The organism is Thalassospira sp. SM2505 (genome assembly GCF_054901115.1).
In genome coordinates this window covers 518,867-576,537 of record NZ_CM142731.1, presented here as the reverse complement: position 1 = coordinate 576,537, position 57,671 = coordinate 518,867, and the positions used below count along the sequence as shown (strand labels likewise).

Below are 57,671 nucleotides of genomic sequence, written 5' to 3'. Positions count from 1 at the left end.
AATCAAGCTTTGCCGACGGATCGGCCTTGCCACGCCGGACCGCATCAACCAGACCGGAAAAACTGTCCGACAGGAATTCAAGATTGTTCTGGATATATTGTGCAGGCGTATTGATTTCGTGTGCGACACCGCCTGCCAATGTGCCCAATGCATGCATTTTGGAATAGTCGGCAGCCTCTTCGATGACTTCCTGTTCCTGGCGGGCTTTCTGGGCTGCGATATCGGCGGCAAAAACGCGCTGGCGCTGCCGGATCATGAAACCGCCCAGAACCGCAATCGCAACAACCCCGACAAAGAAAAGATAGGTCAGGATTTCGATATTGCGCTTAACGCTGCGAATGTTTTCGGCATTATAGACCGATACAAAATTCGTTGTTCGCACCACGGCCTGTTGCAGTGGTTCACCCATCGGTTCAAGCAAACGGTAAAGTTCTTCAAGCTTGGTTTTCAAACCATCGGCATTTGCCATTGCCCGGTCAATTTCATCAATCCGGTCCTGCAGACTATTGATGGAAGCGGTGACCTCGGGGACGGAAAACAGCACTTTGAAACCTTCGCCATCGCGTAAAAGGAAAACGCGACTGACCAGAATTTCATATTCAAGCATGATTTCTTCGAAGGCATCCTCATCAAGCCCCGACCGGCCAAATGCAGCTTCGATATCACGCTGAATCAGAAAATACTGGCGCTGGATCTGAAAAACGGCCCAGACGAAATTCTCGCGATAGGTGAACCGCTCGTCTTCAAGCTGTCGGACAATGGCCGCTGACAGGACCGCATACAGACCGACAAACAGGACCAGTACGATGAACATGGTCCTGCCTGACCGGTTGGAAAGAAAGTCCTTAATTCTTTGCATCAACCGACTTCACCTGCCAGACGGAATATGACCAATAGGTATCGGTCTGGAAGCGGACATCCTTGTCATAGGGAAACACGACCCAGAACGGACCCTTTTCCCGGACGGACATTTCGGCGTCATTAAGGTGATAGGCCAGAATGGCCTCGTCACTGCGCAACACATTGGTCGGCACGATGACGCTGTAATCATTCAGGGCTGCAACACGCACCAGTTCGGCATCAAGCCCGTAGGTATCAAGCAGCAGCTTGAACGATACGCCCTTGAACTTCTGGACACCGTTGGTCCAGGGGGTCGATGTGTAAAACTCGCTTGCCGGCATTTCCATGAGCTTGTCCATGGAAATCCTGACCACCTCGCCGTCGGGTTTTGTCACTGTCAGAGTGCCACCGGCAAAGGCCGGCATCGCAAAAAAGCCAACCATCGTGACCACAAGTGCAACCAACTTCACATAGCGCATTTGTTTCATATCCATGCTCCCTTACATGCTTCAAAAGTGGCCCCAGCATGTTGATTTAACAATAACTAACGGGTGATTTTATGCAAACAGTCAATCACCCCTAGGCACTTATCTGCGTCTTTGTTCTGGCTTCCCAGACATCAAGTGGCACCGGGCTGCCCAGATGGAAGCCCTGCATTTCGGTAATGCCATAGATTTGCAGTTTTTGAGCGACCTTGTCGTTCTCGATCCCCTTGGCAGAAATCGAAAGCCCCATTTTCGAACAGACCTGTGCGATCCATTCGACAAAGGCATCGTCAAGGAAATCAGTCATCATTCCGGCCACCAGATCACGATCAAGCTTGATGCCGGCAAAGATTTCGTGGCGCAACAGTTCCAGCGAATTGTTCCCCGAACCGAAATCATCAATCAGAAGCGCAATCCCCCGTTCGCGCAGACGCGCTGCACTTGCCAGAAGATCATGGTCATCGGGTGCCACCTGATATTCGGGGACCTCATAGGTCACAACAACGCCACGCATCCGCATTTTTTCATAGAAACGAATAACCAGATCGAGGAATTCCGGCGTCTTGAGCGAATAGGCCGAAAGGTTGACAGCCAGATTGCAGCTTTCCCCCAGAAGGTCGCGATAGCGCGGGGCCTGATCGATCATGATCGCCATCAACTGGCTTGTCAGACGATTGATCACCGGATGATCACGGCAGGCTTCGAAAATTTCATCAATGCCGAACTCTTTTTCCAGCGACGGAATCCGGCACAGAACTTCCACCCCGCACAGACCAAGGTCACTGGCACGGAAACGCGGTTGCAGAACGGTATAGAAATCAGAGCGGTCAATGGCGGCATTGACCATCATGGGGGTGACACCTTTGCGCGGCTTGGGCACCGGCTTGCTGGTCATGATCACGCGGTCAATAGCGTCTTTCAGAACAGCAACCGAAACCGGTTTGGCAAGAACGCGCGTCACCATTGCCTGATTGATCGCCTCGCGCAGTGAAATGCTTGAAACATTGCCAGACAGCAACATGCGACTGACCATCGGCGCCATGCGCGCGGCCTGTTTCAGGAAGGAGATCCCGTCAAGAGTAGGCATCACCAGATCAGCAATAATCAGGTCGGTCCGGTCGCGATTCTGCGACAACCAGTCCAATGCTTCCTGCCCATCTGAATAGGTGACGAATTCAAAGCTGGTCGAAAGGGTGCGACGCACCGCTGCCAACAGCTTTTCATCATCATCCACCATCAAAATGACGGGACGTTTTTTACTGACCACATCCATAAATGGACAACTCCGGTATGCTCTGAAATCTAGGGTATCTTGTTGGGCCCTCCAGCAAATTTGCAGCTTGTTTACAAGCCGGGGCTTTGAAGGATCACAGAATAGTGTCAGACTGGCTTCGTCCAATATCCCCATTTGTGGAGGGCACTTTTTAATGACTGAAAAACCGCCGGTGCGGATTGCCTTTGTTGACGATGACGAAAACCTTCTGTCATCTCATCGGCGCAACTTTGCGCGCTTGCGACCCGGCTGGGATGCGGTCTATTTCAATGATCCCTTCATCGCGCGCGATGCCATTTCTGCTGATCCGGCTATTGGTGTCGTTATCCTTGATATTCACATGCCCGGCATGTCGGGGCTGGAACTGGCCGCCGAATTGCGCACACTGCGCAGTGATCTGATCATCGTGATGCTGACGGGATATGCCGATCTGCAATCAGCACTGCTCGCGGTCAATGAGCTCGGCGTCTTTCGGTTCTATCCAAAACCAACCAACCTCCAGACCATTCTCGAGGGATTGGAAGGCGAGATCGCAGCCCGTCAGGGCCATGTTGAAGAAACCCTGCCGACCGACTTTCTTGATCTGTTTGAACTGGGCGTGGTTGCTATTGATGACACGCTTTCGATCCTGCATATGAATGCCCAGGCGGCTGAACTGATGCGCGGGTCATCGCTTGTGCGCTCCAGCAGTCAGGGGCGCCTGATCATTGAACCGGTGCCCGACGGACTTGCCGGTTTTCTGAACCCGCCATCAAACATGGCCCCGCGTGACCATCAAAGCTATTCGGTTGAGCGCGACGGGGAAAAGCTTTCGGTTCTGGTGCGGCGCATCCCCAAAAAGGCCGCTGGCACAGCAACCTTCATGGTTATTCTGGTCGATCCGGCAAAACAGAAACCGCCTGCGATTGATGATCTGATGGATTTGTTCGGACTGACCCGCTCAGAAGCCAAACTGACCCAGAAACTGGCCGAGGGACTCGCCCTTGATCAGGCGGCCGAACTTGTCGGGATATCGCACAGTTCGGCCCGAACATATCTTAAGACCATCTTTTCCAAGACCGGCGTCAATCGCCAGCCGCAACTGATGAAGACGGTCCTGTCTTCAATCCCGTCCCTGCGCTGACCTTTCGGAAAATCAATAGAAACAATATCCTATCGACCAAGGACCATTACATATTTACTTGAAAATGCCCCAGACTCATCTACCCTGAGTTATATTGCTTGAGGAAACCATACAGGTGTGGGGGCATCACGGTTGGTCAGGGACAGATACAAAGCTGATGATATATCGGTTTGTCCCCGCCCGAATTCCAACTGTCATTCCGTTCTGAAACGCGCTTTCGATATCATCGTTGCAACGGTTGCCCTTCTGGCTTTGGCACCTGTCATGATCATGATTGCTGCTGCCCTGCGCATGCTTGGCTTTAACCGCCCGATCTTTACCCAGCATCGGGTTGGCAGGAATGCGACGATCTTTACGATCTACAAGTTCCGCACCCTGCGTGATCAGACCTGTCGTCCGGTTTCCCCCATCATCACAAAATCGGCCGATCTTTTGACCACCAGACTGCGCATCAGCGGGCTTGATGAATTGCCGCAACTTTTCAATGTTCTGCGTGGCGAGATGTCACTGGTCGGCCCGCGTCCGCACAGCCTTGCCGATCACGCATTGTTTTCGTCCACCCTGCCCGGTTACGAAAGCCGCCTGATTGCAAAACCCGGCATCACCGGCTGGGCGCAAATTAACGGATGGCGCGGTCCTGTGAACGACCATCAACAGTTACGCGCCCGGATTGCCCATGATCTTGATTATATTTCCCGCCAGTCTTCTCGGCTTGATGGCACCATTTTGCTGGCAACTGCCCTGTTGCCATTTCAGAACCGTGCGATCCCCAATGATCCCGCCCATGAAGGCACATCCGACCAATCGCCTGATCTGCAACATGACTTGCAACATGACCGGCGGTTTGCCTGATGCCACACTGCGCCAACACAGACTTCAGACCTTGCCGTTTGGCATTTATGGTGATCTGCGTGGGCGCCATGTTCTGGGGCAGCCCGCCAGTACAGGCGCAATCAACAGACAGCACCGCAAACCGTCACACAGTCCCCGAAGATCAGCGCCACATCCGGCTCGGCCGCTTCGTTCTGACACCGGAAATCACCAGCCGTGCGCAATATGACGACAATATCTTTCTGACCGAATCCAACCGGCAATCCGATGTGATCACCACCCTTGCCCCAAGACTGGCACTTAGCGGTGACTGGCCGTTTTTTCAGATGCATCTCGCCATGGGTGGGGAACTTGGCTTTTTTGCCAGATCTGATGACGACAATTATCAGGATGCAGACCTTAAGGCTGCCGGAAGCCTTGATCTTGGCACGTCATCGCTTGACGGGGCGATTGACTGGCAACGTCGTCATGACCCGCGCGGCAGCAACGATGTCTCAACCGCCGCACGGGAACCGGTGATCTATCGCGATGTGCGTGCCCATATCGGCGGACACTATGTCACCAGGGGCTGGCGATATGAGTCGCGCCTGTCCCTCCGGCGGGTTGAATTTGATGACAGCACGGCAATCAACGGAACCCTGATTCGCAATGATGATCGCAATCGCCTTGAAACCCGTGAAACCATCCGTGCGCTTTTGCCTCTTGATCTTGGGCGCGAAGCCTATGGCGAGATGACGCTTAATCAACGGCAATATGACAGAACACCCGATGATAGCGGCCTTAATCGTGACTCGGCCGGATTTCAAATGCTTGGCGGTATGCGGTTTGATCTGACCGACCTGATCAGGGCCGATCTGGCCGCAGGCTGGATGAGCCAAAGCTATGTCGATCCGTCCTTTGGCAATATCAACGACTATACATTGCGCGCTGATATCGACTGGTCAGTGACACGTCTGAGCCACCTGACCCTGAATGCTGCCCGAACCGTTCGGGAAACCACGGTCACCGGTGCCAGTGGTATTCTGGCCTTTGATTTCGGGATCGGGATATCCCATGAACTGCGCCGCAATCTTCAGATCGGGTTGAATGCCACCTATAGCGATGAAGATTTTCAGCAAGTCACCCGTCAGGACCGCATCGCGACATTCGGCCTGAATGCGGATTATCACCTCAACCGTTTTGCCAGAATCAGCGGTGCAATTGATCACGATATCCGCCAATCCAATAGCAGCGGCGAAGATTACCGCCGTTTGCAAAGCCTGATCAGCCTGAAGTTGGAGATGTAAATGTCGACCAGCCTCAACCGCGCCATCACATCAATCATCATCATGCTGACCATCCTTTCGGGGATGTTCGCGATGACGGCTCATGCAATTGCACAGACCCTCTATGCCCTTGATAGTGGCGATACACTGCGGATCACGGTGTTCGGGGAGCCCGATCTTTCGGGTGACTTCACAATTGATGCGCAAGGACGGTTGAACCTGGCACTGATCGGGCCGGTTGTTGTCCGTGGTCAGACCGCCGATCAAACGCGCGCCCTTATTCACGATGCCTATCAGGACGGATATTTGCGCCATCCCGATGTTACGGTCGAAGTCATTGCCTTTCGCCCGTTCTTCATCGTCGGCGAGGTCAATCAACCCGGATCATATGATTATGTGCCGGGCATGAATGTTCTTAATGCCATCGCCATCGGGGGTGGCATGACCTATCGCGGGGATGAAGACAATATCGAAATCCTGCGCGGCAATGATACGACACGCGTTTCGATCCCGGCCAATCTGGCGACCATCGTCATGCCCGGCGATATTGTGCGCATCGCCGAACGGTATTTCTGAAAATACTGCTATTTTCCAATTATACAGAAGATCATACTGCTTGGGTCGCAGTAAATCCGTCACTTTTTAGAATGAATAAACAATACGTCGAATTTTATGACTGTTTGTCAACTTGGCATCTTTACCTTGGCCCCGAATTCATGATGAAATCGAATTTGCGCATCCACCGCGCCAAAAATGAATAACGCAAATCACGTATTTTGCCCCACCATACGGAGTTCTTCAGACATGTCCGGGAAAACAGAAATGCGCCACGGCGGTCGTATTCTGGTTGATCAATTGGCCCTGCACGGCGCGGAACGCGTCTTTCTGGTGCCAGGTGAAAGCTATCTTGCCGTCCTTGATGGTCTGGTTGACCATCCCGCGATTGATCCGATCATTTGCCGTCAGGAAGGCGGTGCCGCCATCATGGCCGAAGCCTATGGCAAACTGACCGGAAAGCCCGGTATCTGCATGGTCACGCGCGGCCCCGGTGCCACAAATGCATCGGCTGGCGTGCATGTCGCCCATCAGGACAGCACACCGATGATCCTTCTGGTCGGGCAGATCGGGCGCGACATGGTGGATCGCGAAGCATTTCAGGAAGTCGACTATCGCAAGATGTTCGAACCGCTCGCCAAATGGGTCGGGCAGATTGATGACATCAACCGCATCCCGGAATATATCAGCCACGCCTATCACATCGCGACATCGGGTCGCCCCGGCCCGGTGGTGCTGGCCCTTCCCGAAGATATGCTGTCATCCAGCACCGAAGTTGCAGATGCCAAACCCTATGTCCCGATCGAGGCGAAAACAGCCCCCGAGGATGTGGCTCGTTTCCGCGATGCATTGTCCAAGGCCAAACAGCCGATCATGATCGTTGGCGGTGGCGGCTGGACCCGCGAAGCGACGGAAAACCTTAAATCGTTTGCACTTCGAAACAATGTTGCCATCGCGACATCCTTCCGCTGTCAGGACTATATCCCCAACACGCACAGCCACTTTGTCGGCGATGTCGGCATCGGGATCAATCCCAGGCTTGCCGAGTTCATCCGTGACAGTGATCTGGTGATTTTGGTCGGCTCGCGCATGGGGGAAATGACCAGCAGCGGCTATAGCCTGCTTGATATCCCCTGCCCGAAACAGAAGCTGGTTCATGTCTATGCCGGGCCAGATGAACTGGGCCGGGTCTATCGCCCGGATGTCGCGATCAACGCGTCACAGCGATCCTTCCTGCGTGCCATTGCGATGATGGAGCCGGTTGATGGTTCTGCCCGTGACGAGATGATTGAAACTGCCCATGCGGCCTATGTCGCCTTTTCCACCCCGCTTGATACGCCGGGCGATGTCAAAATGGCCCATGTGATTGCGGAATTGCGCGACAAACTGCCCGACAATGCCATTGTCACCAACGGGGCAGGAAATTATGCCGCCTTCCTGCATCGTTTCTTCCGTTACCGGGAATATCGCACCGAACTGGCCCCGACTTCGGGCTCGATGGGCTATGGCCTTCCGGCATCGGTGTCGGCCAAGCTTGCCCATCCGGATCGCCCGGTGGTCTGCCTTGCCGGTGACGGATGCTTTTTGATGCATGGGCAGGAATTCGCCACCGCCGTTCAATATGGCGCAAATATCATCACCATCGTCGTCAATAACGGCATGTTTGGCACCATCCGCATGCATCAGGAACGCAACTATCCCGGTCGCGTGTCGGGCACCGAACTTCATAACCCCGATTTTGCGGCCTATGCAGTTGCCTTTGGCGGGCACGGCGAAACCGTCACGCGGACCGAGGATTTCGGCCCGGCCTTTGATCGCGCGGTTGCCAGTGGCAAACCTGCAATCATCGAAGTCCAGGTCGACCCACAGGCCTTAACCCCGATCAAGACCCTTGATCAGATACGGGCAGGCAGTTGAGTCGCGTAACCGAGTTCTGAGGATTTTGGGCGGGATCAGCGTTTGGAAATGCTGATCTCGCCGCTTTCAAGGCCAGCTTTCAGCGCATCAACGGCAACGGCAAGCTTTTCATCAATCACATGCAGATAGGCCGTCCAGTCCGAAAGCTTCTTAAGCTCTTCCTTGCCATCTGAAATGCCACGAAGCCCGATCAGCGGCACATCAAATTTGTGGCAGGCCCGCAGAATGGCAAAGCTTTCCATATCGACCATATCGGCATCAATTACGTCATAGGCCGCACCCGACACCACATTGGCCCCGGTCGATAAACGGGCTTCGGGTATCCCCGGAATGCGCAAATCCATGGCGATCTCGGCCGGAAAATCGACAAACGGCGTACAGCCCTTTTCAAAGCCCAGAACTGACGCATCCATGTCGCGATAGGAAACGGAAATCGCCTGATAAACCTCGGCCTGCTCCAAGGTCCGCGACCCGGCAGAACCCAATGTCACAACAAGATCAGGCAAATCATCGGAAAGCTTTAACTCGGTCAGTGCCGCTGTCAGATTGATCGCAGCCTCCACCGGACCAACCCCGATCATCAAAGGCGTAAAACGCGACTTAAGGTGTTCCCCATATTCCGCCGGTGCCGCCATGGCAAACAGCACGTTGTGACCAGAGAGGTTGTGAACGTATCCGAGCATTTGTTCTATCTTTAATACAAAATGCACAAAAGCAATAAGATCATTGCTTACTGCGAATCCTTATTGCTTCCTCAACTGCAGCACTAAGATTGTCTGCAATCCATGCATATTTTTCCTTACTAGTATTGCCACTAGGATTATAACATTTCACAATTGAGGATAATTTTTTCCCGGAAGTTCCCACAGGGATGAAGTCGAATGGATTTGCACCTTTTCGTGACGTATCCCCGTCTAAGCTCTTAATTCCGTGTATATGTATCCCAACTACACCCATTCCCTTGTTCCAAGACTTCACGATTTCATAGTTTATCCATTTTCGATTAGCAGTTTCGCTACCAACTAGGACTATGGTACAGCTTCGCCCCGATAACTGCCCATTTATCCAACGTTCAATAGCAGCATTCCCGCCTTTCTTCACTGTTTCCCAGTCATTGTCAGAAGCAGATTTATTACTTTCGATACTGCCAATGTTACGAATCTGAGCTGCACGTGTAGAGTCCGGCAAATAATGGAAACTGTAGAAACACTTCCTCAGCACTTTACATTCCTCCTAGCCTCAAAACTGTCACGCAAGTGATTTCAGCATCCTCACTAAACTTGCGAGTAAAGCATCATCGCCCTTCGATTTATCACCTAAAATCTCGAACTCACTCTTGAGATCATCAGTCGCGTTGGGAAAGAAATCCTCGAAATTTTCCTTTACACGATTCCAGAGTTTTTCAGCAACATAACCTGTCGCCCCTACAGGAATAATTGTATGAGCCTTTTCCCGAGCAATTTGAAACTCTCTCTCAACACCAACAGCCTCAACCACTGTGCCGTTTTCACATTTATTGCCAAAAACAAAAATTGAAATACCTGCGTAACTTGTCATGTCCTGACGGTACGCTTCCCACAGCTGGGCGACATCTTCACCTTGCGGAAAAGGGCGCATAACAATCTGGTCATGCAGCACAGCATTCTGTTTCATGTAAATTTGATCTAATGCACCGGCAACTACAAAATTACCAACACCGAGCCCCATGCCAGTTACCACCTTAAAGCCGGACTCAACTAGTTTTCTCCCAATATCACAAAGAAATTGTTCTGCTCGACTGGTCTCCCAAACACCGTATTCACTCGCTGAACCAGAAATAAAGACCGTACGTCGTCGATAGGATTTTTCTACCTCTGATAAAACTTCGGTAACGTCCGAATAATCATCAATTTCCAAGGCATGGATATTGTAATTTAGTAAATCCGCAACGATCAAATCGTGTCGACGTTTACGGTATTCAAAGTCTTCATCACTTTCACCACGTAACTTGTCGACTGACTTTAAAAAACAGTAGTGTTTTCGTTGGTTGTTTGCAAATGTCGTACGTATTCGGCTCAATACATACTCAAGATTCGGATCACTAAAACTAAACCCAATAAAAATAAATGTTTTATCTACTAAATCACCGCTTAACGCCGTAATAAAAGGCTGAAAATTAATGTGGTAAGATTCGTAATCATTTCTAGTAAGTATTACTTGATGAGGTAAAGAAATATCACCGTGCATCTTATAAACTACTGCATTACGATTCGGCCTTGTCTGAGCCAAATGTTCTACAGTGAATTTTACATCAGGTAGTCGAGTGGATTGCTCTAGTGCGGTTTCAATTAGCTTATCATAGTTGGTAGTCCAAAAAGTCCCAATAGGTAATCTTGCCAAAATTTCATGGTTCTCAGTTATCTTTGCCTGCTTGCTAAATTCTTCGATAACTGTTTGTGTAAGTTCATATCGGTTATTTTTATTTTCATTCAAGTGAAACTGAGCCAAAGTAACTAAATCATCTTCTCGATCAACACTGAGCTTTATTCCTTCAGCAATCGGACGCAAAAGCTCTTTCCAATTCACGAAGCCAGCAGGCAAAGACAACCCTGCCCCTGCAAATACAGCCGCAGTACCATTTTCGATTTCTTTTACAAATGAACGCTTAAATATCTCTAGGTGTTTCTTCATAACCACCAAATTAACTTAACAATTTCTTCAAGTTATCCCATGTCCAATTATACATTTTTCCTGCATTACTTACACTCGGACATTTCTTATCTGAATAACCCTTAATTTGCACAATTTTTATATCTTCTTCTCGGGCCATATCAACTTCAGAAAGAACCCCGGGAGCCTTATGTGTTTCCGTTCCCACCATTACCAAAACAATATCGCTACGCTTTATGCGAGCCCGCGCCTTCTTCTTCCAAGTGTCCTCCTCTTGCTCTTCCTTAAGCGACCAATCGGAAATACTAAAAGGACTATCGGGGAGTTTCGATTGACCAACCACACTGTCCTTAAGAAACTTATCGTTGTCGAAATCAAAACTCACAAAAACACGCTTGGTCATAACTTTGTTCCTCGCAAGGTTACGGTCTGCCAAATTACAGACCAAAGCACCAACCAAGACCCCACCAAAACCAGGGACAATTAGATGCCCTATTATCCCGCCTACTGCTGTTCTTAACGTCCGCGTCCAATCAACTTTCTCACGATGGGCCGAGCAAAAACGCTCTCCATTTTCTGCCAAGTTGTGACACTGCCGTCCCGAATTTATTTTCGCGATACACTGCACTCAAAAGTAGTCCAAAATGAAAACATTTTCTATTTAATCATCATTAAAGTTAATTTGTCCATTAACAAATTCTTATTTATATATTTTTTAGTGAAAACAAATGTTTATTAGAATTTTGGATTCTAAAGAAACATCCAGATAGCAAAACAGCCATACACTCTGATCACCTCAAAAAGGTCTCACACATTTTCAACTCGCCTCTTTCACAATTGAACAAAACAATAGCATTTTTCCCTTTCGATCAAGACAACCAAAAGGCAAGCTCATCGCTTGGATTACAGTTTGAATTTCGGGAGAAAATTGGCGCACCCGATAGGATTCAAACCCGTGGCCTTTACCTTCGGAAGGCAACGCTCTATCCAGCTGAGCTACGGGTGCGCAATATAGGGCGCCACGACTGGATCAAGTGGCCCGAGCGGTTTGGGTGATATTGGTTTTCGCAGTTCCAAATCTGATGGCTAGAGTGAAATCGACCCCGGCACCTCAGGCCTCTGCAGAACGCCCCGGCACAAGAAGTTTGCCAAGAAACCCAACACCGAGAATCAATGCCAGTCCGTCAAAGAACGCCATACTGGTTACACCAATCCCGGCTAGGAAGGTGCCCTCCAGAAGTGGCTCGAAGCATTGATCATTAATTTCCATGATCAGGCCGATAATCAGCAGATATGCCCCGTAGCGCTCAGAAAGCTCGTTGAGGTCATGCTGCTTCTCGGCAATCTCTGAACCAAAGGCCCGTTTTGCCAGCATTTCGCGCATTTCAAGGAATACCCCGAACGCGACCAGAATGACGGCAACGTCTTCTTCCAACGTCACATCCGCATTAAAAATGCCCGCTTCAAACGCAGCGGACAGAGTTGCGAAATGCGCCCAGCCGGTTATGACAACCATCGCCATGACAACAAGCGTCCAGACCGCCAGTGAAACCGGATGAATGGTAAGAAGGAAGAAAAGTTTCTTCATGACTGCGCCCCCAAACAGCAAAACTCCCCGCGTGAGCAAACCCGGCACAGGGTAATTCATCGCGGTGATTCCTGTTTGATGGAAACCGCTCGATAAAGCAACATTTTGAATTGTGGGGGTATTTGTCAGGAAGTTGGCGCACCCGACAGGATTCGAACCTGTGGCCTTTGCCTTCGGAGGGCAACGCTCTATCCAGCTGAGCTACGGGTGCGCAATATAAGGGGCCACGACTGGATCAAGTGGCCCGAGTGCGATGGGTGATACAGGTTTTGGCCCGAACGGGCAAGGGTTTTTGAACCCTGTCCGATCAAGTCAGTATCACCGTATCGGGTTAAGGTAACCTTGCCGCCAGAACAGCGCAATCAGCTTTCAACATCACGCCGGTCATAGGGGTCGCGCACGATCCAGGTACCGTTCCATTCACGGTCCTGTTCGCGGCGTTGCAGGCGTTCCATCCGGTTCATCATCAGCTGGGCGGCAAAGTCGCTGTCATCAAATTCCAGAACCGCCTCGTAAAGCGGTTTGGCCTGGTCAAACGCCCCTTCGCGGTAATGGGTCATCGCGGTTTCATATTTGGACCGCCAGTCGCGCCGTTCGTCGGAAAGCTGACCGCCAGGGGCAAGAACCTCGTAGAGGTAAACCACATGTTCCGTGCCCAGAAGCACCACGTGATCAAGATCGCGCATTTCAATCTCGCCCGCGGCCATATTGGCGGTTTCATGGGATGCCAGAATGCGTGTGCCATAAACCCGGTTGGCCTTTTCCAGACGGTTGGCATAGTTCACACAATCGCCAACCACCGTATAGGCCCGTGATTTATCCGTACCGATCGATCCCACAACCACCTCGCCGGTCGCAATCCCGATCCGGATATCAAGACCATGATCACCAATCAGATCGGCATATTTGGTCTTGAGCGCGTTAAAGCGCGCAACCTGTTCAAGGGCGGCCTGACAGGCATGACGGGCATGGGCATTCTCCCCGCAAAACGGCGGGCCCCAAAAACCGATCACCCGGTCACCGACAAAATTGTCGATGATGCCGCTATGGTTTGAAATCGGTTCGGTCATTGCGGTCAGATAGTCATTCAGGAAATCGACCAGTTTTTCTGGCGGCGTATGTTCGGCCAGCCAGTCAAACCCGGTCAGATTGACAACACTGACGGTCATTACACGCTTTTCGGAGTTTTCAAGCGCGGTTTCCTGATTGATCAGATTGTTGATCACCTTGGGATCAACATATTTGCCAAACCGTTCGCGCATCCGGAACCGCACCCGCAATTCGCGCGACATGCGGTTAAAGGCATCGGCAAGACGGGCGAAATCCCCCTTGCCCTTGAAATCAAGGCTGGTGTCGAGCTTGCCCGACTGAATATCGTTAAGCGCATTGGTGGTTTTGCGGACCGCCACCACCACCGCATGAGCCATATAATAGGCCAGCGACACACCGATAATCACCGCGCCCAGCATCATGATGAATTCGGCCTGAATCAGGAAATCCTCGCTGCGCGAAACACTTTCGACCGTATCAGCGGCATATTTTTCAAGGCGCAAGATCTCGTTGCGCAGATCAAGGACGATATTGCGATGAAGGCCACGGACGATATTTTCCTGCCGCTGGGCATCCATAAGGTCGCCATCCCCCACCCGGCTGAGCAACCGTTCCATACCCAGTGAAAACTGCGCGGAAACATCGGCGAACTCACGCATCCGCACATCAAGATCAAGCAAGACCCCGTTTTCAAAATGGCTTGATGCCTGCGCCCGGCCAAGGGCAGCAAAGGTAAAGGTCTTGCGGAAGGCCTGCTCGATCTGGGCTTGCTTGGCCGCAATCTCGATCTCGATACCATTGAGAAGCGGCGCATGCGGTCCGTCATTTTCGACCACGCGCATATAGCGATCCAGAAGCGAAATCTGTTCAAGCTGACGGACGCGAACATCGGAAAGCGCATCCTTGACCGGTGTGACATAGCGCGACACCGCTTCAAGATCGCCATTAATGCCAAGGGACTGGATCACCGAGAAACCGGTCGCCACAAAAAGCCACACGACAAAAAAGGCCGCGACACCCAGGAACTTTGCCCGAATGGTCCTTAGCATGCCGGTCCTGATCCTCCGAAAATCCGTTTATTGCTGGCATATCGGGGTTCCAACGCGTTTAGACAACCCGCGAAATGCCCCGCAACCGATTAAAAATGCTACCTGATCACCGATCAACGGTCAAAAAGCAATCATGATTGCGTGCAGGAATAATTTTCTGCGGAAGTGCGTGCAACCCAGCGGCGGATATCCCCGATCACCACCGGCCCGTTCAGATCACGCAGCAACATGTGATATCCCGCATCATACAGGCAACGGTGATAGGACACCAATTGTGTCTGGGATAAATCACGATCAAGGGCCGCGACCGCGTCAGGCGGAATGACCTGATCCTGCTTGCCTGACAGCAACAGGGTCGGAACCCTGATGTCGCGTGCCCGCCTGCGCGCCAGATCCATCAGGTCGGCAATACCGGCAATCAGATCAACCCGAACCGCAGACATCATATGGGGATCGCGCGACAAACGGCGAAGCATCTCGATATTGTCAGACGGCCAGATATCAAGCCCCCTCCCGGTCAGGGGTAACCAGGGCAGGCTGTGCGAAATGATGGCAAGCGGGGCGGTCTGATACCATGGCATCATGTCACGGTTCCAGACTGCGGGCGCCACAAGGATCAAACCATCCATCAGATGCCCGCGACTGGCCGCGGTCACAATGGCAACCGCACCGCCCATCGAATTCCCCAGAAGATAGATCGGTGTTTGCGGATATTTTGCCCGCAAAAGCCCCAGGGCATCGCTGGCATCATTGACCATGGTACTGATCCCCGCCCAGAACGGACGCGACGGACTGCGCCCGAAACCGCGCTGGTCAAAGGCATAAACCGCAATCCCCGCCGGGCCGATGACATCGCCCAGTTCCATAAAGGCATTGGCGTAATCCCCCATCCCGTGCAGGGCAAGGATCACCGCATCGGGATGTTCGACATCACCCCAATGTTGCAGGGCAAGCCCGGTACCGTCACTGGTGCGAAAAACATCTGGCCCCAGCGCAGTCGTCGCAACCGGCGGACCCGCAGGTTTGATGGTCGGCGCACAGGCCGTCAATCCCGTCATCAAAAGACAGACCGCACAGAAGCGCCAAAGCGATCGGATCATCAAGGGGAACACCAACAAAACAAACGGGAAAAGCCGATTTCAAAAATCTGTTCCGACAGTTAAGGCCAAAATGAAAAACCCCGCAAGAAATTGCGGGGTTTTGTCAAAATCATGCCAGCAAGGACAGGCGGCTGATGCTAATCACGCAGCCTGTCCGGCGCGGAGCTTGTCATTATCGCGGGTCAGCATCAGGAAGATGTCTTCAAGATCGCCTTCCTCGGTTGACAGATCCTTGATCGCAAGACCGCTGCCCTGAACGGCCTGAAGGATTTCGGCCATCTGGGTGTTGCTCGGGCGATAGTGAAGGGCGATCTGGTTTTCCGACTTTAGTTCTCCCCCCCACGGGGCAAAGACATCGGGCACGGCATTAAGCTCGTTATTCACCGTCAGAACCAGCGTCTTGTGATCAATCCGGCGCAGCAGGGTGCGCTTGTCTTCATGGGCAATGACATTGCCCTTGTTGATGATCGCGATTTCATCACAAAGTTCTTCGGCTTCTTCAAGGTAATGGGTGGTCAGAATGATCGTCACACCGGCTTCGTTAAGCTTTTTGACATAGGCCCAAAGCTGCTGGCGCAGTTCGATATCAACACCGGCGGTCGGTTCATCAAGAACCAGAACCGGCGGGGTATGAACCATTGCCTTGCCGACCAGAAGGCGGCGACGCATCCCGCCCGAAAGCGATCTTGCGTGCGAGTCCGCCTTGTCAGACAGGCCAAGAGCGGCCAGAATCTCGTCCGTGCGGCGTTCCGGTTTGGGCACGCCATAAAGACCTGCCTGCAATTCCATCACCTGACGCGGGGTGAAAAATGCATCAAGGTTCAGTTCCTGGGGCACGATCCCGATGGCACAGCGTGCGGCACGCATCTGGGCTTCGATATCATAGCCCCAGATTTTTGCCGTCCCGCTGGTCTTGGTGACAAGACCGGCCAGAATGTTGATAAAGGTAGATTTTCCGGCCCCGTTCGGCCCCAGAAGGGCGAAAAACGAGCCACGGGGAATTTTCAGCGAAACATTATCAAGGGCCAGTTTTTTACCATTTGACCCCTTGTAGATCTTGGTCAAGCCTTCGACTTCGATGGCATAGTCGGGCATTGCTGTCATAAGTCAGTGATCTCCACTCTTTTCCGCGTCGTCTGTTTGCGCTAAGACGATGGGGCGCCAAGCGTATGCGGAAGTATTGATTGAATATGCCCAATCGGTATCATTCCCGGGAAACCGGGGTCAATGCAAAGCACAGCACGCGGCCAATCCCGATGGTCACACAAGCCTGAAACAGGCAAACTTGGAACTGGATATATGAAGATCACCGAAGAAATCAAAGTCGGCACCCTGAATGTTGCCTGCGACGGCGGTAAAGGTCACCTCGGCCACCCGACGGTTTACCTCAATCTCGAGGACAAGGGCGAGGTGGTCTGCCCGTACTGCTCAAAAAAATATATCTTCGACAAATCCCAGGCTGATCACGCAGCACATTGATCTGCCGCACTCGTTTACGAGTACAAGCATTGCGCGGGGGCCTTTGCGCCCCTATCTGACGCAAGCTCTGCGGATTAATCATCTGTCGTCTGCCTTTGCTGCTGTGAATGCTTTCACGGCCAATTCCACGGGGAACTTCCATGACGTCTTCATCGCCTACGCTCAACAGCTACCGCGCTCTGCCGGATCCGGACGGACATTTTGGCAATTTTGGCGGCCGTTTTGTCGCCGAAACCCTGATGCCGCTGATCCTTGAGCTCGAACAGGCTTACAAAGACGCCAAAAGCGACCCTGCCTTCAAAAAGGAGATGGATTACTATCTCCGTCATTATGTTGGCCGTGCGAACCCGCTTTATTTCGCCGAACGCCTGACCGACGAACTCGGCGGTGCAAAGATCTATTTCAAGCGCGAGGACCTCAACCATACCGGCGCGCACAAGATCAATAACTGCATCGGCCAGATCCTTTTGGCCAAGCGCATGGGCAAAACCCGCATCATCGCCGAAACCGGCGCCGGTCAGCATGGTGTTGCCACCGCGACCGTTTGCGCACGCTTTGGCCTGCCCTGCACGGTTTACATGGGTTCCAAGGATATCGAACGCCAGTCGCCCAACGTCTTCCGCATGCGTTTGCTCGGTGCTGAAGTCAAACCGGTTGTCTCGGGTTCCTGTTCGCTGAAAGACGCGATGAACGAAGCCCTTCGCGACTGGGTGACCAATGTCGAAGATACCTTCTACATCATCGGAACAGCGGCCGGTCCGCATCCCTATCCGGAGCTGGTACGTGATTTCCAGTCGGTGATTGGCAACGAAGCCAAGGAACAGATCCTTGAAGCCGAAGGCCGCCTGCCCGATCAGGTCATTGCAGCCGTTGGTGGCGGATCAAACGCCATTGGCCTGTTCCACCCGTTCCTTGATGACAAGGATGTCGAAGTGGTTGGCGTCGAAGCCGCCGGTCACGGCATTCATACCGGCAAACATGCCGCCAGCCTGTCGGCCGGCAAGCCGGGCGTTCTGCATGGCAACCGCACCTATCTTCTGATGGATGACGATGGCCAGATCAAGGAAGCCGACTCGATTTCGGCCGGTCTTGATTATCCGGGCATCGGCCCGGAACACAGCTGGCTCAAGGATATCGGGCGTGCCCGTTACGAGCCGATTGGCGACAAGGAAGCCCTTGCGGCCTTCAAACTGTGTTCGGAACTTGAAGGCATCATTCCGGCACTGGAATGCAGCCATGCCATCGCGCAGGTGATGAAAGAAGCACCGAAAATGGGCAAGGACAAAATCATCCTCATGTGTCTGAGTGGCCGGGGTGACAAGGACATCTTTACCGTGGCCGAAGCACTGGGAGTTAAATTGTGAGCGACGCTATCATCGGCGGCAAGGACCGCATCGCCAACCGTTTTGCCAAGCTCAAGGAAGAAGGCCGCGCAGGTCTTGTGACCTTTATCACCGCAGGTGATCCGGACCCGGAAGCATCGTTTGAAATCCTCAAAGCCCTGCCCGAAGCAGGTGCGGACATCATCGAACTGGGCATGCCCTTTACCGATCCGATGGCCGATGGCCCCGCCATCCAGGAAGCATCAAACCGTGCGCTGGCCGCAGGCATGCATATGCGCAAGACCCTGTCTTTGGTTCGCGGTTTCCGTGATCAGGATCATGAAACGCCGATCATTCTGATGGGCTATTACAACCCGATCTATATCTATGGGGTTGCCGAATTCCTTGAAGATGCACGCAATGCCGGTGTTGATGGCCTGATCGTTGTTGATCTGCCGCCCGAAGAAGATGCCGAACTCTGTGTCCCGACCGTCGAAAAGGGACTTTCGTTCATTCGCCTGACCACCCCGACCTCTGATGACAAGCGTCTTCCGAAACTTGTTCAGAATACGTCGGGCTTTGTTTACTATGTCTCGGTTGCCGGCGTCACCGGTGCCGGATCGGCCAGCAATGATCAGATTATCGAAGCGATGGCACGTCTGCGCCGTCATACCGATCTTCCGATTGCGGTCGGCTTTGGCATCAAGACGGCAGAGCAGGCCGCCGATGTTGCCAAACAGGCCGATGCCGCCGTGGTCGGATCGGCAATCGTATCAAAAATTGCCGAAAGTCTTGACGAAAACGGCAAGGCCACCGATAAGACCGCCTCTATGGTTACTGGCCTTGTGCGCGAGCTTGCAAACGGGGTCAGAAACGCGCGCAAATGAGCGCGGCGTTTGTAAAAGAACCGATATAGACAGAACCAAGGATCAGTATCCGATATGTCGTGGCTGACTGAATTCGTCCGTCCAAAGATTCAGAAACTCGTTCGTCGTCCAGATGTGCCAGAGAACCTTTGGCACAAATGCAAATCGTGCGAACAGATGATCTTTCACCGTGATCTGGCAAAGAACAATCATGTTTGCCAGCATTGCGGACATCACATGCGGATTTCCGCCAAGGACCGTCTTGAGCTCCTGTTTGATGGTGGCAAATACCAGACCATCGAACTGCCGAATGTTCCGGTCGATCCGCTGAAATTCCGCGATCAGAAAAAATACACCGAACGCCTCAAAGCCGCACAGGCCAAAGCAACCTACAAGGATGCGCTGGCGGTGGCCCATGGCGAGGTCGGTGGTCATCCGACCGTCATTGCCGTTTTCGACTTCTCCTTCATGGGCGGGTCGATGGGCATCGCGGTTGGCGAAGGCATTGTTGCCGCGGCCGAACTGGCAACGGTTCAGGATGCGGCACTGATCATCGTTCCGGCATCGGGCGGTGCCCGTATGCAGGAAGGCATTCTCAGCCTGATGCAGATGGCGCGTACCACGGCCGCGATCGAAAAGGTCAAGGAAAAGGGCCTGCCCTATTTCGTGCTCCTGACCGATCCGACCACCGGTGGCGTTTCGGCATCCTTTGCGATGCTGGGCGATATCCAGATTGCCGAACCGGGCGCACAGATCGGCTTTGCCGGTCGCCGCGTGATCGAAAGCACCATCCGCGAAAAGCTGCCCGATGATTTCCAGACTGCCGAATATCTTCTGGAACACGGCATGGTTGATATGGTTGTCCCGCGTAATGAACTCAACGCGACCTTTGGCCGTCTGATCGACATGATCCGCCGCACCAAACCGGGTGCAAGTATCGTTCCGATCAAGGATGCCAAAGGCAAGGCTTCCAAATCCAAGACCCCGAGTGCGGATAAGTAACTTGGCCCGAAGCGACGCAATTCTTGCTCGCCTTGGCAAGCTGCACCCGAAAGTCATTGATCTTTCGCTAGGGCGGATTACCCGGCTTCTTGAAAAGCTGGGTAATCCGCATCTTTCGTTGCCGCCGGTAATCCATCTGGCGGGCACCAACGGCAAGGGCTCCACCCAGGCATATCTGCGCGCCATCTATGAGGCCGCCGGACTACGGGTACATTGTTCGACATCCCCGCATCTTGTGCGGTTTCATGAACGCATCACCCTTGCCGGTGAAATGATTTCGGAAGACGCCCTTTGCGACCTGCTTGAAGAAGTCGAGACGGTCAATAACGGCGAATCCATCACATTTTTCGAAATCACACAGGCCGCAGCCTTTCTTGCCTTTGCGCGGGTTCCGGCCGATGTGCTCATCCTTGAAACCGGGCTGGGCGGGCGTGTTGATGCATCGAACGTGATTGATAAACCGGCGGCCACCGTGATCACCCCGATCTCGCTTGATCATCAGGGCTTCCTTGGCGACACCATCGCCAAGATCGCCTTTGAAAAGGCCGGGATCATGAAACCGGGCGTGATCAGCATTCTTGCCCCGCAGATGCTTGAAGCCTTTAACACGCTTGTCACCCGTGCCAACGCGATCAATGCCCCGGTATTTTGCGACTTTGAAGTTTCAGAGGAACGCGCAGACGGCTTTACCATGCGCATTGGCACCACTCACATTGATCTGCCGCTTCCGGCTCTTCCCGGGCGGCATCAGTTTGTGAATGCGGCCACCGCCATCGCGACCGTCCGCCGGGCCAAAATTCCCGGCTGTGATGGCCGGAATGTCGATATCCTTGCCACGGGCCTTAAAAACGCCAGATGGCCTGCACGGCTTCAAAAACTGACCTCAGGGCCGCTTTTTGATCTTCTGCCCGATGGCTGTGAGCTTATTCTCGATGGTGGCCACAATATTGCTGCTGCCGGGGTGATTTCCGACTGGCTGTCGCGGCAGGAAGATGGCGATACGGTCGTCATGATGGGCATGCTTGATAACCGCGATGCCACGGCGTTCCTTGAACCGCTTGCGGACCAGATTACCGCCCTTGCCGGTGTTCCGATCCCCGGCGAACATCAGGCACATCTGCCCGTAACCCTGCGCGATGCGGCAATGTCATGCGGGATCAAATCCGCCTATGCCTGTGATGATTTCAAGGATGCGGTGTCCGCCTTGCTCACCGCCTGCCCCCGGCCGAAACGGGTTCTGATCCTTGGATCGCTATATCTGGCCGGTTTGATTCTGGAAAATCATTCCTGATTAGGAATATATAAGAATTTTCTTAATCAATCTGTCAATATCACCGTCCAACATCAAGTGACCAGCCGATTCAAGGATGATTGCATCCGCCGATGGCAGATGGTCGAGATAGGCCTGAAAATGCTCAAAACCGACGCTGCGGTCATCCCGGCTGTGACAGAAATGTATTAATTTACAGTCTTCTAAAGTACGAACTTCATCTTCTGTCAAAGTGAATTCGTCTATTTCCCAGTCTGTTAGCCACCAAAATGGTGATGCCACAATAAAAACGGCCGACAGGCTCTTGTTTTCACGCCAGATATCAGGGTTCCGCGCCAGATATTGCAAGATCACCGACCCGCCCAACGAATGTCCGACCAGAACAGCACCTTTGCTCCCCTTTGAAACCACCTGATCAACCCCCGAAAGCCAGGCGTCAATGCCGGGAAGTTCCGGATCGGGCATATCGGGGGCAATCAGATCAAATTTGGTCCCTAGCCGGGATGTCAGGCGTTCAATCAGTCTGCTACTGCCATTGTCACCGCCTTGCGGCCCGGCACTATGAATGAAAATCAGATCGCGGCGCATCACGCTATCCTCGCCTTGTTCCGGTTCAAAGGGGGATGGATTTAGATGGTCTTGCCAGACAGTCTGGTCAAATGGTCTGGTAAATTGTTCTGGCCGACTAGATATCGGGCAGTTGGACCTTGCCGCCGCGTGATCCGCCATCACCACCGCCGCCATCCGTCCGGCGAAGGCGCAGGTTTCCGGCCTTGTGAACGCGGCGACGATCATCCTTCACCGGCGGCGGAAGACCATTGCGATCCCCCGATCCCGTAGTGTCCGATGAATTGGCAAGACCGCCATATTTGGCGCTATCGCGCTTGACCTTCTGGCCTGTGACCCAGGTATAGCCAAGGACATAAAGCAGAAATCCGCCGACCCCGATGGTCAGCGTCAGGAATTGCAGGACCGGAATGAAACTGCCAAATACCTGCCCGCCGCCATAAATCATGAAGATGCAAAGGGCAGCAACCGGTGCCAGGGCCAAAAAGAAGATGCCGCGCACCTTGTGGCGGATCGGCCCGTAATGCATCAGCATCGCATAAAACAGATACATCAGGGCGACAAACACCACGAGTTTGATCAGCAAGATGAAGTGATCAAAATTGGCAAGCCGTTGATTGCGTTCGTAAATCCCGAAAACCGTGAACAGGCCATGGACGATCAGACCGAAACTGCCAAAGGTCAGAATAAAGCGCAGCCAGACACTGGCGCGAAAAAAGCTGCGCCATCCTGTGTCACTCGGGTTATTGCCACGGCGACCTGATTTGCTTTTTTTGCCTTTCCGGCTGGCAAGCTTCATGTCTTCTGAAAGCTCGCGCGCCGGACCCGCAGTTTCCACGCCAATGCCCTTGGGGCTGAATATCGGCTTCTCTGTTTTCCGGGCCACGCACCCGTTCTCCCATGTCCCTTGGGATTAACTTATTTGCTACCATAGCAATCCCGAACAAAAGTGATAAGCACAAACAGACAACCTGAAATAAATCTTCGGGAATCCGCGTGTTACCTTATATATTTCGGGTCCGGAACATTATCAAATTCCGCAAACAATCATCATACAAATATGCTGACAAAAACTGTCAGCAGGTCGGGTCTTTTTGGGGCATCAGGTCAGGCTATACTCGACTTGGCTGTCCGGATCGGGCATTCTGCGGACCATCATTTTCCCTCAAGACAAGAGCACGAAACGCATGACTGATTCTGCCCCGTCCAACACCAATACCTCTGCCGGCTCCCCACCGCGCCGCGTCGTACTGGTTGACGGTTCCGGCTTTATTTTCCGCGCTTTCCATGCCCTGCCGCCGATGACCAGCCCCGATGGCACCCCGGTCAATGCGGTTTACGGCTTTTGCACCATGCTGATGAAGCTGCGCGAAGATACCAAGCCCGACCATATGGCAGTCATTTTTGACACCAAGGGCAAGTCATTCCGCAATGATTTCTATCCGGATTACAAGGCACACCGTCCGCCGCCCCCCGAAGAACTGGTTCCCCAATTTGGTCTGATCCGCGATGCGACGCGCGCCTTTAACCTGCCGTCAATCGAGCTCGAAGGATATGAGGCCGACGATCTGATCGCCACCTATGCCCGTCAGGCCGAAGCACAGGGTTCTGACGTGATTATCGTGTCTTCGGACAAGGACCTCATGCAGCTTGTCACCGACCGGGTGCAAATGTTTGATGCGATGAAGAATCGCACCATCGGCGCTGCTGAAGTGATGGAAAAATTCGGCTGTGCACCGGACAAGGTCATTGATATTCAGGCCCTTGCTGGCGATTCCGTCGATAACGTGCCGGGTGTCCCGGGGATTGGCGTTAAAACCGCCGCCCAACTTATTGATGAATATGGTGATCTTGATTCTCTACTGGAACGCGCAGGCGAAATCAAACAGCCCAAGCGCCGCGAAAAGCTGATCGAGAATGCCGAACTGGCCCGTATTTCACGTGATCTTGTCACCCTTAAAACCGATGTACCGGTGGTTGAGGACCTTGATGATTTCGATCTCAGGGAACCAGATCCCGAAGTTCTTTTAAGCTTCATTGCAAGTCACGGCTTTAAATCATTGCTTTCTAAAGTAAAAGCCAAGTTTGGCGGCGATGTTGAATTTGACAGCCCGACCCAGCCCGGCATTGGTGTCAATGATATCAAGGTCGAAAAGGCCGAATATGAACTGGTGCAGGATGAAGAACGTCTAAAGCACTGGATTTCAAGGGCCGAATATCTTGGCATCGTGGCGGTTGATACCGAAACCACGTCCCTTGATGCCCATCAGGCAAAACTGGTCGGCGTGTCGCTTTCGACCGAGCCGGGCAATGGTTGCTATATCCCGCTTGGCCATGTCAGCGGCGAAGCCCAGGGCGGCTTTGACTTTGGCGACAATCCGTCTGAGAACAAGGGCGCACCCAAGCAGATCAGGCTTGAACGCGCGATCGAGCTTCTCAAACCGCTTCTTGAAGATCCGGGTGTGCTCAAGGTCGGTCAGAACCTGAAATACGATATGATAGTTCTGGCCCGTCACGGCATCAATGTCGCACCGATGGATGACACCATGGTGCTGTCCTATGTGCTGGACGGCACCAGCCACGGGCATGGCATGGATGAACTGGCCGAACTGCATCTTGATTACAAGCCGATCAAGTTTTCAGACGTTTGCGGATCGGGCAAAACCCAGATCACCTTTGATCAGGTCCCGCTCGACAAGGCGCTGGATTACGCCGCCGAGGATGCCGACATTACGCTCCGCCTGCATCGCTTGCTCAAACCGCGGATCGCACAGGAACATATGGCCAAGGTCTATGAGACGCTTGACCGTCCGTTGGTGCCGGTTCTGGCCAAAATGGAAAGCCTTGGCGTCAAGGTCGATGCCGAAATCCTCAAAAACCTGTCCGAGGACTTTGCCAAACGCATGGCAAGCCTTGAGGTGACCATTCATGAACTGGCTGGCGAGCCGTTCAATCTTGGCAGCCCCAAGCAGCTTGGCGAAATCCTGTTTGACAAAATGAGCCTTCCGGGCGGCAAAAAGACCAAAACCGGCGCATGGCAAACCGGTGCCGACGTGCTGGAGGGACTGGCAGCCCTTGGTCATGATCTTCCGGCCAGGCTTTTGGAATGGCGTCAGCTTTCCAAGCTAAAAAGCACCTATACCGACGCCCTGGCCCATCATATCAATCCGAAAACCGGGCGCGTTCACACCAGTTACGGTCAGACCAACGTCAATACCGGGCGTTTGTCATCCAACGATCCGAACCTGCAAAACATCCCGATCCGCAGCGAAGAAGGCCGGAAAATCCGCACCGCCTTTATCGCCGAGCCGGGGCACAAGCTTATTTCTGCCGACTATTCGCAGATCGAGCTGCGCCTTCTTGCCCATGTTGCCGAGATCGAAGCGCTTCGCGAAGCCTTCAAGAATGGCGAGGATATCCACGCGGCAACTGCGTCCAAGGTCTTTGACGTGCCGATAGAAGGCATGGACCCGATGGTCCGCCGCAAGGCAAAGGCGATCAACTTTGGCATCATTTACGGCATCTCGGCCTTTGGTCTGGCCAATCAGCTTGGTATTCCGCAAAAAGAAGCCAAGGCCTTTATCGATGCCTATTTCGAGATTTATCCCGGCATCCGCACCTATATGGACGAGGCCAAGGCATTCGCCACCAAACACGGCTTTGTCCGTACATTGTTTGGTCGCCATATCCATATCAGCGGCATCAATGACAAGAACGGCATGCGCCGAAGCTTTGGCGAACGCGCTGCCATCAATGCCCCGATCCAGGGCGGGGCTGCCGATATCATCAAACGCGCCATGATCGCGGTTCCCGGCGCACTTGTCGATGCCGGGCTCAAGACCCGCATGCTGTTGCAAGTCCACGATGAATTGATCTTTGAAGCCCCGGAAGACGAGGCCGAAAAAGCCATCAGGGTCATCCGTGACGTCATGGAAAATGCCGCCCACCTGTCGGTTCCGCTGATTGCTGATGCCGGCATTGGCGACAGCTGGGCCGATGCGCATTAATCTGTCCACACACAGATCAGAACCCAAACAAAAAGGCCGGGCAATATGCCCGGCCTTTTTTAGATGCGCCTGTTTGTTTCCCGGGCCTAAAGACCCAGAACTTCACGCATGGAATAAAGGCCCGGTGCCTTGCCTTCGGCCCATTTGGCAGCACGAACCGCCCCCTTGGCAAAGACTTCACGCGATGATGCCTTATGGGTAATCTCGATCCGCTCGCCTTCGCAGGCAAAGACAACCGTGTGGTCGCCCACCACATCGCCGCCACGCAGCGTTGCAAAGCCAATGGTGCCGTCTTCGCGCGCACCGGTAAAGCCGTCACGGCTGCGCACGGCGACATCGTCAAGATTAACGCCCCGGCCCTTGGCCGCTGCTTCACCAAGACCCAAGGCCGTGCCGGACGGAGCATCGACCTTGTGTTTATGGTGCATTTCAACGATTTCGATATCGGCAACATCCTTATCAAGGATGCTGGCAACCTTTTCGACCAGCGCAAAGGCCAGATTAACCCCGACACTCATATTCGGGGCAAAGATGATCGGGGCCTTTTGGGCGGCGACCTTTAATTCGTCTTTTTGGTCACCCGAAAGTCCGGTGGTGCCAATCACAAGGATCGTGCCGGTTTCGGCAGCCAGTTGCGCATGTTTCATGGTGGCAGCCGGTGCGGTGAAATCAATCACCGCATCAACGGCTTCGAACAATGCCTTGGCATCATCGCCGACCAGAACGCCGCTTTCTTCAAGACCGGCAATCAGGGTGATGTCCTTGCCGACGAACGGGCTTCCAGGCAGATCGGTGCCACCACCAACCTCAAGGCCCTTGGTCCGGGCGGTTTCATTCACCAGCATCCGCCCCATACGGCCCGCACAACCAACAATCCCGATCTTCATTTCCGGTCTCCTAGTCACAAAGCTTGCAATTCATGCCCCTGCTTTAGCACAAGCCCCGGGTCGCGCAAAACAAAACCCCCGGCGGGTCTGCCGGGGGTCCTGAATTTCAGGTGGAAAACGACAACAGGACCTAGTCGGTCAGGTCTTTCCAGATTTCCTTCATCTTGGAAAAGAAGCCTTCGCTTTCCGGGCTTGAGCCTTCTTCTCGGGAAATCTCGTCGAATTCCTCAAGCAGTTCTTTCTGACGTTCTGTCAGATTGACTGGCGTTTCGACACTGATTTCAACAAACATGTCACCACGGGCCTGCGACCGCAGGATGGTCATGCCCTTGCCGCGCAGACGAAGCTGCTGGCCCGATTGCGTCCCGGCCGGGATATTGATCCGGGTACGCGTGCCCTCGATCGTCGGAACTTCAATGGTTCCGCCAAGCGCGGCCTTGCTCATCGGGATCGGGATCCGGCAATAGAGGTTCGCACTTTCGCGCTGGAAGAAGCGATGATGGGCGATATCAAGGAAGATATAGAGATCACCCGGAGGTGCCCCGTTGGTCCCTGCTTCGCCTTCGCCTGCCAGACGGATGCGTGTGCCATCCTCGACACCGGCCGGAATGGTAACCTGAAGGGTCTTTTCCTTTTCGACGCGACCAACACCGTGACAGGATTTGCACGGATTCTTGATGATCTTGCCTTTGCCATGACAGCTCGGGCAGGTGCGTTCGATGGTAAAGAAGCCCTGCTGCGCGCGGACCTTGCCATGACCATTACAGGTCGGACAATTGACCGGCTGTGATCCTGCTTCGGCACCGGTGCCGTCACATTCTTCACAGGATACCGATCCGGGAATGGTGATCTCGGCCTTTTTGCCTTCGAACGCTTCTTCGAGCGTGATCGCCATATTATAGCGCAGGTCCGCCCCGCGCGACGATCCGCCGCCGCGACGTCCGCCGCCCATGGCCCCAAAGATCTCGTCAAAGACGTCGGCAAAACCGCCGCCACCGAAACCACCACCAAAGCCGCCACCGCCACCGGGGCCGCCCTGTTCAAAGGCTGCGTGACCGAAACGGTCATAGGCTGCACGTTTTTCGTCGTCCTTGAGGACTTCGTAGGCTTCGTTGACCTGTTTGAATTTTACTTCGGCTTCGGCATCGCCCGGGTTCTTGTCCGGGTGATACTGCATCGCTTTTTTACGATAGGCGCTTTTCAGCTCGGCTGCGCTCGCCCCTTTGGCGACACCCAACAGCTCGTAAAAATCTTCTTTCGCCATCTGTAACTCCGAAATACGGTCGGGCCGTTCCCGCAATCCTTTGCGTCCGGAACGGCCCGATTTTTCTTTACAGGGCGTCGTTCAAGACGACCTCTGCGGTCGTCTTACTTGTCTTTTTTGTTGTCATCGACTTCTTCGAAGTCGGCATCAACAACACCGTCATCGGCCTGCGAAGCAGATGCACCGGCATCGCCTTCGGCACCTTCTTCGGCCTGCTGTGCCTGATACATGGCTTCGCCAAGTTTCATTGCAGCCTGCTGAAGTTCGTTGACCTTGGCGTTGATGGCGTCGGCATCTTCACCGTCCTTGGCATCTTTCAGAGCCGAAAGGGCATTTTCGATTTCCGATTTGGTTGCATCGTCAACCTTGTCACCATGCTCCGAAAGGTTCTTTTCGGTGGCGTGAATGACGGCTTCGGCCTGGTTGCGTGCTTCGACAAGTGCCTTGCGCTTTTTATCCGCTTCGGCGTTGCTTTCCGCGTCCTTGACCATGTTTTCGATTTCGTCGTCCGAAAGACCACCAGATGCCTGGATGCGGATCTGCTGTTCCTTGTTGGTCGCCTTGTCCTTGGCAGACACATTGACGATACCGTTGGCATCAATGTCAAAGGTCACTTCGATCTGCGGAACGCCACGCGGTGCCGGCGGGATACCAACCAGATCAAACTGGCCAAGCATCTTGTTATCGGCAGCCATTTCACGTTCACCCTGGAAGACGCGGATAGTCACGGCCGTCTGGTTGTCTTCAGCGGTCGAGAAGGTCTGCGACTTGCGGGTCGGGATCGTGGTGTTACGGTCGATCAGGCGGGTGAAGACACCGCCAAGCGTTTCGATACCAAGCGACAGCGGGGTCACGTCAAGCAGGAGAACGTCTTTGACGTCGCCCTGAAGAACACCACCCTGAATTGCTGCACCAAGGGCAACAACTTCATCCGGGTTCACACCCTTGTGCGGCTCACGACCAAAGAACTCTTTAACGCGTTCCTGAACCTTCGGCATACGGGTCATACCGCCGACCAGAATAACGTCGTCGATTTCACCTGCGGTAATTCCGGCATCCTTAAGCGCGGCCTTACACGGGGTCATGGTGCGTTCGATCAGATCACCCACCAGACCTTCAAGCTTCGCACGCGACAGCTTGATGTTGAGGTGTTTCGGACCCGATGCATCAGCGGTGATGAACGGCAGGTTGACATCGGTCTGCATCGACGAGGAAAGCTCGATCTTGGCTTTCTCCGCAGCTTCTTTCAGACGCTGCAGGGCAAGACGGTCTTTGCGCAGGTCGATCTGCTGTTCTTTTTTGAACTCGTCAGCAAGGTAATCAATGATCTGTTTGTCGAAGTCTTCACCACCAAGGAAGGTATCACCGTTGGTCGATTTAACTTCAAAAACGCCATCGCCGATTTCGAGAACCGACACGTCGAAGGTACCACCACCAAGGTCATAAACAACCACGGTGCCACCGTCTTTCTTGTCAAGGCCATAAGCAAGCGCTGCTGCGGTCGGCTCGTTGATGATACGTTTGACTTCAAGACCCGCAATCTTGCCGGCGTCTTTGGTCGCCTGGCGCTGGGAATCGTTGAAATATGCCGGAACGGTAATCACGGCTTCGGTTACCGGCTCGCCCAGATGGGCTTCTGCGGTTTCCTTCATTTTCTGAAGAACCATGGCTGCGATCTGGCTCGGAGCCATTTTCTCGCCGTTGACTTCAACCCATGCGTCGCCGTTTTCGCCAGCAACGATTTTGTACGGGACGAGGTCTTTGTCTTTTTCGACTTCCGGGTCACCGTAACGACGACCGATCAGACGTTTGATCGCAAACAGGGTGTTTTCCGGGTTGGTGACAGCCTGACGTTTTGCCGGCTGACCGACAAGGCGCTCACCATCATCGGTGAAAGCGACCATTGACGGGGTGGTACGGGCACCTTCGCTGTTTTCAATCACGCGGCCTTCTTTGCCATCCATGACTGCAACGCACGAGTTGGTGGTGCCAAGGTCGATACCAATAATTTTGCCCATAGTAAGTTCCTCTTTTAGCGGCCGGTCCGTCCCGCAGCCTCCGATCTGAAGCGCCGCGCAGGACCTCCTGGGACCAATGGTTGTAATACACGTAATTTTTCTGGGGTCTCTTCATGACCCCGCGCACCTATATATGAAAGTCCCCACAAAGTCGCAAGCGGTCAAAGAGGGGAATCTTGGCTGTTTTTGGCATTCAAAGTGCAATTTTTATCCAATGACGGGCAATATCACCAGGATCACCACGCAAATCTGGCAATTCCGCCCCTGTTTTGAGCCCCCAAAGCACGCTTTTCAAATCGATCATAACCGGATTGCAAATCCGTCAAATCACGGTGCCCGAACCGAAATATCGGCAGGATTACAACGGGTATGACGCAATACCGTTTCAAGCTTTTGCGCCAGATCGGCCTTTTCATCGGCCCCCAGAAAACCCGCAATTTCAAGACTTTTGCCATGGGTTCGTAAAAACAGCGCGCATTGATCATCTTCGCCACGTTCAAGAATCACACGCAGCCAATAGGGCTGAAAGTCAAATTCCTGGCGCTCGCCATGCACCGAAATGCGGGTCACCCGAAGGCTGCCATCACGCAGTTCGATGCGTTCTTCCTGATGGGCGGACCGGAAACTGAAATGAAAGGCCAGCGACAGCAACAAAACATCGACACCCAGAAACCCGATCACCGGCCAGGCCCCCACAGACCAGAAAACAAGCCCCATACTTGTGGTGAAAGCCGCTACGATCAGGATGATATTGCGCGCAGCCCGGCGCGACAGCGACCGGGGCGGAAAAAGATCCACCCGATAGATCGGTTTGGCACTGCGGGGCACGGCTGACATCTGACACCCTGTTGATCAAAGCGGCCTGTTGCGGTGATTGCGCCATGGTGCGCCGGGCTTTGCCCGACATGCAATCAAAATTCGATTTTTCATCCGGTCGCCTTTATATATTGTCGCTGCAGGAGATCGGATCAGGGATGGCACATATTAATTGATGACCATCCCCAAATCGGCTGAAAAATCAGCCCGTTAGAAAAAGAGAATAAAGTCCATGGCCCGCCCGATGAACAAAGCCGCCATCGAAGAATTTTTCCAGCGTCTGTCTGATGCCGACCCGGAACCCAAAGGCGAGCTTGATTACACCAATCCCTATACGCTTCTGGTTGCGGTTGCCCTTTCGGCTCAGGCGACCGATGTCGGTGTCAACAAGGCCACCAAAAAGCTGTTTCAGATCGTCTCGACCCCGCAGGATATGCTTGATCTCGGTGAAGAAGCCCTGATTGATCACATCAAGACCATCGGGCTTTATCGCGGCAAGGCCAAAAACGTCATGGCAGCGGCCAGAATCCTTGTCGAAAAGCATGGCGGCATTGTCCCCAACGATCAGGAAGCGCTTGAAGAACTGCCCGGTGTCGGCCGCAAGACCGCCAATGTGGTGCGCAATATCGCCTGGGGCGAACATACCATGGCGGTTGATACCCATATTTTCCGTCTGGGCAACCGGACCGGCATGGCCAATGGCAAAACCGTTCTGGCCGTGGAAAAGGCCCTGCTCAAGAAAGTGCCATCGCGCTTCATGACTCATGCCCATCACTGGCTGATCCTGCATGGGCGCTATATCTGCAAGGCACGCAAGCCGCGCTGTGGCGACTGCATTGTCAATGATCTGTGCAATTTCAAAGACAAAACGCCTGCCGGGGCTTAACTCGGCAGGCGTTTGGTTTCACAAATTTCAATCGCGCTTATGACGGATCAGAAGACCTGATCAAAGGTCGCGGGGGCCGGGGCAACCACCTTGGCACCATCGGGCTGGATTTGCATGATGGCATAGCCGCGTTCGGACTGGCCGTCTGCGGTTAGCCGGAAAATACCATCAACGCCGACAAATCCGTTTGGATTGGTCAGGGCGTCTTGCGACATGTTGTTTTCATCGCGCGCCATCAGGGCGGCCAAGGCCGCACTGTCATAGGCAAGGCTTGAGATACGCGGTGGCTGATTGCCAAATGTCCGTTCAAACCGGCTGGCAAACAGGGTCCAGTTTTCCGGGTTGGGGGCGGCAAAAATCCCGCCCTTAAGGGCTGGCTCAGCAAACAGACCCGGATCGTTCCAGCCAAAGGTCCCGATAAACTGCACCACCGACGGATCAATATCGAAATAGGCCAGAAGGGCTGATACCTGGCGCAAATCCCCGCCGGTCGCCGGCAGGATCAGGGCATCAAAATCAAGTTCGCCAAAGGTGTCTACCCCTTCCAGACGGCGCAAGGCACGCTTTGCCCCGGCACTGCCATCGGCTTCAAGCTGGGCCTTGTGGGCGCGCAGATTGGCACGACGGGCATCATAATTGGCAAAATCGCGGATGGTTTGCTGCAACCCTTCCGAACCGGGCTGATAAAACGCCACCCGGCCAAGGGTTCCGCCAACCCGCGACACAACTCCATTAAGCGCACCGGCAATCTGGCGACCATAGTCATTTTGCGGCAGCAATGCCGCAAACCGGAAATGCCCCTGACTGGTGGCATAGCCCACCGCACGGGCAATCTGGTCTTCGGGGATCAGACCACTGACCCAGACACCGCTTTCGGCAACCCGGCGATTATTGGAAAAGGCAATAACCGGCACATTGGCCGCTTTGGCAACTTCACTGGCCCCGCTAACCGATTCGGAGAACAGCGGACCGAGGATCATTTTTGCACCGGCATCAATCGCCTGACGCGCCGCATTCTGCCCGCCCTGATAGGTTCCGGCAGTATCAATCGGCATCAGGACAAAATCGTCCCCGGCAATGTCAAACATCGCAAGTTCAGCCGCATGGCGCATCGCCCGACCCAGATCGGCATGCTGCCCCGAAAGCGGCAACAAAAGTGCGACGCGCTTTTCAAACATCGCCGCATCATCATTATAAAGGGTCGGAAGCTGCACCCCCTCGCCCTCGGGCAGGGCCGCATCGCTTGGCCATGGATTGGCATCCGGAATCAGGCCCTGATCAGGCGCGCTTGTCGGATCAACCGACGGCTGGTTGGCCGTTTCGACCGGGGCACCACGTTGCGTACCAAACAGGTCCGTGATACTCGTGGTCGCATTACATGCGGCAAGCCCGATAGAGAGGACAACAACAGATGCCGTCCGGCGTGCAATCCGGCCCCAGGCCGAACCCCGATTCAGATTCTGCAACGCCTGACGCGGCAGCGCCTCATTCTGCATCCGATTCTCTGACGGATGACGTTTCGGACAACCCACTCTCACCTCCCGATAAGTCGTTTCGCACGCAGGGTAATGCGCGTGACGAAGCAAGTAAACATGATGAAAGTCATTTGCCACTTTCATCTGGTCTTTATCTTGTTGCTACTCCAATCGGAAATTTGGGCGATATTACGTTCAGAGCACTCGAAATCCTCAAACGTGCTGATGTTATTCTGTGCGAGGATACCCGCACATCGGGAAAATTGCTGTCGCGCTACGGGGTCAAGACCAAGCGAATCGCCTATCACGAACATAATGCCGCCAAGATGCGCCCGGAAATCATGGAGCGCCTTGGCAAGGGTCAGGGACTGGCACTTATTTCCGATGCCGGGACACCCCTGATCAATGATCCGGGTTACAAACTGGTGCGGGATTGCAAGGCCGAGGGCTTTAACGTTACCGCAGCCCCCGGCGCGTCATCGCCAATTGTCGCCCTGATCCTGTCGGGACTTCCCAGTGATCATTTCTTTTATGCAGGTTTCCTTCCGCCCAAAACCATGGCCCGGCAAAAGGAACTGGCACGCTTTACCGCCATTCCGGGCAGCCTGATCTTTCTTGAAAGCCCCAAACGTCTGGCCGCAAGCCTTGCCGATATGGCAAGCGTGCTGGGCGGCACGCGCGAGGCCGCCGTCACCCGCGAACTGACCAAGATGTTTGAAGAAGTCCGTAACGGCACTCTTGATGAACTGGCCGCCCATTATGAAGAGGTCGGTGCCCCCAAGGGCGAGATCGTGATTATTGTCGGACCTGCCGATGCGAGCGACAACGATCCAAGTGCCGAGGATATCGATGCCCGGTTGCTTGAGCTGATCAAAACCCACCGGACCAAGGATGCCGCCGATATCCTTGCCCGGGAAACCGGCCTTAAGAAGCGCGATCTTTATAATCGTGCGCTTGAACTGGCCAAGGCGGACTAGCCATGCCACATCCCCGTCCCTTGCATGATCAGACATCACATCGCAAGCGGGCGGAAAAGGCCGGACGGCGCGCAGAAGCCGTTTGTGTCTTCTGGCTGCGGCTTAAGGGATACCGCATTCTTGCCACCCGCCATCAAAGCCCGGTCGGCGAGATTGATATCATCGCCAAACGCGGCAATGTCCTGATCGCGGTCGAGGTCAAAAACCGTGCTGATCGCGACACCGCCCTTCGATCCTTGCGCCCCAAACAGCAAAACCGGATTGCGCGCGCACTTGAAAGCTATGCCGGTCAGATCGGACATAGCGGTGATTTGCGGTTTGATCTGATGATTGTGCGCGGTTTTGCCCGGATCGAGCATCTTTGCAATGCCTGGCAGATGGCCTAGACGCCCGATCCCTGGGCAAAACATCACCGGTCGCGATCACGGATGCATCCTGGCCCCTTTGGTAATCTTGTCGACGATGCGTTTGTCGGTGTGAATACCGATGCCGACAAATTTCGCCTGTTCGGGATCGACGCTGGCAAATACATCGCGGTTGGCCGCGTCGTGACCGGTGGCAAACATTTCTTCGATATAGGCTGATGCACACACGCCACGTTCAAGCACCCGGCGGTGAATTTTGGCCATGGTCGCCCCGTCAGCGGCCAGCACGATCGCCGGTTGTCGCGACAGCGGATTATAAATATTCTGCTTCGCATCAATATAGGGTTCGCCGATGATATCGGGTGTCTGGGCGACAATACCGCTCATCAAAAAGGCCGTGACATTAAGCGACTGCCAGGCTTCAAGATCGTTGCGCAAGACCAGCGCGACTTTGGTGTCAAACATATGCATCCTCCAACGGGGCAGATAATCAGGTGATGAAAGAAGCAGTAAATCAAAGCACCGATCCCGGTATTGAACGTTTGTGCAAAAAGCGCGAACGCTTTATCGCCGCCCCGACCAGCGACGGGATCGAACGGATCGAAGCACAGTTTTACGGCAATATGTTCAGCCCGCATCGCCATGACACCTATGCGCTTGGCATTACCATGCAGGGGGTTCAGACCTTTAATTATCGGGGCGAGTTTCGCGCGAGCAATCCGGGCAATGTCATTATCCTCCACCCTGACGAGCTGCATGACGGCGGGGCGGGGACCGATGACGGTTTGCAATACCGGATGCTGTATCTTGAACCGGCCTTGTTGCGGTCCGGACTTGACCGGGAGTCCGATCCCCTGCCCTTTGTTGGCGAACCGGTGATCAATGACCGGGTTCTTTGGGCCATACTTGCCTCTGTGCTTGGCGAACTTGAAAGTGATGTTGATCCCTTGTTGCGTGATCAGTTTGTCGCCGATATCGCCCAGCGCCTGTCACAGCATGCCAGGGCGCCACTTAAACAGCCGCGCTTTAATGCCGCCGACCGGATGGATCAGGTGCGTGCCTTTCTGGAAGACAATTTTGACCGGCCCGTTCAGTCAAACGAACTTGAACAGATTGCCGGTATGGACCGGTTTCGCCTGATCCGGCATTTCCGGGCCCGGTTTGGCACCACGCCCTATCGCTATCTGATGATGCGCCGCCTGCAAAAGGCCCGGGCATTGATGGCACTGGGTCAACCCCTTGCCGGAATTGCCGCGGAAACCGGATTTTCCGATCAAAGTCATTTCAACCGGCATTTTCGTCAGACCTATGGCGTTTCACCGGGTCGCTGGGCCAGTCTTCTCGGGCAAAGCGCACATTGAGCCTGTGCGAATGGGCCAATTTTGTAAAAAATGCATTTTTGCTGATAAACCGTCCCGGATTTTAAAACTCTTTAACCCCAAGGCGCGATGATTGCCCGAAGGACAGAGGGAATTGGGGCGAGACATCACCATATGTCGTCACGAACAGACAACGATTGGCGGGCCAATGCCAAACCGCCGGATCATACGACACGGTATATGCACATATTCAGGCATCTGGTGATCGGGGCAATCTGCCTTCTGCCGCTTTCGGGATGCACGTCACTGGTGATTGGTGCGGGGGCCACGGCCGGAATTGCCGCCATGCAGGAACGCGGTCTTGATGGTGCGGTCAGTGATTCGGCCATTACCGCAGAAATCTGGCAGAAATTTCTGTCACAGGATGACAAACTGTTTCTGGATGTCGAGATCGAGGTCGTCGAAGGCGAAGTTCTTTTGGCCGGACGGGTTCCGTCCGTTACAGATCAGCTCGAAGCGGTGCGCCTGACCTGGCAGGTTGGTGGCGTAAAGCGGGTGATCAATGAAATTGATATCGGATCGAGCAAGTCTTTGATGGATAGCGCAGGCGATCTTGTGATCACGACACGCATCAAGGCAGCCCTGATGTTTGACGGGGATATTTATGCGATCAATTACAGCATCGAAACCGTAAACGGCACCGTACATCTGATGGGCATTGCCCAGAATGAACGTGAACGCGAACGTGTTATCTCTCATGCGCGCGAAACCAGCTATGTCAAACGCGTGGTCAGTCATATCCGCCTGAAAGATGACGCCAACCGGCAAGGAACCTGATCAATTAGTACCGTAAGCCACATCATCGCACCGACCGATCCGGATCGCCAATGGCTTGTCGATTATGCCAAGGGCCTGAAACCGGATGCCAGTGTTGCCGAGGCGGCCCTGCATTTTGCCCGGCTGAACCAGTCCGCAGACGGGCGCAAACGCGATATCGCACCCTATTTGCATCATCTTGACGATCTGGCCGAACAGCTTCGGGCCGAACTTGCGCGTGCAACCCTGCAACCTGATTTCACGACCCTGTCGGATGCCGCGCGCATGTCGGTTGATGACAAGGAAGCCGAACCGACCATCGAACAGGTGGTCAAAGGCCTTCAGACCGTTATCGCCGAACGCAACGGTTTTCAGGGCGATATGGAAAATTACGATGACATGGCCAATGCCGATCTGTTGCAGGTGATCGAACGCAAACGTGGTCTGCCGGTTGCCCTGGGTCTGCTCTATATCCATGCTGCCCAGCGCTGCGGGATTGCGATGACCGGTATTGATTTTCCCGGGCACTTCCTGCTGCGGGTGCAGGCCAATGGCAAACGGCGGATGATTGATCCGTTTCATGGCTGCATCACCCTTGGCCCCGCCGAACTGCGCGAACTTTTGAAGTCCTTTAGCGGTCTGGATGCCGAACTTGAACCCAAACACTATCGCCCGTCATCCGACGTCGATATTTTGTTACGGCTTCAAAACAATATAAAGGTTCGTGCCCTGCGCGCCGGGGAACTGGCCCTTGCGACACGTGTGATCGAACATAGTTTGCTGATTGCCCCGGAACATGAAGGGCTTTGGCATCAGCTCGGCGCACTTTATGCCCGACAGGATCAGGACCATAAGGCGCTTGGCGCGTTTGAACAATTCGTCACGCGCTGTGAAGACCCGCTTCATCGCACCCGGATCCAGGCGGTGATCGAAGAATTACGCGAACGTCTTGATCAGGAAACCGCCAATCAGGATGATCCGAAAGCCATTCCGGCACGCCCGGAAAATTCCGGTCCCGCTACGGCAAAATCCGATCAAAAATCCAATGCGCCGATCCCGCTTTTTCCGGATCGGGATGTCTGAAACCATCTGTTTCTGACCCGGATTTTGCGCCGCCTTCCGTGAAACCGCCTTCTGCACGCTATTTGTCGTCGGGCCGTGATTCAGCACCGAAAATGACGTATTTTTACATTTAAGATTACTTATTGTTATCTATACTTAGATAAATAAACATGTTCGATAAATCCTAAACCCAAACAAACTGGTTCGTTTGGTTTTCCGTACGTATCCAATCCGAGGAAATTCCCGTTTCAAAGTCATGTAAAAATGCTTGTTCCGGTATTTTCTGCCTGTTTTTCGGATACAGGACAGGATTTACATAAGAAAAGACTGAATGATTCCCAAACCCGCAGAAACAGGGGCTTTGATCCCGGCCCAACGACCGGCAGACCAGTCTGACCATCCGGTGATTGGTACGACGACAAAAATGAAACCGGAGTCAGATCGAATTTCACCCCCTGTCTGCCCGAAAAAACATCTTTTGTAGTTTTTCCGGTTCCTAACGACAGGTTAAACAACCGGGGACGAAACGGTCGCAACACTTGCACCGGGTTCTGCAATGCATATACTCCGCGCCAGTCAGTTTTCCGGCGCCCGATCATGCATTCTGCCCGATTGGCGCGTCAGTGCGGTTCACCGGGCTTTGCGGTGCCGTTCAAACCGAACATATTGCAGGAATTGAACTACATGAACGACACCACAATCGACGTCGTTGGTATTGGCAACGCCATTGTTGATGTCCTTGCCCATTGCAAGGAAGAAGACCTGACCCGCCTGAACCTTGTCAAAAACGCCATGACCCTGATCGATGCGGAAACCGCCGACAGCCTTTATGCCCAGATGGGTCCGGGCATGGAAATGTCTGGCGGTTCGGCTGGCAACACCATGGCGGGTATTGCCGCCCTTGGTGGCAAGGGTGCCTATATCGGCAAGGTGCGCGATGATCAGCTCGGCCAGGTTTTCCGCCACGATATCCGCGCCATTGGTGTCCAGTTCAATTCCGCCCCGGCAACCGCAGGGTCACCGACCGCGCGTTGCCTGATCTTTGTTACCCCGGATGGTCATCGCACCATGAACACCTTCCTTGGTGCCTGCACCGAGCTTGGCCCGGAAGATATCGACGAAGATCTGATCAAGTCGGCCAAGGTTACCTATATGGAGGGCTATCTCTGGGATCGCCCCGAAGCCAAGGAAGCCTTTGTCAAAGCGGCCAAAGTCGCCCACGAAGCCGGCCGTCAGGTTTCAATCAGCCTGTCTGATTCCTTCTGTGTCGACCGTCATCGCGACTCATTCCGTGATCTGGTCCACAATCATATCGACGTCCTGTTTGCCAACGAAGACGAAATCAAATCGCTTTACGAGGTCGAGACCTTTGAAGAGGCGCTGGCCGAAGTGCGCAAGCATTGCAAGGTCGCGGCTTTGACCCGTAGTGAAAAGGGTGCGGTAATCGTCGCTGAAAACGAACTTTATGAAATCAGCGCCGAACCGGTTGCCAAAGTGGTTGATACCACCGGGGCTGGCGATCTGTTCGCATCGGGCTTCCTGTATGGCTACACCCAGGGGCATGAGCTTCCGGTTTGCGGTCAGCTTGGCGCGATCTGCGCATCCGAGGTTATTTCGCACATGGGCGCACGCCCTGATGCCGATCTTAAGGAACTGATTGCCAAGGCAATCTGACCGGTTTTCGTGACTGATAACAGTCACGTCCAAAGATTTAACGGGACGGCAACAATCGACTGCCGTCCCGTTTTTCATGCCCAAGGATACGGGTTAAGCGCAGATTTCCGGGCATTTCAGCGCAACACAAACATTGACTTTATACAAACTTTAGCGCAAACAGCCCGCATTGCAGAAAAATCAACCCCGCATGGCGCGCACAAAGCTGGTCATTCGCCTCTACATTGGCTATGACAAGGCGGCCTTCGGGCAAGATATATGAAGCCCGGACCAGTAAACATTCAGCATGTGCCGCGTTCTTGAATGGATTGCGCGGAAGTGATGACCTTGTTGATCGAACGATATCGGTCATATGGCTGCTGAATATCTACTGGCCTTGAAACGTTTTACAGACCGATGCGCATGGGCAGCCCCCGGCGCGCGGCATTTTTATTTCTGGAGTCCGCGCCCATGAGCTTGCGCAATATCGCCATCATCGCCCACGTTGACCACGGCAAAACCACGCTGGTCGATTCCATGTTCCGTCAGTCCGGTGTCTATCGTGACAACCAGCGCGTTGATGAACGCGCCATGGACAGCAACGATCTGGAACGTGAACGCGGCATTACCATTGTCGCAAAACCGACCGCCGTTCAGTGGGGCGATACCCGCGTGAACATCGTCGATACCCCGGGCCACGCCGATTTCGGTGGCGAGGTTGAGCGTATCCTTTCCATGGTCGAAGGCGTGGTTCTGCTGGTTGACTCTGCCGAAGGTCCGATGCCGCAGACCAAATTCGTTCTGGGCAAGGCTCTGAAACTTGGTCTGCGCCCGATCGTTGTCATCAACAAGATCGACCGCCCGGATCAGCGCGCCGAAGAAGTTCTCGACGAGATTTTCGATCTGTTCGTATCGCTTGAAGCATCCGACGCACAGCTCGACTTCCCGGTTCTTTACGCATCCGGTCGTGATGGCTGGGCAGCAGAAAGCCCGGAAGGCCCGAAAGAAAACCTGACCCCGCTGATGGAACTGGTTCTGAGCCATGTTCCGGCACCGGACGTCGATGAAAATGCACCGTTCGCCATGCTGGCAACCATGCTGCATGCCGATAACTTCCTTGGTCGTATTCTGACCGGTCGTGTCTATCAGGGCCGTGCGAAACTCAACATGCCGGTGAAGGTTCTTCGCGGCGATGGCACCGTTGAAACCGGCCGTCTGTCCAAACTGATGGGCTTCCGCGGTCTGGAACGTGTCCCGCAGGACGAAGCCGTTGCCGGTGACATCATCGCGATTGCCGGTCTGACCGAAGCAACCGTTGCCGATACCATCTGTTCAACCGACGTTAACACCGCGATTGAAAGCCAGCCGATTGATCCGCCGACCCTGGCGATGACCTTCTCGGTCAACAACTCGCCGCTGGCCGGTCAGGAAGGTGACAAGGTTACCTCGCGTATGATCCGTGCGCGTCTGGAACGTGAAGCCGAAGGCAACATCGCGATCAAGATCGGTGAAACCGCCGACAAGGACGCGTTTGAAGTAGCCGGTCGTGGTGAACTTCAGCTCGGCGTTCTGGTTGAAACCATGCGTCGTGAAGGCTTTGAGCTGTCGATTTCGCGTCCGCGCGTTCTGTTCAAGGAAATCGACGGCGTCATGTCCGAGCCGTTCGAAGAAGTCCAGGTTGACGTTGACGAAGAATATTCCGGCGTCGTCGTCGAGAAAATGAGCCTGCGCAAAGCCGAGATGACCGACATGCGTTCGTCGGGCGGTGGCAAGACCCGTATCATCTTCATCGCGCCGTCACGTGGCCTGATCGGCTATCACGGTGAATTCCTGACCGATACCCGTGGTACCGGCGTCATGAACCGTGTGTTCCATTCCTATGGCCCGGTCAAGGGTGCGATTGCCGGCCGTCGTAACGGTGCGCTGATTTCCAACGATCAGGGTGATGCAGTGGCCTATGCCCTGTTTAACCTTGAAGATCGTGGCATCATGTTCATCGAACATGGCGAACGCGTCTATCAGGGCATGATCATCGGTGAACATAACCGTGACAACGACCTTGAAGTGAACGTGCTCAAGGGCAAGAAGCTGACCAACGTCCGTGCATCGGGCAAGGACGAAGCTGTGACCCTGACCCCGCCGCGTCGTATGTCGCTTGAAGAAGCCCTGTCCTATATTCAGGACGACGAACTGGTCGAAGTCACCCCGCAGAGCGTGCGTATCCGCAAACTGCATCTTGACCCGAACGTTCGTAAGCGCGAAAGCCGCAAGAAAGAAGGCTGATCCTTCTTTTGCGATGAAATTCAAAAAGGCCGGTTCGATGGATCGGCCTTTTTTCATGCGCACCGAATACCTTTGCCCCACGAAACTGCCCCATGAAACAGCGGCTGGATGGGTTGGCTATTCATTAACCTGTTTGCACTAGCTTCGTGACCACGTGTTTCAGGTTGGGGGAAGTCGATGCACAGCACAGAAAAACGAAGCTGGGGTGAGGCCTTTGGCGCCTTCATTCATCCACGTGTCATCACCATGCTGTTTCTGGGGCTGTCGGCTGGCATTCCCATTCTTCTGATCTTCTCGACCCTGTCGATCTGGCTGCGTGAAGCGGGTGTGGATCGTTCGACCGTGACCTATTTCAGCTGGGCGGCCCTTGGCTATTCTTTCAAATTTGTCTGGGCACCGCTGATTGACCGGCTGCCTTTTCCGGTCTTGCATGGCCTTCTGGGCCGACGGCGCAGCTGGCTGATCATTGCGCAGGGCTGCATCATTGCCGCCATTCTGTGGATGGGGCTTACTGATCCATCCGAAAACCTGACCATGATGGCCTTTGCGGCAGTCGCCCTTGGCTTTGCCTCGGCAACCCAGGATATCGTTATTGATGCCTATCGCATCGAGGCCGCTGATACCGACCTTCAGGCGATGATGAGCTCGGCCTATATCGGGGGCTATCGCATCGGCATGATTGTCGCCGGTGCCGGCGCACTGACCATTGCCGGTCTGTTTGAGGCCGAAGGAACCTATCAGCACTTTGCCTGGACCATGGCCTATGGCTGTATGGCGCTTGCCATGTGTGTGGGCGTGATCACCACCCTTCTGGTGCGTGAACCCGATGCCCCACGAACGGACAGCAAGTATTTCCACGAAACGTCAGACTATCTTCGTTTCCTTGCGATGTTTGCTGTCACCGTCATCGCCTTCATCCTTGCCAATCTTTATGCCGGGGATATCACCGATCCGCTCAAGACTGCCCTGAGCGACGCGGGCATGATCAGGGAGCTGTCGGGCTTTATTGCCGGAACACTGAAACTTGGCATTGCCATTGCGGTTGCCATCCTTGTCGCCTGGCTGACCACCCGTGTCGGCCTGACCCCGACCGGCATGGTGCAGGAAACCTATATCTCGCCGGTAAAGGACTTTATTGACCGCTATGGCAAGACCGCGATCATCATCCTTGCCCTGATCGGGGTCTATCGTATTGCCGATATCGTTATGGGCGTGATGGCCAATGTGTTTTACACCGATCTTGGCTTCTCCAAGGAAGAGATCGCCGCCGTCTCAAAGACCTTTGGTCTGTTCATGACGATTGGCGGCAGTTTCCTTGGCGGGGTGCTGTCGGTGCGCTATGGCGTGGTGAAAATCCTGTTTCTTGGCGCATTGCTGTCAGCCATTACCAATATCCTGTTTGCCTTCATGGCCCATATCGGGCCGGACACCACGATGTTTGTCGTCGTGATCATGGCTGACAACCTTTCGGGTGGTCTGGCGACTGCGGCCTTCATCGCCTATCTGTCGGGGCTGACCAACATTTCCTTTACCGCCATGCAATATGCGATCTTCAGCTCGATCATGACGCTGTTTCCGAAAATCCTTGCCGGGTTCTCGGGCACGGTGGTCGATGCGGTCGGCTATAGCTGGTTCTTTGTCGGAACCGCGATCATCGGCATCCCGGTATTGTGGCTGGTGGTGCTGGCCGGACGCATGACCGAGGTCAAGGACCCCGCAGCCCAACCGGCTTCAGACGCCGACGCGTAATCACACATTGCCCAAAACAAAACCGGACGCCCAATGAGCGTCCGGTTTTTTTAAATCTGGTCTGCGTTACGGGGGTTACCCGCCTTTTACTGACCTTTTCACGCGGCCTGTTCGGCCTCATCCTGGGTCAGGAGCGCGTAGATCGCGTCGGCTGAGCCAGCCCCGCGCAGTTTGTCGCACATGCCCTGGTTACGCAGCAGACGGGAAATCCGTGCCAGCGCTTTCAGGTGATCGGCACCGGCTTCTTCTGGTGCGATCAGCATGCAGAACAGGTCGACCGGGTGTTCATCAACTGCATCGAACTCAATCGGGTTCTGAGCACGGGCAAAGACCATGTAGAGCCGGTCAAGATCGTTGAGCTTGCCATGCGGAATCGCGACACCACCGCCTACGCCAGTGCTGCCAAGTTTCTCACGATCAAGCAGGACAGAGAAAATCTCGCTTGCATCGCGTCCGGTAACGTCGGCTGCTTTCTCGGCAAGTTCCTCAAGCACAGCCTTTTTCGCACCGGACCGCAGTGCCGGAATGACCCCGGACGGGGTAAGAATAGATGATATGTCCATTTTTCGCGTTGCGTTGTTTGGCTCGGAATCTGTGTTCGTCACGCGCCACCAGCATCTTTATCGTTTGGGTCTAGCCAACCGATATTGCCATCAGAGCGACGGTACACAACATTCAATCCGCCATGTTTGCCATTCCGGAACATCAGTGCCGGAATGTCCCCCAAGTCGAGCCGCATGACAGCTTCTCCAACAGAGAGCGTATCAATGCGATCCGGTGTCTCGGCAACAATCACCGGTTCATAGCCGTTTACGTGATCGTCATCCGAATGATCGTCATCTTCTTGCGCGATTACATAGTGAATCGCATCCAGACGCGCCTGCTCGTGATGGTCCCGGCTTGCGTGATGATCACGCAGGCGCCGTTTATAGCGCCGCAACTGCTTGGTCACTCTGTCGCAGGCCGATTCAAAGGCGGGATAAACTTCATCCGCCGATGCCTTCGCCTGCACCATCATGCCCTTGCCAACATGGACCGATATTTGCGCCACGTAGAGATGCGCCTGTTTGGTGATGGTCACCGTGGCTTCGATCGCGTGATCGAAATATTTCTCTACCGCAGGGTCCAAGGTCTCGACGACGTGCTGCCGAAGCGCATCACCAACGTCAAGTTGCTTACCGATAACCGTAATTTGCATGGATCGCCTATCCCCAGTTGAGTGACTTCCCAGTACATATGGATGTTTGGCGCCCCTCAATCAGGAGGCCGCACCATATTCCCTCGTCATTGCCAAGTCAAGATATGGGTATGTTTCCTTTGATTGCAGTACGTTACAGTGCATTTTTTCGTATAAACGATGCTAGGAAGCACGTGATTTTTTTTCACGACGACGTTGGACGGACGAAGGAATGCGCATCGCCTCCCGGTATTTTGCCACTGTTCGGCGGGCAATGTCGATCCCTTCCTTCCCGAGCAGCTCAACGAGTTTGTCATCAGACAGAATCTTTTTCGGATCTTCATTATCAATCAATGACTTGATCCGGTGTCTCACAGCTTCGGAAGAATAGGCATCTCCGCCATCCGAAGACGAAATTGCCGTCGTGAAGAAGTATTTCAGCTCGAACATGCCGCGCGGCGTCGACATGAATTTGCCATTCGTGACACGCGAAACCGTACTTTCATGCATTCCGATGGCTTCGGCGATATCGCGCAGGATCAGCGGACGCAGATGCGATACCCCGTGGCTGAAGAACCCGTCCTGCTGGCGCACGATTTCGCTCGCCACCTTCATGATGGTGGTAGCACGCTGATGCAGCGCCTTGACCAGCCAGTTTGCAGTTTGCAGCTTTTCGCTCATGAAGCTGCGTTCTTCGCGGTCGCGCAGGCCCGACCCGATCTGGGCGACATAATCCTCATTGACCAGAACACGCGGCAGGGCCTCGGAATTAAGCTCAAGATGCCAGTTGCCGTTGCCTGCTGATCGCATCAGAACATCGGGGATCACCGGCGTTGCCGCCTCGCCATCCGCGGTTCGACCCGGACGCGGATCAAGCGTCCTGATTTCGGCAATCATGTCATGAAGATCATCGGCATCGACGCCGCAAACGCGGCGCAACCGGTCAAATTCGCGCTTGGCCAGCAAATCAAGATTGGCCAGCAAGGCCGCCATCGCCGGGTCATACCGGTTTTTCTCGCGCAGCTGCAAAGCCAGGCATTCCGCCAGATCACGGGCAAAAATCCCGACCGGGTCAAAGCCCTGAATGACGGCAAGAACCCGTTCGACCTCTGCCATCGGGCATTCAAGGGCTTCGGAAACCTCGTCAAGATCGCCGCTGATATAGCCGTTTTCATCCAGCATATCGATCAGATAGCTTCCGATCATGCGCGACATGGCATCGGCAAAGGCGATGTTGAGCTGATCATCAAGCGACTGGCGCAAGGTTGCTTCATCGGCAAGTGTCTGTTCGAGTCCCGGCAGATCATCGCTGCTGCCCGATCCACCAATTCCGCCAGATCCGCCGGTCCCGCTGCCATAGGGCGAGGCATAATCGTGATTGCCCGCAACCGGTTCGCCATTGCGCGAGATTTCACCTTCGCCGCCATAAAGCGCGTCGCTTGAAACATCCAGCGGACCATCTTCGCTGCCCATGGTTTCACTGGCCGTCAGGCGGTCGGTGCCAAGACGGTCTTCGCGGTCGGCGAAATTGTCAATCGACCGGCTATCAATCCCGTCATCACCATTGCCAACGGCCCCGTCGCCGGTTTCGGCAAAGGTCTGGCCGGGATCAGCCCGCTCAAGCAACGGGTTTTCCAGAAGCTCACTGTCGATGAAATTGGAAAGCTCGATATTATTGAACTGCAGCAGCTTGATCGCCTGCTGCAGCTGGGGCGTCATGACAAGAGACTGGGACTGACGTAAATCGAGCCGCGCCTTCAGGGCCATTTATACATTACCCCGTGTCAATCCGATCATCCCCCCAAGACCACTATCTTTGTCCGGTGTCTTTATCAGAGGCTGAACCGATCGCCCAGATAAACCCTTCGAACATCGTCATTTCTGACGATTTCATCAGGACCACCTTCCATCAAAACCCGACCATCATGCAAGATATATGCCCGGTCGATAATGTCGAGAGTCTCGCGCACATTGTGGTCAGTAATCAAGACCCCAATGCCACGATCTTTCAGATGACGAACAAGATCACGGATATCCCCCACGGCAATCGGGTCAATCCCGGCCAGCGGTTCATCAAGAAGAACAAAGTTCGGGTGGGCGGCAAGGGCGCGTGCAATCTCGCAACGGCGACGTTCCCCGCCCGACAATGCAAGGGCCGGGGTGCGACGCAAATGCTCGATGGCAAATTCCGCCAGAAGGTCTTCAAGATTCTGTTCGCGCTTGATGCGGTCATCCTCGACCACTTCAAGCACGGCCATGATATTCTGTTCAACCGTCATGCCCCGGAAAATCGAGGCTTCCTGCGGCAGATAGCCGATTCCCATGCGGGCGCGCTGATACATCGGCATCGCCGTGATATCGCGTCCATCAAGCGAAATCGTCCCGCGATCAGAGGCAATCAGGCCGGTAATAATATAGAAACTGGTCGTCTTGCCCGCCCCGTTCGGCCCCAGAAGGCCAACCGCCTCGCCGCGCTGGACAGACACCGATACATCCTTGAGAACCGGGCGCTTCTTGAAGCTTTTGCCAAGATTATGCGCCACAAGGCCCTTGTTTGCGGTAATCAGACGCGGACCACCTGCGGCCCCCGCCCCTGAGGATGCTTGCGCACCGGCAGACGCGCCTTGCGTCTTTGCGTCATCGGATTTTACGCCCTTGCGCGACCAGAACAAATTCCCGACCTTTCCTCAGTTACCGGTCCCGGCATCGGCCGGGCTTTTATTTTCATCTTTTTCAGGAACCAGAAGACCCCGAACACGGGACTTGCCACTGCCATTGCCATCTGCTGTCAGGCGACTGACGCCTGTATTGAGATCGACAACGGCTCGATCCCCGTTCAACTGGTTCTCTCCGCGCGTGATCTTAACCGATCCGATCAATGTGGCGATACCTGTTTTCGCATCATAAACGCCTTGATCGCCCACAACAAAGTCGGTGGCTGTGCGAATATTCACATTGCCTTGACCATCGATGCGACGCAACTCATTTGCGCCCCCCTCGGCGGCATCAAACCGTGCGGTCAGGGTATCACCGCGCAAGGTACGATCTTCGGATATTGCCACCGCATTGCCGCGCGCCACCGCAATCCGGTCGGTTTCCCAATATTCAAGGCTGTCACGTGCGGTCAGGGTTTCCTTTGGCGTGGTATATTTCAGATTATCCCCGGTCAGAACCACAACCGCCTCGTCAATGTCATAGACCGCCTTGTCGCCGGTTGCGACATCGGTATCCGAGGACAGCTTCACATTGCCAATCGCAATGATGCGGTAAATCTCGCTATTGCCGTCACGATCACGATACAGCGCCTGAAGTTCGTCGGCATCTACCCGCGACGTGCCGCGTTTGGCAACCGCATTGCCCCGCGCAATCAGGATCTGTTCATCGCGACGCCATTCAATGCCGTTATCTGACTCGACTTCCAGACCACCAGCGCCATTTTGCGCCAAGCCGAGCGGGTTGGCCTGCGCACGATCTGACAGGCCCGACAGGCCAAGAACCGCACCGCCAAGCATCATTGCCGCAACAAGCGTTCCGGTTTTTCGGCTCAGAAGCCCCATTGCGATCATGACTTCCCTTTCAATGCGCTATCGAAAATCACCAGTTTGGATTTTCCCAAAAAGCGGATCACCGCCCCCTTGTTTTCCAGCTCGAACCCGGAATCGGATTTGATCGTGCCAAACGGTCCCTGACCATCGACCGGAACCGTACCGCTTGCACTGCCGGAATTCATAGCAATTTCAGCTTCTTCGGTGTGAATTTCAAAGCCGTTATCGTGATACATATTGACCGTACCAACAAGGTCGAGCATCCCGTTTTCTTCGGTATAGAAGCCCTCATTGGCGGTCAGCGCAATCCAGGATCCGTCTTCAAGCGTGATATCGGCTTGCGGCGCATCAAGATAGACATGTTCGTTGCGTTCCCGGGTTTCGGGGGATTCGACCGCCTCGCGCGCCGTCACGGTAAAGGGCTGCTTTTTGCCATCCACACCAAAGAAGCGCGGATTGCTCATGGCAACATTTTCCATCAGGTCTTCGGGTGATGTCGAAAATCCAAGCCGGAACCCGCTATCCTGAACCTGTTCGATCTGCGGCCACAACACCACCAGCGCCATCAGCGTCAGGGCAATCAGCGGCAAAACGAATTTCAGCATGGTCACGATCATCCGCCGGAACGGATTGATGCGAACTTCGCGCCGACCGGAAGGCAGCCGGTCGCGCGAAAGGCCTTCGGCCCTTTGGGATGCGACCTTTGGTGTGCCTTCAGTGCTCATTGCCTATGCCACCCCTGAACGCAAAAGATCATGGATATGCACAAGCCCGACCGGAATGCCGGCCGCATCCAGCACGAAAAGGGCGGTGATGCTGCGATCATTCATGATCGCAAGGGCTTCAACCGCCAGGGCATCGGCATGGGTAACTTTCGGTCCGGCCGTCATCACGTCACCGACCTTCATCGCCACCAGATTATCGGCCATGTGGCGACGCAAATCGCCATCGGTGACAATCCCGATCAGCTCCCCGGCATCGCCCAGCACACCGACACAGCCAAAGGAATGACCGGTCATGGTCACCAGTGCCTCGGACATCAGGGCATCGCGCGCAATCAATGGCAGGCTGTCTGCGCCATGCATGACATCATGCACATGCAACAACCGCTGACCAAGCTTTCCGCCCGGATGGAAGGTCCGGAAATCATCGGCACTAAAGCCGCGACGTTCCATCAATGTCACCGCCAGCGCATCGGCAAGGGCCAGCATCGCCGTGGTCGAGGTCGTCGGGGCCTGCTTGTTCGGGCAGGCTTCCGGGCTTGCCGGCAAGACCAGCGGGCAATCCGACTGCTTGGCAAGCGAGCTTTCCGGTTTGCGGGTCATGCCGATCAGCGGCACATTAAACCGGCGGGTAAAGGCAATGATATCGGACAGTTCCGGAGTTTCACCGGAATTCGACAGCGCCAGAACCGCGTCATCCTTGCCGATCATGCCAAGATCACCGTGGCTGGCTTCGGCCGGATGGACAAAGAAGGACGGGGTGCCGGTCGAGGCAAAGGTTGCCGCGATCTTTTTGGCAATATGACCGCTTTTGCCCATGCCGGTAATCACCAGACGGCCCTTAAGGCCTTCGATCAGGTCGATCGCCTTGCAGAAATCGCCATCAAGCGAGTCTGCCAGTTCGCGCAGCGCAGATGCTTCGATATCAAGAACCCGGCGCGCAATCGCAAGATCGGCCTCAGAAGCCGGAACCGGTATATTTTTGGTGGTGGGAGCGTTCGGGGTCACTGTCATCTGTTTCTTGTTTGCGTTTCCTGCCCGGAGATAGGGCAACCGGTACTTTTTGCAAGACCAATGCGCCAAAACTATGAACCTGCCGGGTGTGGGGGTCAATTCTATTGAACCCCCATACACCGCCAATCTTCACAGGCGGTTAACCGCACGGCCTAATGGGCAAAAATATCGGTTTCTTCCCAGCCCGACAGATCAAGCGTCGCGCGGGTCGGCAGGAAATCAAAACAGGCCTGGGCAAGCTCGGTACGGCCTTCACGGGCCAGACGACGATCAAGCTCTTCCTTGGCCTTGTGCAGATAAAGCACATCAGACGCCGCGTAATCGATCTGTTCTTTGGAAAGCTCGGGCGCACCCCAGTCTGAGCTTTGCTGCTGCTTGGAAATCTCGACCCCGACCAGTTCGCGCAGAAGGTCCTTGAGACCGTGACGATCAGTATAGGTACGGATCAGTTTGGACGCGATTTTGGTGCAATAGACCGGCGCACAGCGCACACCGAGATATTTGTCCATGACCGCAATGTCAAAACGCCCGAAATGAAACAGTTTCAGGACCGACGGGTCGGCCAGCAGTTTCTTGAGGTTCGGCGCGCTGTAATCTTCTCCATCGAACTTGACCAGATGGGCATCACCATTCCCGCTTGAAAGCTGCACGACACACAAACGGTCGCGGTGCGGGTTCAGGCCCATGGTCTCACTGTCGATTGCCACGACCTTGCCAAGGTCAAGATCGTCCGGCAGATCTCCGAGATGGAGGAAATTGGTCATCGCGGTTCTCCAAATGTCAGAATTTGCCTGTTCTTAACACAGCAAACCGGGTGCCGCATCGCAAAAGTCATACCAATTGCAGGGTTTTTCCTTTGTCCGAACACGCATTCATCAAAAAAGCTGAACTAAATTAATCGAAGAAAACCACCAAATAACAAAATTTGTCACGAACTGACACAAAGGTCCGCCCAGTAAGTGCAACAACGGCTCCTAGACTTTATTGAAAGGAGCCTAACATGACCTCTAGAAACCCAAACATTGAAATGATTCGGAGATCAATTCTCCTCGTGGCACTTAAAGGTGCTATCGCAACTATTGCCCTCTCCACGTTGACTATCTTTGGCGACTTTCCATCCGGAATTCACCTCCCAATTTTGGCTGTTGGCCTACAACTTGGTTTAACTGCTTCCATCGGATACTTTGCCTGTCAATGGCAACACAAACCCAAACAGAAATCGAGCCATTATGCATCTGATTTGATTGCGAACTTATGCGCCGTATGGTGCGTTTTTATTGCGTTCGGAATTATAATACACAGTGCTGAAGTCGCCTCCGCAATCAAAAGCTCGAACTGAAGCATCTTCAGCCTAAGACAACAGCATTTCACAAGCGAAGAAGATATAGCGACAAGGATTGACTTACCCCAAAACGACAATACCCCAGCACATCAGAAATGTGCTGGGGTATGGTGCCCAGGAGAAGACTCGAACTTCCACGACCTAATGGCCACTGGCACCTGAAGCCAGCGCGTCTACCAATTCCGCCACCTGGGCATAGGGGCATCTGGTTTTGTTCGGGCATTGTCCGCCGGAACGGGGCGGAATATACGCGGTCAGCTTAAAGTGTCAACCAACTTTTTGATGGTTTGGTGAAACTAAATCACCTGACCCGGCCTTGACCCTAAAACACAAGGGTTTTCCTTGGAATTTCGACCATTCACGATCACGCCGAATGGTCGAACAAATAGCCAAGAACACCATTCAACCGGTTCCGGCCCTGCTGTGTGGCCCGCAGACCCGCAGAATCACAGACCAGATCACCCGAAACAATCAGGGTTTCGAGCCGTTCCGAATCCAGCACATCGCGTGGTCCCTTGCCAATAATCCGCTCGAACCGCGATACCGGAATGGTTTCATTCAGTCGCAAGCCCATCATCACCATTTCAAGCAGGCGTTCATCGGCCTCAAGCACGGTTTCTTCCTGCGAGCCGTGACCATGCTTTTCCACCCGGTCGAGCCAGATTTCCGGCGCACGGTGGCGACGTACTGCCATCGGAACGGTACTGCCATCAGGCTGGGTCACCGCTTCGCGGCCATGCGCACCCGGCCCGATGCCCAGATAATCGCCATAACGCCAGTAAACGAGGTTATGACGGCTTTCCTGCCCCGGTTTGGCATGGTTGGAAACCTCGTAACAGCGATACCCCGCCGCCTCGGTTTCTTCCTGGGTGATTTCATACAGTTCGGTGGCAAGGTCTTCGTCAGGCACCACCAGCTCACCGCGCTGATGAAGCGTATAGAATTGTGTGCCCGGCTCGATGGTCAGCTGATAAAGCGAGATATGACCATTGGCGATATCAAGCCCTTCGCGCAGCTCCTTGCGCCAGGCCTTGGGATCATGTTCGGGGCGGGCATAGATCAGATCGAATGAAAAGCGATCAAACACCGTGGTCGCGACATCAAGGGCGCGCAGCGCCTCCTTGGCTGAATGCACCCGCCCAAGAAACTTAAGATCGCGGTCATTAAGTGCCTGAATGCCAATCGATACCCGGTTGATGCCATTGGCGGCAAAGGCCGAAAACCGGTCGATCTCGACCGTGCCCGGATTGGCTTCAAGGGTGATTTCAAGATCGTCAGTGACCCGCCAATAGGTCTTGATATCGGCAATAAGCGCCCCCGCCGTTTCCGGGTCCATCAGCGATGGCGTGCCCCCGCCAAAAAAGATCGAACCGACAACACGGCCCGGATGGCGGGCCGCCCCGATGGCAAGCTCGGCCCGGAGCGCCTTGCGCCAGCGGGCGTGATCAACACTGTTCGCCACATGACTGTTGAAATCGCAATAGGGACATTTCGACAGACAGAACGGCCAGTGGATATAGATGCCAAAAGGCACGGTTTCGGCAAAAGATGCGGACACGCGGAACTCGATCCTGATTGCGGGAAAAGCAGGGCATTTATATCCCTGATACCCGGATAAACTAACACGCACCGCCGATCATGACATCAGCGATGCGTGCATATGTTCAATGCGGGCGCCAAAAGGCCCGGATTATTTAAACCTGATTATTTAAAGCAGGCCTTGACCATCTGGGCAAAGGCATCGGCACGGTGGCTCATTTCATGCTTTTTGGCCGGGTCCATTTCACCAAAGGTCTGATCATATCCCTTGGGCTGGAAAATCGGATCATAGCCAAAGCCGTGACGCCCACGTTTCGGCCAGACGATTTCGCCTTCGACCCTGCCTTCGAAATTCTCGACATGCCCGTCCGGCCAGGCCAGTGACAGCGCACAGATAAAGGACGCCCGGCGGTCGGGATGGTTGCCGATCCCGTTCTGGACTTTTTCCATCGCCATGTCGAAATCCTTGTCCGGCCCGGCCCAGCGCGCCGAATAGATGCCCGGCGCACCATCAAGGGCAGAAACCGCAAGGCCGCTATCATCGGCAAGGGCCGGAAGATTGGCCCCGTTGGCCGCCGCCACCGATTTCAGCTGTGCATTGCCGATAAAGGTCTTTTCGGTTTCTTCGGGTTCGGGAAGGTCAAGTTCTCCGGCCGAGAAAACCTCGATCCCGAAGGGTGCTAGCAATTCACCGATTTCCTTGATCTTGCCTTTGTTGTGACTGGCAATGACGAGTTTTTTTTCCGTAAAGCGACGGGCCATTTTTCTGCCTGAGATTCGGTAGGGGTCAGATGTGAAAAGCGGCAGGTATGGTTCCTGCCGCGGAAAGTCTCGTTTAACTTAAAGACCAAGGGCCTCGCGCTGCTTGGCAAACAGTTCCTTGCAGCCTTTTTCGGCCAGCGCGAACATCTTGTCATAAGACTGGCGATCAAACGGCACGTCTTCGGCAGTGGCCTGAACTTCGACAATGCCGCCATTGCCCGCCAGCACGAAATTGGCGTCCGCCCCGGCATTGCTGTCTTCGGCGTAATCCAGATCAAGCACGGCTTCGCCGTTATAGATCCCGCAAGAAATCGCTGCGACCGGCTGGGTCAGCGGGATTTCCTTGATCAGGCCAAGACGACGCACGCCCTGAAACGCCAGATGGGCCGCAACATAGGCACCGGTGATCGACGCGGTGCGCGTGCCGCCATCGGCCTGAATGACGTCGCAATCAAGGCGCATCTGCATTTCGCCCATGGCTTTCATATCGGCCACCGCACGGATCGAACGACCGATCAGGCGCTGAATTTCCTGGGTGCGGCCCGACTGGCCACCACGCGCAGCTTCACGCTGCATGCGCGAATCGGTGGCACGCGGCAGCATGCCGTATTCTGCGGTGATCCAGCCCTTGCCGGTATTGCGCATCCAACCGGGAACCTTGTCCTCGACCGTGGCGGTACAGATGACATGGGTATCGCCGAATTTGATCAGGCAGGACCCTTCGGCATATTTGGAAATGCCGGTTTCAATCGTTACGTCACGAAGCTGATCGGGGGTACGGCCGGATGGGCGCATGTGTGAGAACCTCTTGGTTACAGATCTTGTGGTTGCAGCTCTGGCACCGACGGATGGATCGCAGATGCAAACAGGCTTGAAATTTGGCCCAAAGTAAGATGACACCCGCCAAAGGTCCAGCAGTTTCCCGGCCCTGATCGACCCGGATTCGCCCAAAACCCGTCAGGAATACAAACAACGTTTTCAAACCAAGTACTTGAAACCGGTGTGCCTTCCGGCTTTTGCCCTGCAAGGGCGCAATTGACGTATACCCAATGCCTGACTAAATTCTCCCTGAGCTTGAAACAGCTTTGTCTCGACCCGCAGGCTTGGAACACATGGCCCATTTTGACGATACATTGCTGGGCGACATGAATGCGCGGTCACGTGAAGTGTTCCGCCAGATTGTCGATGCCTATGTCGAAACCGGCGAACCGATCGGTTCGCGGTCGATTGCGCGACGCATGTCCGAAAACCTTTCTGCTGCGACCATTCGCAATGTCATGTCCGATCTTGAAGAGATGGGGCTTCTGGTTGCGCCGCATATTTCGGCCGGGCGCCTGCCCAGTGAAAAGGGATTGCGGCTGTTTGTGAATGCCCTGATGGAGGTTGGCGACCTTCCCAATGCCGAACGTGACCAGCTGACCAAGAATTGCGAACAGGCGGGCTATTCGCTTGATCAGATGCTGGGCGAGGCAACATCAATGCTTTCGGGCCTGTCGCGCTGTGCCGGGCTGGTGGTTGCGCCAAAGACCGATGGCATCCGACTCAAACAGATCGAATTCGTTGCCCTGTCACCGGGCAAGGTGCTTGCCGTACTGGTGTCGCAAAATGGCAGTGTCGAAAACCGAATCCTTGATGTTCCGGTCGATTTGCCCGCCTCGGCATTGACAGAAGCGGCGAATTATCTAAATACCCGGTTGGCTGGGAAGACACTTGATGACGCAAGAGTGCTGATCACGCAGGAACGTGATCGCCTCAAGCAGGAGCTTGATGAACTTTCCGCCACACTGATTGATGCGGGCCTTGCGACATGGGCTGGCGGGATCAAGGGATCGTCCCTGATTGTAAAGGGCCAGTCCCAGCTGCTTGAAAATATCGATACAATCGAACAGCTTGAGACCGTTCGCCGCCTGTTTAACGTGCTTGAGGCCCGCGATCAGATGATTGAATTGCTCGATGTGACGACGGATGCCCAAGGCGTTCAGATTTTCATCGGGTCCGAGAACAAACTGTTTGGCGGATCGGGTCTTTCGATGGTGATTTCACCCTATCAGAATGCTGAAGGCAGCATTGTGGGTGCAATCGGGGTTGTCGGACCGACCCGGATCAATTATGCCCGGATTATTCCGCTGGTCGATTACACCGCCAAACTGGTCGGTCGACTGATTGGATAAATCGCGGCGCTGCGTGTCAGGCCGCATAACGTGAAAGTACAAGGTTAGCCATGTCGGAAACCGCAAAAAACACTCCGGAAGATCTGCAGGATGTAAATGCCGCAGAAGAAACCGCATCTGAGGACGTCGCAGCAGAGGCGACCGGCGCAGAAAGTGAAGAAGTTGTCATCGAAGACCCGATTGCCGCCCTTCAGGCCGAGGTCGCCGAGCTGAAAGACCGTCTGCTGCGTCAGGCCGCCGAGGTGGAAAACACCCGCCGCCGCGCCAAAAAAGACGTCGAGGATGCCGGCAACTACGCGATCACCAAATTCGCCCGTGACCTTCTTGATGTGGGTGACAACCTGCGCCGCGCCCTTGATGCGGCCGGTGATACATCACAGGCCGACCCGGCTATGAAAACGCTGTTTGAAGGCGTTGAAATGACCGAACAGGCCCTGCAAAAGGCTCTTGAAAAGAACGGGATCGAAAAGCTTGAACCGCTTGGCGAAAAGCTTGACCCGAACCACCATCAGGCCGTGTTTGAATTGCCGCACCCGGAATATCCGGATGGCCATGTCGCACAGGTCATGCAGGCCGGTTACGTCCTTAAGGGCCGTCTTCTGCGCCCGGCAATGGTCGGTGTTACCAAGAACCCGGCCGGAAGCAATCCGTCAAAGGATGATACGCCCGGCGGCAATGTCGATACCTCGGCATAACGACCAGAAATTCAGATAAACCGGTTTTAGCGGATCGGGTTTAGCAAGCACCCCTGCCAGACATACTTGGCGGGGGTGTTTTGTTTGCATTAGGCTGTCGGACAAAAGTACGCTGCCAATCAAGGAATATTTACATGCCGCTCCGCCCCGATCTGATTGAAATCCTGCGCGACGAAGCCGTTCCGATTGTCATTCTGACAGGTGCGGGGATTTCCAAGGAAAGCGGTCTTCATACCTTCCGCGATCCCGATGGCATCTGGGCGAAATACGATATTGCCGAAGTCGCAACGCCCGAGGCCTTCGTTAACAATCCCGATCTGGTGCATTATTTCTATAATGACCGGCGCGCCGGATTGCGCGACCCCGCCATCGTGCCAAATGCCGCACATCTGGCACTTGCACGCCTTGAAGCCGAATGGCCGGGGGATGTTTTGCTGGTCACCCAGAATGTCGATGATCTGCATGACCGGGCCGGATCAAAAAACCTGATCCATATGCATGGCGAGCTTCTTAAAATCCGCTGCAACCATTGTGACCTTCTGACGGTCTGGGCTGATGATCTCGCCCGGGAAACCCCGTGCTCGTCCTGCGGCAATGCGGGGGGCTTGCGCCCGCATGTGGTGTGGTTTGGCGAAATGCCCCTTGAGATGGAACGTATTTATGACGCCCTTGGCAAATGCGGGCTTTTCATTTCAATCGGAACGTCGGGCAATGTCTATCCGGCAGCCGGATTTGTGCAGGTCGCCCGTGAAGAAGCCGAGGCCGAAACCGTCGAGCTCAATCTTGAACCCAGTTCCGGCGCAACCCTGTTTGATCATAGCGCCTATGGGGCGGCAACCGATCTGGTGCCGGGATTTGTCGCGGCTTTGCTCAAGGACTAGAAATTCACAAGATCG

At 54.3% G+C, this 57,671-nt stretch carries 54 protein-coding genes and 3 tRNA genes (2 of these 57 running past the window's edge); 23 read left to right on the top strand and 34 right to left on the bottom strand.

The window, feature by feature from the left end:
* The 3 genes from ACTU44_RS02650 to ACTU44_RS02640 all read right to left on the bottom strand — a co-directional run.
* Nucleotides 1-814 carry the 5' portion of a sensor histidine kinase gene (locus tag ACTU44_RS02650; RefSeq protein ID WP_114096489.1) on the bottom strand. It extends 662 nt beyond the left edge of the window, so the window shows 814 of its 1,476 coding nt (coding positions 1-814); its start codon is at nucleotides 812-814; the stop codon falls past the left edge of the window.
* Nucleotides 815-845: 31 nt separating this feature from the next.
* Entirely contained in the window at nucleotides 846-1,328 is a 483-nt protein-coding gene (locus ACTU44_RS02645) for a putative pterin-binding protein (RefSeq protein WP_114096873.1), read from the bottom strand.
* A gap of 91 nt (nucleotides 1,329-1,419) precedes the next feature.
* Nucleotides 1,420-2,598 (bottom strand): EAL domain-containing response regulator, encoded by a 1,179-nt coding sequence (locus ACTU44_RS02640; protein WP_462096591.1) that lies wholly within the window; start codon nucleotides 2,596-2,598, stop codon nucleotides 1,420-1,422.
* Nucleotides 2,599-2,752: 154 nt separating this feature from the next.
* Between ACTU44_RS02640 and ACTU44_RS02635 the strand changes: the two genes are divergently transcribed.
* From ACTU44_RS02635 to ACTU44_RS02615, 5 genes are all read left to right on the top strand, one after another.
* Entirely contained in the window at nucleotides 2,753-3,721 is a 969-nt protein-coding gene (locus ACTU44_RS02635; protein WP_462096590.1) for a DNA-binding response regulator, read from the top strand.
* A gap of 132 nt (nucleotides 3,722-3,853) precedes the next feature.
* Nucleotides 3,854-4,573 carry a sugar transferase gene (locus ACTU44_RS02630; RefSeq protein WP_462096589.1) on the top strand — a complete coding sequence of 240 codons (720 nt, stop codon included), beginning with the start codon at nucleotides 3,854-3,856 and terminating at the stop codon, nucleotides 4,571-4,573.
* Nucleotides 4,574-4,641: 68 nt separating this feature from the next.
* Nucleotides 4,642-5,838 carry an outer membrane beta-barrel protein gene (locus tag ACTU44_RS02625; protein ID WP_462097428.1) on the top strand — a complete coding sequence of 399 codons (1,197 nt, stop codon included), beginning with the start codon at nucleotides 4,642-4,644 and terminating at the stop codon, nucleotides 5,836-5,838.
* Nucleotides 5,839-6,393 carry a polysaccharide biosynthesis/export family protein gene (locus tag ACTU44_RS02620; RefSeq protein WP_462096588.1) on the top strand — a complete coding sequence of 185 codons (555 nt, stop codon included), beginning with the start codon at nucleotides 5,839-5,841 and terminating at the stop codon, nucleotides 6,391-6,393. It begins immediately after the preceding gene.
* Between the two features lie 228 nt (nucleotides 6,394-6,621).
* Complete coding sequence (locus ACTU44_RS02615; RefSeq protein ID WP_462096587.1) at nucleotides 6,622-8,289, top strand: thiamine pyrophosphate-binding protein; 1,668 nt, start codon at nucleotides 6,622-6,624, stop codon at nucleotides 8,287-8,289.
* Between the two features lie 35 nt (nucleotides 8,290-8,324).
* Here the strand turns inward: ACTU44_RS02615 and ACTU44_RS02610 are convergent, their stop codons facing one another.
* The 10 genes from ACTU44_RS02610 to ACTU44_RS02565 form a co-directional block, all read right to left on the bottom strand.
* Nucleotides 8,325-8,972 (bottom strand): 5'-methylthioadenosine/S-adenosylhomocysteine nucleosidase, encoded by a 648-nt coding sequence (locus ACTU44_RS02610; RefSeq protein ID WP_462096586.1) that lies wholly within the window; start codon nucleotides 8,970-8,972, stop codon nucleotides 8,325-8,327.
* 40 nt (nucleotides 8,973-9,012) lie between these two features.
* Nucleotides 9,013-9,510: a TIR domain-containing protein gene (locus tag ACTU44_RS02605; protein ID WP_462096585.1), complete on the bottom strand. Its 498-nt coding sequence runs from the start codon at nucleotides 9,508-9,510 to the stop codon at nucleotides 9,013-9,015.
* A 27-nt stretch (nucleotides 9,511-9,537) separates the two neighbouring features.
* The gene (locus ACTU44_RS02600) at nucleotides 9,538-10,959 is read right to left on the bottom strand and encodes an SIR2 family protein (protein ID WP_462097427.1); all 1,422 of its coding nucleotides are present in this window, start codon (nucleotides 10,957-10,959) and stop codon (nucleotides 9,538-9,540) included.
* A gap of 10 nt (nucleotides 10,960-10,969) precedes the next feature.
* The gene (locus tag ACTU44_RS02595) at nucleotides 10,970-11,341 is read right to left on the bottom strand and encodes a TIR domain-containing protein (RefSeq protein ID WP_462096584.1); all 372 of its coding nucleotides are present in this window, start codon (nucleotides 11,339-11,341) and stop codon (nucleotides 10,970-10,972) included.
* A gap of 526 nt (nucleotides 11,342-11,867) precedes the next feature.
* Nucleotides 11,868-11,944 (bottom strand) — tRNA-Arg (locus tag ACTU44_RS02590).
* A 105-nt stretch (nucleotides 11,945-12,049) separates the two neighbouring features.
* Nucleotides 12,050-12,526 (bottom strand): hypothetical protein, encoded by a 477-nt coding sequence (locus ACTU44_RS02585; protein WP_462096583.1) that lies wholly within the window; start codon nucleotides 12,524-12,526, stop codon nucleotides 12,050-12,052.
* Nucleotides 12,527-12,660: 134 nt separating this feature from the next.
* Nucleotides 12,661-12,737, bottom strand: a tRNA-Arg gene (locus ACTU44_RS02580).
* A gap of 151 nt (nucleotides 12,738-12,888) precedes the next feature.
* Nucleotides 12,889-14,625: an adenylate/guanylate cyclase domain-containing protein gene (locus ACTU44_RS02575; protein WP_336079824.1), complete on the bottom strand. Its 1,737-nt coding sequence runs from the start codon at nucleotides 14,623-14,625 to the stop codon at nucleotides 12,889-12,891.
* A 131-nt stretch (nucleotides 14,626-14,756) separates the two neighbouring features.
* A complete protein-coding gene (locus tag ACTU44_RS02570; RefSeq protein ID WP_462096582.1) occupies nucleotides 14,757-15,725 on the bottom strand; it encodes an alpha/beta hydrolase in 969 nt (322 codons plus the stop codon).
* Between the two features lie 141 nt (nucleotides 15,726-15,866).
* On the bottom strand, nucleotides 15,867-16,829 hold the full coding sequence (locus ACTU44_RS02565; protein ID WP_462096581.1) for an ABC transporter ATP-binding protein: 963 nt from the start codon (nucleotides 16,827-16,829) through the stop codon (nucleotides 15,867-15,869).
* Between the two features lie 195 nt (nucleotides 16,830-17,024).
* On the opposite strand from ACTU44_RS02565, the gene ACTU44_RS02560 reads away from it, so the two are divergent.
* The 5 genes from ACTU44_RS02560 (at nucleotide 17,025) to ACTU44_RS02540 (ending at nucleotide 21,685) form a co-directional block, all read left to right on the top strand.
* Complete coding sequence (locus ACTU44_RS02560) at nucleotides 17,025-17,204, top strand: zinc-finger domain-containing protein (protein ID WP_101247009.1); 180 nt, start codon at nucleotides 17,025-17,027, stop codon at nucleotides 17,202-17,204.
* A gap of 140 nt (nucleotides 17,205-17,344) precedes the next feature.
* Entirely contained in the window at nucleotides 17,345-18,568 is a 1,224-nt protein-coding gene (gene trpB, locus ACTU44_RS02555; protein ID WP_462096580.1) for a tryptophan synthase subunit beta, read from the top strand.
* Nucleotides 18,565-19,413, top strand: coding sequence for a tryptophan synthase subunit alpha (trpA, locus tag ACTU44_RS02550; protein ID WP_336079818.1), 849 nt, complete (start codon nucleotides 18,565-18,567; stop codon nucleotides 19,411-19,413). The genes trpB and trpA overlap by 4 nt, the downstream gene beginning before the upstream one ends.
* A gap of 54 nt (nucleotides 19,414-19,467) precedes the next feature.
* The gene (accD, locus tag ACTU44_RS02545; protein ID WP_114096476.1) at nucleotides 19,468-20,394 is read left to right on the top strand and encodes an acetyl-CoA carboxylase, carboxyltransferase subunit beta; all 927 of its coding nucleotides are present in this window, start codon (nucleotides 19,468-19,470) and stop codon (nucleotides 20,392-20,394) included.
* Nucleotide 20,395: 1 nt separating this feature from the next.
* Complete coding sequence (locus ACTU44_RS02540) at nucleotides 20,396-21,685, top strand: bifunctional folylpolyglutamate synthase/dihydrofolate synthase (protein WP_462096579.1); 1,290 nt, start codon at nucleotides 20,396-20,398, stop codon at nucleotides 21,683-21,685.
* Here ACTU44_RS02540 and ACTU44_RS02535 read toward each other — a convergent pair whose 3' ends face one another.
* A complete protein-coding gene (locus ACTU44_RS02535; RefSeq protein WP_462096578.1) occupies nucleotides 21,686-22,252 on the bottom strand; it encodes an alpha/beta fold hydrolase in 567 nt (188 codons plus the stop codon). It lies immediately after the preceding gene.
* Nucleotides 22,253-22,349: 97 nt separating this feature from the next.
* The gene (locus ACTU44_RS02530; protein ID WP_462096577.1) at nucleotides 22,350-23,117 is read right to left on the bottom strand and encodes an MFS transporter; all 768 of its coding nucleotides are present in this window, start codon (nucleotides 23,115-23,117) and stop codon (nucleotides 22,350-22,352) included.
* 301 nt (nucleotides 23,118-23,418) lie between these two features.
* On the opposite strand from ACTU44_RS02530, the gene polA reads away from it, so the two are divergent.
* Nucleotides 23,419-26,238 carry a DNA polymerase I gene (polA, locus tag ACTU44_RS02525; RefSeq protein ID WP_462096576.1) on the top strand — a complete coding sequence of 940 codons (2,820 nt, stop codon included), beginning with the start codon at nucleotides 23,419-23,421 and terminating at the stop codon, nucleotides 26,236-26,238.
* 86 nt (nucleotides 26,239-26,324) lie between these two features.
* On the opposite strand, the gene dapB is transcribed toward polA, so the two are convergent.
* The 4 genes from dapB to ACTU44_RS02505 form a co-directional block, all read right to left on the bottom strand.
* Nucleotides 26,325-27,125, bottom strand: coding sequence for a 4-hydroxy-tetrahydrodipicolinate reductase (gene dapB, locus ACTU44_RS02520; protein WP_114096471.1), 801 nt, complete (start codon nucleotides 27,123-27,125; stop codon nucleotides 26,325-26,327).
* A 130-nt stretch (nucleotides 27,126-27,255) separates the two neighbouring features.
* Nucleotides 27,256-28,389, bottom strand: a complete 1,134-nt coding sequence (dnaJ, locus tag ACTU44_RS02515; protein WP_114096470.1) for a molecular chaperone DnaJ — start codon at nucleotides 28,387-28,389, stop codon at nucleotides 27,256-27,258.
* 104 nt (nucleotides 28,390-28,493) lie between these two features.
* Nucleotides 28,494-30,407, bottom strand: coding sequence for a molecular chaperone DnaK (gene dnaK, locus ACTU44_RS02510; RefSeq protein ID WP_114096469.1), 1,914 nt, complete (start codon nucleotides 30,405-30,407; stop codon nucleotides 28,494-28,496).
* A gap of 327 nt (nucleotides 30,408-30,734) precedes the next feature.
* Entirely contained in the window at nucleotides 30,735-31,244 is a 510-nt protein-coding gene (locus ACTU44_RS02505) for a DUF2244 domain-containing protein (RefSeq protein ID WP_462096575.1), read from the bottom strand.
* A 223-nt stretch (nucleotides 31,245-31,467) separates the two neighbouring features.
* On the opposite strand from ACTU44_RS02505, the gene nth reads away from it, so the two are divergent.
* Nucleotides 31,468-32,109, top strand: a complete 642-nt coding sequence (gene nth / locus ACTU44_RS02500) for an endonuclease III (RefSeq protein WP_114096871.1) — start codon at nucleotides 31,468-31,470, stop codon at nucleotides 32,107-32,109.
* 47 nt (nucleotides 32,110-32,156) lie between these two features.
* On the opposite strand, the gene ACTU44_RS02495 is transcribed toward nth, so the two are convergent.
* Nucleotides 32,157-33,605, bottom strand: a complete 1,449-nt coding sequence (locus tag ACTU44_RS02495; protein ID WP_258548580.1) for a penicillin-binding protein activator — start codon at nucleotides 33,603-33,605, stop codon at nucleotides 32,157-32,159.
* Between the two features lie 110 nt (nucleotides 33,606-33,715).
* Between ACTU44_RS02495 and rsmI the strand changes: the two genes are divergently transcribed.
* Nucleotides 33,716-34,561: a 16S rRNA (cytidine(1402)-2'-O)-methyltransferase gene (rsmI, locus tag ACTU44_RS02490; protein ID WP_336079804.1), complete on the top strand. Its 846-nt coding sequence runs from the start codon at nucleotides 33,716-33,718 to the stop codon at nucleotides 34,559-34,561.
* Nucleotides 34,562-34,563: 2 nt separating this feature from the next.
* Complete coding sequence (locus ACTU44_RS02485) at nucleotides 34,564-34,947, top strand: YraN family protein (RefSeq protein ID WP_114096465.1); 384 nt, start codon at nucleotides 34,564-34,566, stop codon at nucleotides 34,945-34,947.
* 36 nt (nucleotides 34,948-34,983) lie between these two features.
* Here the strand turns inward: ACTU44_RS02485 and ACTU44_RS02480 are convergent, their stop codons facing one another.
* The gene (locus tag ACTU44_RS02480) at nucleotides 34,984-35,391 is read right to left on the bottom strand and encodes a DUF2000 family protein (RefSeq protein ID WP_114096869.1); all 408 of its coding nucleotides are present in this window, start codon (nucleotides 35,389-35,391) and stop codon (nucleotides 34,984-34,986) included.
* A gap of 32 nt (nucleotides 35,392-35,423) precedes the next feature.
* Between ACTU44_RS02480 and ACTU44_RS02475 the strand changes: the two genes are divergently transcribed.
* The 6 genes from ACTU44_RS02475 (at nucleotide 35,424) to ACTU44_RS02450 (ending at nucleotide 43,808) form a co-directional block, all read left to right on the top strand.
* Nucleotides 35,424-36,287: an AraC family transcriptional regulator gene (locus tag ACTU44_RS02475; RefSeq protein ID WP_462096574.1), complete on the top strand. Its 864-nt coding sequence runs from the start codon at nucleotides 35,424-35,426 to the stop codon at nucleotides 36,285-36,287.
* 132 nt (nucleotides 36,288-36,419) lie between these two features.
* On the top strand, nucleotides 36,420-37,082 hold the full coding sequence (locus ACTU44_RS02470; protein ID WP_462096573.1) for a BON domain-containing protein: 663 nt from the start codon (nucleotides 36,420-36,422) through the stop codon (nucleotides 37,080-37,082).
* 168 nt (nucleotides 37,083-37,250) lie between these two features.
* Entirely contained in the window at nucleotides 37,251-38,144 is an 894-nt protein-coding gene (locus tag ACTU44_RS02465) for a SirB1 family protein (protein WP_462096572.1), read from the top strand.
* A gap of 663 nt (nucleotides 38,145-38,807) precedes the next feature.
* Nucleotides 38,808-39,797, top strand: a complete 990-nt coding sequence (locus tag ACTU44_RS02460) for an adenosine kinase (protein ID WP_114096867.1) — start codon at nucleotides 38,808-38,810, stop codon at nucleotides 39,795-39,797.
* A gap of 450 nt (nucleotides 39,798-40,247) precedes the next feature.
* On the top strand, nucleotides 40,248-42,059 hold the full coding sequence (gene typA, locus ACTU44_RS02455; protein WP_114096461.1) for a translational GTPase TypA: 1,812 nt from the start codon (nucleotides 40,248-40,250) through the stop codon (nucleotides 42,057-42,059).
* 177 nt (nucleotides 42,060-42,236) lie between these two features.
* Nucleotides 42,237-43,808: an AmpG family muropeptide MFS transporter gene (locus ACTU44_RS02450; protein ID WP_336079797.1), complete on the top strand. Its 1,572-nt coding sequence runs from the start codon at nucleotides 42,237-42,239 to the stop codon at nucleotides 43,806-43,808.
* 98 nt (nucleotides 43,809-43,906) lie between these two features.
* On the opposite strand, the gene ptsN is transcribed toward ACTU44_RS02450, so the two are convergent.
* The 12 genes from ptsN to rph all read right to left on the bottom strand — a co-directional run bounded on the left by ptsN (nucleotide 43,907) and on the right by rph (nucleotide 54,704).
* Complete coding sequence (gene ptsN / locus ACTU44_RS02445; RefSeq protein WP_114096459.1) at nucleotides 43,907-44,371, bottom strand: PTS IIA-like nitrogen regulatory protein PtsN; 465 nt, start codon at nucleotides 44,369-44,371, stop codon at nucleotides 43,907-43,909.
* A gap of 38 nt (nucleotides 44,372-44,409) precedes the next feature.
* Entirely contained in the window at nucleotides 44,410-45,006 is a 597-nt protein-coding gene (gene hpf, locus ACTU44_RS02440; RefSeq protein WP_114096458.1) for a ribosome hibernation-promoting factor, HPF/YfiA family, read from the bottom strand.
* Nucleotides 45,007-45,168: 162 nt separating this feature from the next.
* On the bottom strand, nucleotides 45,169-46,752 hold the full coding sequence (gene rpoN, locus ACTU44_RS02435; RefSeq protein WP_336079794.1) for an RNA polymerase factor sigma-54: 1,584 nt from the start codon (nucleotides 46,750-46,752) through the stop codon (nucleotides 45,169-45,171).
* A gap of 65 nt (nucleotides 46,753-46,817) precedes the next feature.
* Nucleotides 46,818-47,657 (bottom strand): LPS export ABC transporter ATP-binding protein, encoded by an 840-nt coding sequence (lptB, locus tag ACTU44_RS02430; protein ID WP_114096456.1) that lies wholly within the window; start codon nucleotides 47,655-47,657, stop codon nucleotides 46,818-46,820.
* A 15-nt stretch (nucleotides 47,658-47,672) separates the two neighbouring features.
* Nucleotides 47,673-48,551, bottom strand: coding sequence for an LptA/OstA family protein (locus ACTU44_RS02425; RefSeq protein ID WP_462096571.1), 879 nt, complete (start codon nucleotides 48,549-48,551; stop codon nucleotides 47,673-47,675).
* On the bottom strand, nucleotides 48,548-49,255 hold the full coding sequence (gene lptC, locus ACTU44_RS02420; RefSeq protein ID WP_114096454.1) for an LPS export ABC transporter periplasmic protein LptC: 708 nt from the start codon (nucleotides 49,253-49,255) through the stop codon (nucleotides 48,548-48,550). Before lptC ends, ACTU44_RS02425 begins: the two co-directional genes overlap by 4 nt.
* Nucleotides 49,256-49,258: 3 nt before the next feature.
* The gene (locus ACTU44_RS02415) at nucleotides 49,259-50,266 is read right to left on the bottom strand and encodes a KpsF/GutQ family sugar-phosphate isomerase (protein ID WP_462096570.1); all 1,008 of its coding nucleotides are present in this window, start codon (nucleotides 50,264-50,266) and stop codon (nucleotides 49,259-49,261) included.
* A 152-nt stretch (nucleotides 50,267-50,418) separates the two neighbouring features.
* Nucleotides 50,419-51,030 (bottom strand): ribonuclease D, encoded by a 612-nt coding sequence (locus ACTU44_RS02410; RefSeq protein ID WP_336079788.1) that lies wholly within the window; start codon nucleotides 51,028-51,030, stop codon nucleotides 50,419-50,421.
* Between the two features lie 686 nt (nucleotides 51,031-51,716).
* Nucleotides 51,717-51,803, bottom strand: a tRNA-Leu gene (locus ACTU44_RS02405).
* A 169-nt stretch (nucleotides 51,804-51,972) separates the two neighbouring features.
* Nucleotides 51,973-53,166, bottom strand: a complete 1,194-nt coding sequence (gene hemW / locus ACTU44_RS02400; protein ID WP_462096569.1) for a radical SAM family heme chaperone HemW — start codon at nucleotides 53,164-53,166, stop codon at nucleotides 51,973-51,975.
* Between the two features lie 146 nt (nucleotides 53,167-53,312).
* Entirely contained in the window at nucleotides 53,313-53,909 is a 597-nt protein-coding gene (gene rdgB / locus ACTU44_RS02395) for an RdgB/HAM1 family non-canonical purine NTP pyrophosphatase (RefSeq protein ID WP_114096450.1), read from the bottom strand.
* Between the two features lie 78 nt (nucleotides 53,910-53,987).
* Nucleotides 53,988-54,704: a ribonuclease PH gene (rph, locus tag ACTU44_RS02390; protein WP_114096449.1), complete on the bottom strand. Its 717-nt coding sequence runs from the start codon at nucleotides 54,702-54,704 to the stop codon at nucleotides 53,988-53,990.
* A 317-nt stretch (nucleotides 54,705-55,021) separates the two neighbouring features.
* Here rph and hrcA point away from each other — a divergent pair, with 317 nt between their 5' ends.
* From hrcA to ACTU44_RS02375, 3 genes are all read left to right on the top strand, one after another.
* Nucleotides 55,022-56,080 carry a heat-inducible transcriptional repressor HrcA gene (hrcA, locus tag ACTU44_RS02385; RefSeq protein WP_114096448.1) on the top strand — a complete coding sequence of 353 codons (1,059 nt, stop codon included), beginning with the start codon at nucleotides 55,022-55,024 and terminating at the stop codon, nucleotides 56,078-56,080.
* A 50-nt stretch (nucleotides 56,081-56,130) separates the two neighbouring features.
* Nucleotides 56,131-56,775 carry a nucleotide exchange factor GrpE gene (grpE, locus tag ACTU44_RS02380; RefSeq protein WP_114096447.1) on the top strand — a complete coding sequence of 215 codons (645 nt, stop codon included), beginning with the start codon at nucleotides 56,131-56,133 and terminating at the stop codon, nucleotides 56,773-56,775.
* Nucleotides 56,776-56,909: 134 nt separating this feature from the next.
* Nucleotides 56,910-57,656 carry an NAD-dependent deacylase gene (locus ACTU44_RS02375; RefSeq protein WP_462096568.1) on the top strand — a complete coding sequence of 249 codons (747 nt, stop codon included), beginning with the start codon at nucleotides 56,910-56,912 and terminating at the stop codon, nucleotides 57,654-57,656.
* Here ACTU44_RS02375 and ACTU44_RS02370 read toward each other — a convergent pair.
* Nucleotides 57,653-57,671, bottom strand: partial view of an ArsR/SmtB family transcription factor gene (locus ACTU44_RS02370; protein ID WP_462096567.1) — the 3' end only. 662 nt of this gene lie beyond the right edge of the window; the window shows 19 of its 681 coding nt (coding positions 663-681); its start codon lies off the right edge, out of view; its stop codon occupies nucleotides 57,653-57,655. The two genes, ACTU44_RS02375 and ACTU44_RS02370, sit on opposite strands and share 4 nt — an antisense overlap.

Bases quoted from the DNA above. Each gene is read 5' to 3' on its own strand.
- ACTU44_RS02585 (WP_462096583.1), bottom strand. From the start codon at position 12,526: ATGAAGAAACTTTTCTTCCTTCTTACCATTCATCCGGTTTCACTGGCG.
- lptC (WP_114096454.1), bottom strand. From the start codon at position 49,255: ATGAGCACTGAAGGCACACCAAAGGTCGCATCCCAAAGGGCCGAAGGC.
- dnaK (WP_114096469.1), bottom strand. From the start codon at position 30,407: ATGGGCAAAATTATTGGTATCGACCTTGGCACCACCAACTCGTGCGTT.
- polA (WP_462096576.1), top strand. From the start codon at position 23,419: ATGACTGATTCTGCCCCGTCCAACACCAATACCTCTGCCGGCTCCCCA.
- ACTU44_RS02635 (WP_462096590.1), top strand. From the start codon at position 2,753: ATGACTGAAAAACCGCCGGTGCGGATTGCCTTTGTTGACGATGACGAA.
- ACTU44_RS02475 (WP_462096574.1), top strand. From the start codon at position 35,424: ATGAAAGAAGCAGTAAATCAAAGCACCGATCCCGGTATTGAACGTTTG.
- ACTU44_RS02415 (WP_462096570.1), bottom strand. From the start codon at position 50,266: ATGACAGTGACCCCGAACGCTCCCACCACCAAAAATATACCGGTTCCG.
- ACTU44_RS02600 (WP_462097427.1), bottom strand. From the start codon at position 10,959: ATGAAGAAACACCTAGAGATATTTAAGCGTTCATTTGTAAAAGAAATC.
- ACTU44_RS02480 (WP_114096869.1), bottom strand. From the start codon at position 35,391: ATGTTTGACACCAAAGTCGCGCTGGTCTTGCGCAACGATCTTGAAGCC.
- ACTU44_RS02645 (WP_114096873.1), bottom strand. From the start codon at position 1,328: ATGAAACAAATGCGCTATGTGAAGTTGGTTGCACTTGTGGTCACGATG.
- ACTU44_RS02570 (WP_462096582.1), bottom strand. From the start codon at position 15,725: ATGATCCGATCGCTTTGGCGCTTCTGTGCGGTCTGTCTTTTGATGACG.
- ACTU44_RS02470 (WP_462096573.1), top strand. From the start codon at position 36,420: ATGTCGTCACGAACAGACAACGATTGGCGGGCCAATGCCAAACCGCCG.
- ACTU44_RS02460 (WP_114096867.1), top strand. From the start codon at position 38,808: ATGAACGACACCACAATCGACGTCGTTGGTATTGGCAACGCCATTGTT.
- ACTU44_RS02375 (WP_462096568.1), top strand. From the start codon at position 56,910: ATGCCGCTCCGCCCCGATCTGATTGAAATCCTGCGCGACGAAGCCGTT.
- accD (WP_114096476.1), top strand. From the start codon at position 19,468: ATGTCGTGGCTGACTGAATTCGTCCGTCCAAAGATTCAGAAACTCGTT.
- ACTU44_RS02535 (WP_462096578.1), bottom strand. From the start codon at position 22,252: ATGCGCCGCGATCTGATTTTCATTCATAGTGCCGGGCCGCAAGGCGGT.
- ACTU44_RS02620 (WP_462096588.1), top strand. From the start codon at position 5,839: ATGTCGACCAGCCTCAACCGCGCCATCACATCAATCATCATCATGCTG.
- dnaJ (WP_114096470.1), bottom strand. From the start codon at position 28,389: ATGGCGAAAGAAGATTTTTACGAGCTGTTGGGTGTCGCCAAAGGGGCG.
- grpE (WP_114096447.1), top strand. From the start codon at position 56,131: ATGTCGGAAACCGCAAAAAACACTCCGGAAGATCTGCAGGATGTAAAT.
- typA (WP_114096461.1), top strand. From the start codon at position 40,248: ATGAGCTTGCGCAATATCGCCATCATCGCCCACGTTGACCACGGCAAA.
- hrcA (WP_114096448.1), top strand. From the start codon at position 55,022: ATGGCCCATTTTGACGATACATTGCTGGGCGACATGAATGCGCGGTCA.
- ptsN (WP_114096459.1), bottom strand. From the start codon at position 44,371: ATGGACATATCATCTATTCTTACCCCGTCCGGGGTCATTCCGGCACTG.
- ACTU44_RS02410 (WP_336079788.1), bottom strand. From the start codon at position 51,030: ATGACCAATTTCCTCCATCTCGGAGATCTGCCGGACGATCTTGACCTT.
- rdgB (WP_114096450.1), bottom strand. From the start codon at position 53,909: ATGGCCCGTCGCTTTACGGAAAAAAAACTCGTCATTGCCAGTCACAAC.
- ACTU44_RS02615 (WP_462096587.1), top strand. From the start codon at position 6,622: ATGTCCGGGAAAACAGAAATGCGCCACGGCGGTCGTATTCTGGTTGAT.
- ACTU44_RS02450 (WP_336079797.1), top strand. From the start codon at position 42,237: ATGCACAGCACAGAAAAACGAAGCTGGGGTGAGGCCTTTGGCGCCTTC.
- nth (WP_114096871.1), top strand. From the start codon at position 31,468: ATGAACAAAGCCGCCATCGAAGAATTTTTCCAGCGTCTGTCTGATGCC.
- ACTU44_RS02595 (WP_462096584.1), bottom strand. From the start codon at position 11,341: ATGACCAAGCGTGTTTTTGTGAGTTTTGATTTCGACAACGATAAGTTT.
- ACTU44_RS02495 (WP_258548580.1), bottom strand. From the start codon at position 33,605: ATGCAGAATGAGGCGCTGCCGCGTCAGGCGTTGCAGAATCTGAATCGG.
- ACTU44_RS02610 (WP_462096586.1), bottom strand. From the start codon at position 8,972: ATGCTCGGATACGTTCACAACCTCTCTGGTCACAACGTGCTGTTTGCC.
- rpoN (WP_336079794.1), bottom strand. From the start codon at position 46,752: ATGGCCCTGAAGGCGCGGCTCGATTTACGTCAGTCCCAGTCTCTTGTC.
- ACTU44_RS02425 (WP_462096571.1), bottom strand. From the start codon at position 48,551: ATGATCGCAATGGGGCTTCTGAGCCGAAAAACCGGAACGCTTGTTGCG.
- ACTU44_RS02565 (WP_462096581.1), bottom strand. From the start codon at position 16,829: ATGACAGCAATGCCCGACTATGCCATCGAAGTCGAAGGCTTGACCAAG.
- ACTU44_RS02485 (WP_114096465.1), top strand. From the start codon at position 34,564: ATGCCACATCCCCGTCCCTTGCATGATCAGACATCACATCGCAAGCGG.
- ACTU44_RS02505 (WP_462096575.1), bottom strand. From the start codon at position 31,244: ATGTCAGCCGTGCCCCGCAGTGCCAAACCGATCTATCGGGTGGATCTT.
- dapB (WP_114096471.1), bottom strand. From the start codon at position 27,125: ATGAAGATCGGGATTGTTGGTTGTGCGGGCCGTATGGGGCGGATGCTG.
- ACTU44_RS02575 (WP_336079824.1), bottom strand. From the start codon at position 14,625: ATGCTAAGGACCATTCGGGCAAAGTTCCTGGGTGTCGCGGCCTTTTTT.
- hpf (WP_114096458.1), bottom strand. From the start codon at position 45,006: ATGCAAATTACGGTTATCGGTAAGCAACTTGACGTTGGTGATGCGCTT.
- trpB (WP_462096580.1), top strand. From the start codon at position 17,345: ATGACGTCTTCATCGCCTACGCTCAACAGCTACCGCGCTCTGCCGGAT.
- ACTU44_RS02640 (WP_462096591.1), bottom strand. From the start codon at position 2,598: ATGGATGTGGTCAGTAAAAAACGTCCCGTCATTTTGATGGTGGATGAT.
- ACTU44_RS02560 (WP_101247009.1), top strand. From the start codon at position 17,025: ATGAAGATCACCGAAGAAATCAAAGTCGGCACCCTGAATGTTGCCTGC.
- ACTU44_RS02625 (WP_462097428.1), top strand. From the start codon at position 4,642: ATGTTCTGGGGCAGCCCGCCAGTACAGGCGCAATCAACAGACAGCACC.
- rph (WP_114096449.1), bottom strand. From the start codon at position 54,704: ATGCGCCCATCCGGCCGTACCCCCGATCAGCTTCGTGACGTAACGATT.